Annotated in this window: 42 protein-coding genes and 2 riboswitches (1 of these 44 cut by a window edge); of the genes, 25 read left to right on the top strand and 17 right to left on the bottom strand. The window is 40.2% G+C overall.

The window, feature by feature from the left end:
- The 5 genes from IE222_RS08080 to IE222_RS08060 form a co-directional block, all read right to left on the bottom strand.
- On the bottom strand, positions 1-1,998 hold the 5' portion of the coding sequence (locus tag IE222_RS08080) for a beta-N-acetylglucosaminidase domain-containing protein (RefSeq protein WP_191271550.1). It extends 2,682 nt beyond the left edge of the window; the window shows 1,998 of its 4,680 coding nt (coding positions 1-1,998); its start codon is at positions 1,996-1,998; the stop codon falls past the left edge of the window.
- Positions 1,999-2,386: 388 nt separating this feature from the next.
- Positions 2,387-3,613 (bottom strand): NAD(P)/FAD-dependent oxidoreductase, encoded by a 1,227-nt coding sequence (locus IE222_RS08075; RefSeq protein WP_191271548.1) that lies wholly within the window; start codon positions 3,611-3,613, stop codon positions 2,387-2,389.
- 129 nt (positions 3,614-3,742) lie between these two features.
- A complete protein-coding gene (locus tag IE222_RS08070) occupies positions 3,743-4,210 on the bottom strand; it encodes a staygreen family protein (RefSeq protein WP_308435593.1) in 468 nt (155 codons plus the stop codon).
- Between the two features lie 178 nt (positions 4,211-4,388).
- Entirely contained in the window at positions 4,389-5,120 is a 732-nt protein-coding gene (locus IE222_RS08065) for an ABC transporter ATP-binding protein (RefSeq protein WP_191271545.1), read from the bottom strand.
- A gap of 3 nt (positions 5,121-5,123) precedes the next feature.
- Positions 5,124-6,191, bottom strand: coding sequence for an ABC transporter permease (locus IE222_RS08060; RefSeq protein WP_191271543.1), 1,068 nt, complete (start codon positions 6,189-6,191; stop codon positions 5,124-5,126).
- 259 nt (positions 6,192-6,450) lie between these two features.
- Here IE222_RS08060 and IE222_RS08055 point away from each other — a divergent pair, with 259 nt between their 5' ends.
- The gene (locus tag IE222_RS08055; RefSeq protein ID WP_191271542.1) at positions 6,451-7,353 is read left to right on the top strand and encodes a MerR family transcriptional regulator; all 903 of its coding nucleotides are present in this window, start codon (positions 6,451-6,453) and stop codon (positions 7,351-7,353) included.
- Positions 7,354-7,439: 86 nt separating this feature from the next.
- Positions 7,440-8,708: a sensor domain-containing diguanylate cyclase gene (locus IE222_RS08050; RefSeq protein ID WP_191271540.1), complete on the top strand. Its 1,269-nt coding sequence runs from the start codon at positions 7,440-7,442 to the stop codon at positions 8,706-8,708.
- Positions 8,709-8,935: 227 nt separating this feature from the next.
- Here IE222_RS08050 and IE222_RS08045 read toward each other — a convergent pair whose 3' ends face one another.
- Positions 8,936-9,874, bottom strand: a complete 939-nt coding sequence (locus IE222_RS08045) for an SDR family NAD(P)-dependent oxidoreductase (protein WP_191271538.1) — start codon at positions 9,872-9,874, stop codon at positions 8,936-8,938.
- A 217-nt stretch (positions 9,875-10,091) separates the two neighbouring features.
- Complete coding sequence (locus tag IE222_RS08040) at positions 10,092-11,282, bottom strand: coenzyme F420-0:L-glutamate ligase (RefSeq protein WP_191271536.1); 1,191 nt, start codon at positions 11,280-11,282, stop codon at positions 10,092-10,094.
- 170 nt (positions 11,283-11,452) lie between these two features.
- On the opposite strand from IE222_RS08040, the gene IE222_RS08035 reads away from it, so the two are divergent.
- The 7 genes from IE222_RS08035 to IE222_RS08005 all read left to right on the top strand — a co-directional run bounded on the left by IE222_RS08035 (position 11,453) and on the right by IE222_RS08005 (position 21,013).
- Positions 11,453-12,349, top strand: coding sequence for a LysR family transcriptional regulator (locus IE222_RS08035; RefSeq protein WP_191271534.1), 897 nt, complete (start codon positions 11,453-11,455; stop codon positions 12,347-12,349).
- Between the two features lie 440 nt (positions 12,350-12,789).
- Entirely contained in the window at positions 12,790-14,322 is a 1,533-nt protein-coding gene (locus IE222_RS08030) for a malate:quinone oxidoreductase (RefSeq protein ID WP_191271532.1), read from the top strand.
- A gap of 295 nt (positions 14,323-14,617) precedes the next feature.
- Positions 14,618-16,084: a multicopper oxidase family protein gene (locus tag IE222_RS08025; protein ID WP_223282625.1), complete on the top strand. Its 1,467-nt coding sequence runs from the start codon at positions 14,618-14,620 to the stop codon at positions 16,082-16,084.
- Positions 16,085-16,224: 140 nt separating this feature from the next.
- Entirely contained in the window at positions 16,225-17,805 is a 1,581-nt protein-coding gene (gene nadB, locus IE222_RS08020) for an L-aspartate oxidase (RefSeq protein WP_223282624.1), read from the top strand.
- Positions 17,774-18,610 carry a carboxylating nicotinate-nucleotide diphosphorylase gene (gene nadC, locus IE222_RS08015; RefSeq protein WP_191271530.1) on the top strand — a complete coding sequence of 279 codons (837 nt, stop codon included), beginning with the start codon at positions 17,774-17,776 and terminating at the stop codon, positions 18,608-18,610. Before nadB ends, nadC begins: the two co-directional genes overlap by 32 nt.
- Positions 18,611-18,715: 105 nt before the next feature.
- Positions 18,716-19,681, top strand: coding sequence for a quinolinate synthase NadA (gene nadA, locus IE222_RS08010; RefSeq protein ID WP_223282623.1), 966 nt, complete (start codon positions 18,716-18,718; stop codon positions 19,679-19,681).
- 174 nt (positions 19,682-19,855) lie between these two features.
- Positions 19,856-21,013 (top strand): PQQ-dependent sugar dehydrogenase, encoded by a 1,158-nt coding sequence (locus IE222_RS08005; protein ID WP_191271528.1) that lies wholly within the window; start codon positions 19,856-19,858, stop codon positions 21,011-21,013.
- A 191-nt stretch (positions 21,014-21,204) separates the two neighbouring features.
- Here IE222_RS08005 and IE222_RS08000 read toward each other — a convergent pair whose 3' ends face one another.
- Positions 21,205-23,487, bottom strand: coding sequence for an outer membrane protein assembly factor BamB family protein (locus IE222_RS08000; protein WP_191271526.1), 2,283 nt, complete (start codon positions 23,485-23,487; stop codon positions 21,205-21,207).
- A gap of 276 nt (positions 23,488-23,763) precedes the next feature.
- Between IE222_RS08000 and IE222_RS07995 the strand changes: the two genes are divergently transcribed.
- From IE222_RS07995 to IE222_RS07965, 6 genes are all read left to right on the top strand, one after another.
- The gene (locus IE222_RS07995) at positions 23,764-24,942 is read left to right on the top strand and encodes a response regulator transcription factor (RefSeq protein WP_191271524.1); all 1,179 of its coding nucleotides are present in this window, start codon (positions 23,764-23,766) and stop codon (positions 24,940-24,942) included.
- Between the two features lies 1 nt (position 24,943).
- On the top strand, positions 24,944-25,996 hold the full coding sequence (locus IE222_RS07990; RefSeq protein ID WP_191271522.1) for a HEAT repeat domain-containing protein: 1,053 nt from the start codon (positions 24,944-24,946) through the stop codon (positions 25,994-25,996).
- A gap of 46 nt (positions 25,997-26,042) precedes the next feature.
- Entirely contained in the window at positions 26,043-27,395 is a 1,353-nt protein-coding gene (locus tag IE222_RS07985; RefSeq protein WP_191271521.1) for a glycosyltransferase family 2 protein, read from the top strand.
- Positions 27,388-30,633, top strand: coding sequence for a hypothetical protein (locus IE222_RS07980; RefSeq protein ID WP_191271519.1), 3,246 nt, complete (start codon positions 27,388-27,390; stop codon positions 30,631-30,633). The genes IE222_RS07985 and IE222_RS07980 overlap by 8 nt, the downstream gene beginning before the upstream one ends.
- Positions 30,634-30,913: 280 nt before the next feature.
- Positions 30,914-31,279 (top strand): response regulator transcription factor, encoded by a 366-nt coding sequence (locus IE222_RS07970; RefSeq protein ID WP_191271517.1) that lies wholly within the window; start codon positions 30,914-30,916, stop codon positions 31,277-31,279.
- Positions 31,266-33,611: an ATP-binding protein gene (locus IE222_RS07965; protein ID WP_191271515.1), complete on the top strand. Its 2,346-nt coding sequence runs from the start codon at positions 31,266-31,268 to the stop codon at positions 33,609-33,611. Before IE222_RS07970 ends, IE222_RS07965 begins: the two co-directional genes overlap by 14 nt.
- An 82-nt stretch (positions 33,612-33,693) precedes the next feature.
- On the opposite strand, the gene nspC is transcribed toward IE222_RS07965, so the two are convergent.
- From nspC to IE222_RS07950, 3 genes are all read right to left on the bottom strand, one after another.
- On the bottom strand, positions 33,694-34,821 hold the full coding sequence (nspC, locus tag IE222_RS07960) for a carboxynorspermidine decarboxylase (RefSeq protein WP_191271513.1): 1,128 nt from the start codon (positions 34,819-34,821) through the stop codon (positions 33,694-33,696).
- 1 nt (position 34,822) lies between these two features.
- The gene (locus IE222_RS07955; RefSeq protein WP_191271511.1) at positions 34,823-36,061 is read right to left on the bottom strand and encodes a saccharopine dehydrogenase family protein; all 1,239 of its coding nucleotides are present in this window, start codon (positions 36,059-36,061) and stop codon (positions 34,823-34,825) included.
- A gap of 584 nt (positions 36,062-36,645) precedes the next feature.
- Entirely contained in the window at positions 36,646-37,395 is a 750-nt protein-coding gene (locus IE222_RS07950; RefSeq protein WP_191271509.1) for a 3D domain-containing protein, read from the bottom strand.
- Between the two features lie 406 nt (positions 37,396-37,801).
- Between IE222_RS07950 and IE222_RS07945 the strand changes: the two genes are divergently transcribed.
- Together IE222_RS07945 and IE222_RS07940 are read left to right on the top strand one after the other, a co-directional pair.
- Positions 37,802-38,740: a glycosyltransferase family 10 domain-containing protein gene (locus IE222_RS07945; RefSeq protein WP_223282622.1), complete on the top strand. Its 939-nt coding sequence runs from the start codon at positions 37,802-37,804 to the stop codon at positions 38,738-38,740.
- Between the two features lie 97 nt (positions 38,741-38,837).
- Entirely contained in the window at positions 38,838-39,773 is a 936-nt protein-coding gene (locus IE222_RS07940; RefSeq protein ID WP_191271505.1) for a GDP-L-fucose synthase family protein, read from the top strand.
- 19 nt (positions 39,774-39,792) lie between these two features.
- Here IE222_RS07940 and IE222_RS07935 read toward each other — a convergent pair whose 3' ends face one another.
- The 3 genes from IE222_RS07935 to gmd are packed head-to-tail and all read right to left on the bottom strand — an operon-like array spanning position 39,793 to position 43,718.
- Positions 39,793-41,130: a hypothetical protein gene (locus IE222_RS07935; RefSeq protein ID WP_191271503.1), complete on the bottom strand. Its 1,338-nt coding sequence runs from the start codon at positions 41,128-41,130 to the stop codon at positions 39,793-39,795.
- Positions 41,131-41,165: 35 nt separating this feature from the next.
- Positions 41,166-42,545 carry a sugar phosphate nucleotidyltransferase gene (locus IE222_RS07930; RefSeq protein ID WP_191271501.1) on the bottom strand — a complete coding sequence of 460 codons (1,380 nt, stop codon included), beginning with the start codon at positions 42,543-42,545 and terminating at the stop codon, positions 41,166-41,168.
- Between the two features lie 57 nt (positions 42,546-42,602).
- The gene (gene gmd, locus IE222_RS07925) at positions 42,603-43,718 is read right to left on the bottom strand and encodes a GDP-mannose 4,6-dehydratase (RefSeq protein WP_191271499.1); all 1,116 of its coding nucleotides are present in this window, start codon (positions 43,716-43,718) and stop codon (positions 42,603-42,605) included.
- 182 nt (positions 43,719-43,900) lie between these two features.
- Positions 43,901-43,981: riboswitch (ZMP/ZTP riboswitch) on the top strand.
- Between the two features lie 148 nt (positions 43,982-44,129).
- Positions 44,130-44,210: riboswitch (glycine riboswitch) on the top strand.
- A 115-nt stretch (positions 44,211-44,325) separates the two neighbouring features.
- On the opposite strand from gmd, the gene IE222_RS07920 reads away from it, so the two are divergent.
- From IE222_RS07920 to IE222_RS07900, 5 genes are all read left to right on the top strand, one after another.
- Positions 44,326-45,528 (top strand): phosphoglycerate dehydrogenase, encoded by a 1,203-nt coding sequence (locus IE222_RS07920; RefSeq protein WP_191271498.1) that lies wholly within the window; start codon positions 44,326-44,328, stop codon positions 45,526-45,528.
- 181 nt (positions 45,529-45,709) lie between these two features.
- A complete protein-coding gene (locus tag IE222_RS07915) occupies positions 45,710-46,933 on the top strand; it encodes an N-acetylmuramoyl-L-alanine amidase family protein (protein ID WP_191271496.1) in 1,224 nt (407 codons plus the stop codon).
- A 238-nt stretch (positions 46,934-47,171) separates the two neighbouring features.
- A complete protein-coding gene (locus tag IE222_RS07910) occupies positions 47,172-48,641 on the top strand; it encodes a L,D-transpeptidase family protein (RefSeq protein WP_191271494.1) in 1,470 nt (489 codons plus the stop codon).
- Positions 48,642-49,001: 360 nt separating this feature from the next.
- Complete coding sequence (locus tag IE222_RS07905; protein ID WP_191271492.1) at positions 49,002-50,168, top strand: ParM/StbA family protein; 1,167 nt, start codon at positions 49,002-49,004, stop codon at positions 50,166-50,168.
- Between the two features lie 14 nt (positions 50,169-50,182).
- Complete coding sequence (locus IE222_RS07900) at positions 50,183-50,773, top strand: hypothetical protein (protein ID WP_191271490.1); 591 nt, start codon at positions 50,183-50,185, stop codon at positions 50,771-50,773.
- 40 nt (positions 50,774-50,813) lie between these two features.
- Here the strand turns inward: IE222_RS07900 and IE222_RS07895 are convergent, their stop codons facing one another.
- Both IE222_RS07895 and gdhA read right to left on the bottom strand, forming a co-directional pair.
- Positions 50,814-50,939, bottom strand: coding sequence for a DUF4023 domain-containing protein (locus tag IE222_RS07895; protein ID WP_191271488.1), 126 nt, complete (start codon positions 50,937-50,939; stop codon positions 50,814-50,816).
- Positions 50,940-51,040: 101 nt separating this feature from the next.
- Positions 51,041-52,423, bottom strand: a complete 1,383-nt coding sequence (gene gdhA, locus IE222_RS07890) for an NADP-specific glutamate dehydrogenase (RefSeq protein WP_191271486.1) — start codon at positions 52,421-52,423, stop codon at positions 51,041-51,043.
- 192 nt (positions 52,424-52,615) lie between these two features.
- Here gdhA and gltC point away from each other — a divergent pair, with 192 nt between their 5' ends.
- The 3 genes from gltC to IE222_RS07875 all read left to right on the top strand — a co-directional run bounded on the left by gltC (position 52,616) and on the right by IE222_RS07875 (position 56,154).
- Positions 52,616-53,521 carry a glutamate biosynthesis transcriptional regulator GltC gene (gene gltC / locus IE222_RS07885; RefSeq protein ID WP_191271484.1) on the top strand — a complete coding sequence of 302 codons (906 nt, stop codon included), beginning with the start codon at positions 52,616-52,618 and terminating at the stop codon, positions 53,519-53,521.
- Between the two features lie 127 nt (positions 53,522-53,648).
- Positions 53,649-55,229, top strand: coding sequence for an FMN-binding glutamate synthase family protein (locus IE222_RS07880; protein WP_191271482.1), 1,581 nt, complete (start codon positions 53,649-53,651; stop codon positions 55,227-55,229).
- Positions 55,222-56,154 carry a phosphotransferase gene (locus IE222_RS07875; protein WP_191271687.1) on the top strand — a complete coding sequence of 311 codons (933 nt, stop codon included), beginning with the start codon at positions 55,222-55,224 and terminating at the stop codon, positions 56,152-56,154. The genes IE222_RS07880 and IE222_RS07875 overlap by 8 nt, the downstream gene beginning before the upstream one ends.
- 39 nt (positions 56,155-56,193) lie before the next feature.
- Here the strand turns inward: IE222_RS07875 and pepT are convergent, their stop codons facing one another.
- Positions 56,194-57,426, bottom strand: coding sequence for a peptidase T (gene pepT / locus IE222_RS07870; protein ID WP_191271480.1), 1,233 nt, complete (start codon positions 57,424-57,426; stop codon positions 56,194-56,196).
- Between the last annotated feature and the right edge of the window lie 245 nt (positions 57,427-57,671).

Genomic DNA, 57,671 nt, shown 5'->3' with positions numbered 1-57,671 from the left:
ACCAGAAGGAGTATCGGTTCGATTTGTAATAACTCTAGCTGTGTTGCTATCAGGATTTACAATCGATTGAACTTTAACGGATACATCATTTAATAATGTTTTGATAAATGGAACGATATGCTGTACGCCTACTTCTGCATATTCATAATGGTCAATGTATCGGAACGGATGATTCTTAGAAGCGTCGAAAGAAGCTTGGCCTTGACTATAGTTTTCCCATACAGCAGACTTATCGCCTTGTTCATGAGCCATTTCTGCCTTTAATAAGAAAATAGCTGCAGTTGCCGTATCCACAGCACTATCTAACCAATAAATAATCTGATCTCTTGTTCTTTCATTACCAGGCTTGGCTTTGTACGTTTGTGCTGCATCACGAATAACTTCGAATTCTTCTATTAACGCTTGTGCTTGATCTGTAATCTTTCCTTTCCCTAAGGTGCTCTTAAACTCATTTAACTTGGGAGCCAATTCCACTGATTCTTCTAATTTAGCAACACGGCCGTCCATAGCTTGATTGATCATATGCTTGGACAGCTCTCTTAGAGCATTGGAAGCAGGAGTTTCATTAATGTTTAAGTGATCCATGTATGCAAATGAGTCATTCCAGTTTTTCTGTGCTTGATCAACATTATCCCAAATATTCCATGCATAATCGGCATTAGCAAAAATAGCTGATTTACTTGCTTCAGATTGCTGCATTGGATTTAACACAATACCCTCTATATTTTCAGGGTTCACATTGGGTTGTAAAAATGTTTCATTTCCGCCCATAATTAAGTGCTTTTTAGAGTTATCCGTACAAGGCCAATTGATCCATAAGAATGGTCCTCTGCCAGCATTATTTGTAAATGTCTGAGTGAAATTATTTGAAACTTCTCCCCAAACCTTACCACCGGTTTGAATCATGCTAACAGACTTTGGCAATTGTTTTAATGTCTGGATTTGAGCGCTGCTCCCATTTCCCATATAATCATTTGGACAGAAGATCATATCGGTTACTAATCCATCATAGTCAGCTTGCTGCTCAATTAACCAGTTAGTTAAATCGGTCATCAATTTTACATACGTCTGTGCTCCTTGTGGTGGAACTCCTGCATCATCAGCTAGAATACCAAATTTCCGAACTCCTGCATCCAGTAATTGGGTGAACTTCGCTTTAATAATATTTAAGTCTGCTTGATAATTTTCTTCTGTATTAAAACGAATGGCATTATTCATAAATGGGTGAAGTGTATATACAAATCTAGTTTTGCTGGCATTACCGGCTTCGGCAAGTTTGCTGATTTTTTCAAGCTCTGCTGGTGTATATAATTCTCTCCATTTGCCATTATGCTTTGGATCATCTTTTGGTGCATAGATATAAGAATTCATTTTGAATTCGCCGCCATAGGTCATTAATTCTGCACGATCTTCATTTGACCATGGTTCTCCATAATATCCTTCAATGAAACCTCTGCCTTTAACATCTGCATAATCTTTAATGGTTAAGGCCTGAATGGTACGATCTTTCATTTGTTTGAAAATATGTTTGACAGTTGTGACACCATAGAAGGCAGAATCGACATCTTTTCCTAGTACTGCAATGACATTTTCATCGATAGAAACAATATTTGCATCTAGCTTTGCTAGTATAGCGGCATCATTTAATTGCTTTTCTTTAAAATACTGATCTACATATTCTTTTGACTGGTAGACACCAACTAAAAAGTTCGTTTTATCTGCCGCCATTTCATTTGATACTGTAAATTTAATATTTTTACTTGCCAGTATTTCCTCTACTCTTTTTTTAGTATAAGAATCAATTTTAGATTCATATACAATATTTAAAGTATTACTTATCTCAAATTGTTTGTCTTGGTAGTGAATTTCGTGGGGATTTGGATAAATTTGATATTTCATAGTTTCTGCAGCAGCATGTAACGGTGATTTAATACCACTTATTGTGCTAAATAGTACAGCAAATATGATAGCTAGATTTAACAAAATACTTTTTTTCAATTATTCCCCCTACTTTCTTAACAAATGAATATAAATCGATCTTTGCCTTAAGAAATGAACAAAAATATCAACCTTAATCATGTTCAATATTAAATTTTATCACCCCCTAAAATTAGAACTTCCTGCTTTGTTATGGATTAAAAGCTTTATGAAAAATAAAAGGGCATGGAAAACAAAACCAAGAATTCCTTCAGAAATTCCTACGGTTTTGTTTTCCATGCCCAGTGTGAACCAGTCACATGAAAATCAATATATAACCAAAGTATAAAGCGTTTACAATTTTTAGTCAACAAATTTCCAGACTTTTCAAAACTGTAAACATAATTTCCCTCTCCGCATTCAATCTTTGATGCTAAAGGTAATACCAAGTACACACAACCTCATTTTCTCATCCCTTGTTTAGCAAAGGCCGTTCTTGTAAGTATAAAGCTAAATCTGGACAATTCCCTTCCACAATTTCCTTTACAATAATCCTTGACAGCAATTGGCTGTAAACCGTCCCATTATCACCAAAGGCAAATAGGAAGTAGCAATTAGGATATTCTTCATATTGGCCAATAATCGGAATACCGTCTGCTATCCCTCCATAAAATGCAGTTAAGTAATATTCTGGCTGTACTTTAATAGCGGGAAACATTTTATTAAACTCTTCAATTAATTTATTCTTTTTGTGAATCAGTTTACTATCGCGGTCTTCTGGATAGTTAGTATTATCATCAAGTCCGCCAATAATAATCCTGTTATCTCTAGTTGTCCGCATATATAAATAGGGACGAGCGGTTTCCCAAATGAGTGTCCTGTTATACCATTCGGAGAGATCTTCGACTGGATTAGTTGTTACCGTATATGTACTTACAAAAGAGGCTTTTTTCTCTTTTCTGATATCCATTCCTTCATAACCCGCAGCAAAAATAAGATAGCGTGCTTTTATCGAAAGGCCATTCTTTGTAGAAACAATCATCTTTCCTTGTTCTTTATCATAATGGTGACCGTTCATTTCCGTATTTTCATATATACGGATTCCTTTTCCGGCGGCGTAATCCAATAGTGCATGGGTGAATCGGAATGGGTTGATTTCTGCATCGTTATATGAATAAATAGCGGCATCCCTGCTAAAAGGATATTTTGCTTCAATATCTTCCTTTGTTAAAAAAGTAAGTTCACAGTTATGCCGCTTTAAAAATTCATATTCCTTTTTTAGCCTTTCAACGTCTTCTGTACAGCTTGCGGAATATAAGGTGTCTGTTCTGTTGAATTCACAATCAATGGTGGCGTTTTTTGAGGCTGCTTCAATTTCATCGATTGCTTCCTTTAGTAATTGTAAATGTCTGTTTATGTAATCTGCTCCAAAGGTGTTGATTAGATCTGTAAACATTTTTTCACCGGAGTATTGAAGGAGGGCTGTGTTTGCACTAGTACTGCCGCTGCCAATGGTTGATTTTTCAATTACAGCCACGTCTAAATGAGTATCGGCAAGATAATACGCACATTGTGCCCCGGAGCTTCCACCCCCAATGATTAATACATCACAAGATAGGTCATCTTCTAATGCTGGATATGATGGAGCATCAGGAAAAGTAGTTGGCCAATAATATGTTCCGGATTGTAAATTCATTGGTATCCCCCAGTTATTAAAAAGTTTACTGTTAATATATCCATCCTCATTTTGTCCATGCAAAAATCACAGTGAACTGTACAAATAAATACAAGCGGTCCAAGGCATACCAATGGAATTAAATCGTGACTATATTTTAGTGGTGAATCTTTGGAAAGTACCCCAATTTTCTTGCTTTGCAAATTGGGGATAAGCGGACATAAACTGAATGATGAGAGAGGCTTGATCTAAATGAGGGTATTTGTTGAATAAAAACCTATCGCCGTATCTAATAGCTGTTAAGGCAAGTGGTAATTCACGTCTAAATATTTCATTGCGTTTTGCTGAAACAGAAAGGGTCTGTTCTCCTTGATCTACGTATAAATAAACATAAAAACAAAAGAAGCCTCCATATTGTTTCCATTCACCCAAAACTTCATCTCTCAAAGGATTAATTTTATCCAAGGCATAATGAATCCCAATGTTTAAAAATAGTTCTCCAGTTAAATCTGAGTGAGTAAGTGTGTAACGCCTTGGAATAACGGGGTTCGCAGCAGCAGTACCGTCCAAGTATTCCACAGATAGTTTGTCTGGGTAAAAAGTGCTCAAGTCATCCACTCCCATCCGATCGGTTTTTTATCAATATGCGAATGGCAGTTTGTTTATACGTAAATATATTCCGTCATTATGAAAAAAGACAGCTCTCCGTGCACAGGACAGAGCTGCCTCATAGTTCTAAACAAAGCAGGCCAGGAAGGAAAAAGGAGACAAGAGTTTCGTTAAGTTCCAATAAATCTTAATGATTTGTATAAGCGACTTTTTCCTCGAATACAGTTTGTGGCCTCTTAATATGCTTCTCTATTGCAGATGAAAGGACACCATCAGTCATTTTATAAACTTTATCGCAATAACCGACAAGCCGAATATCGTGAGTGACCACAATGGTTGTTGTATTTTTCTGCTTCGTTACGGTTTTTAATAGCTCCATAACTTCGTAGGCACGGTCCGAGTCAAGGGATGCTGTAGGCTCATCAGCTAGAATAATCGATGGATTGCTATATAGTGCTTTAGCGATGGCTACACGCTGCCGTTCCCCGCCAGATAAGTCGGAGGGATATTTCATGAGCAGGTCAGCAATTCCCAAGTCCTCGTATAGTTGATCTCTCTCCGTTTTCGACATATTCCCCTTTTTCACTTTGTCTAATAGTTTCAATTGATTGGCCACGGAGAGGAAGGGAATTAGGTTCGACGCTTGTAACACAAATCCAATTTCCTTGAGCCGAATTTGTGAGCGGGCTTTTTCAGTCAATGAGGTTAGGTTTTTCCCATTGATTATTACATCCCCTGAGGTTGGAGATAATAATCCCCCGACAATCGTGAGAAAGGTACTTTTTCCAGAACCAGACGGGCCAATGATTGCAACCAACTCACCCCGGTCGGCAAGAAAATCGGTTTCCTTTAAGGCTTCCACTTTCGTATGCCCGCTTCCAAAACTCTTCTTTACTTGATGTAACTCCAACACTGCCATTGTTTATCCTCCTATCGCTTTCAGTGGGTCAATGCGCACAATCGTCAAGACTGAGAAAACGGCACCGCAAGTTGCAACAACCATTAGGATTAACCCGTAAAATACCATCAAGGCTAGATCAAACGAAACTGGAACAGCTGCTGGTAAAAAGGCTCCTGAAACGAGTGTTAAGGCAAAACCTAGCGCTGTCCCGATAAATGCTAAAATAAAGGTTTGCGCTACAACAGACCAAGATAAATAAGTGCTGGAAATACCTTGAGCCTTCATGACCCCGAACATACTTATCTTCTGCACGGTCAACACATACAAGAAAATCGCTACGATGATGGATGAAATACCAAAGAGGAAGTAAATCATGAAATTTAAGGTAAGTTTTTGTTCAGTATAGCCGGGCAAACTTTGAATGAAGGATTCAATCTCAATTGAATCCAGTTCATTATTTTTGTACATATTTAAAATAGGATCATCCTTTACAACAATTCCATTAATTTGATCCTTTTTCTGATCCGCAGCTTCGCCAAATTTGACTTGGTGGAAGGTGGCAAGGTTGGCATACAGAACAGGTGAAGCATTAAACCTGGCATGGTCTGTAAATCCTACAATCGTTAACTGTTGGTCACTGGAGGACAAGGATAATGTATCCCCTAATTTGAATCCCTTGTCTTTAAGTGAATCGTCAGCAATAACTTCATTTGCTTTGTCAAAAGCCCTTCCTTCTGTCACATTGGGCATCAGAAATTCCTCTTTGTTAATACCAAAGAGAGAGATATTTTGCTTGTTGTCACCGTTGCTGGCAATCGCGTTTAGTTGACCAATTACAGCCGTTTTTTTTGCTTTAATGTCTTTTAGCTGATCGATCGACATGGAGGATTGGTACAAGCTTTTATCTGATTCTTCGGTAAGGATAATAGCTGACGCCTTCCATTTATCAACTGCTTCCCTATTGAGGCTGGCGAGACCAGTTGCAAGTCCGGAGAGAAAAAATACAAGATAGGAAACAAGCATTAAAATCCCAGTAATCAAGGTGAAACGCAGTTTGTTTCTTTTAATTTCCTGCCATGCTAAAAACACCATGTCACTCCCTTTCTAAATGAAAGTATTTATTCTATTTTATTTAATTATTAACGGAAATAACTTGATTTGTCAAACCTTTGTATAATAAAATATTTAAAACGTTATACGAAAGTTCTTGTCTTTTATCAATCAGGAAGGATTTTCCCAACTTTAATCTTTGTACAATGTTTAAAGTGATAACATTGTACAAAGTACATGTATTCGTTATACTAATTATGCCTGCGGGGTTGTACAAGCTGTTAAGGGGATGAAATAGATGATTCAATCCGATGATAATGGAGTATTTGCAATTCAACAAGTCGCAGATATGACCGGATTATCGAAACAAGTGATCAGAAAATGGGAAGAACGTTATGGGATTATTCAACCGAAGCGGTTGGAGAATGGTTATAGAATATATACTCAACAGGATGTCAAAACACTTTTAAAAATTAAATTACTTTCGGAGCAAGGCCATTCGCTTAAACAAGCGGCCCATCTTGTAAAAGAGTTTGCGGAAGACCCTGAAGTACCAATACAGAAGGGAAAATCCCCTAATTATGAGCAATGGAATGAGTATGTCCTTCAGCTTCTAGAAAAAGGCAGGCACTGTGATGAAATAGAATTAAATTTTATCTTAAAACAGGCATATCATCAGGTGGGGCTAGAGCAATTTTTAAACCATATCGTGGTTCCATTTTTAAAAGAGGTTGGAAGAAAGTGGGGGAATCGTGAGTGGGATGAATATCAAGAATCCGTTTCAAGTCTGGTTGTAAGGGATTACTTGGTTCAAATTCGACGAAATTATCCATATCGGGAAAATGCTCCATTTGTTCTTGGAGCATGTCTGCCATATGAACATCATGAAGTACCACTACATCTGATTTTAATGCGTTTCATGATGAAAGGATGGAAAACCCAGTTAATTGGGGCTTCCCCTGCTCCAGGAGCGATTGAATCATTGGTAGGGAAATTAAAGCCGGATGTGGTTTTGTTGTCGGCTACAACCGCAATACCGTTTGAAACAGACCCTCAACTGCTGCGGAATTTAGACCAATTCGCCAAAAAGCAAAAGGACATAGCTTTCTACCTTGGCGGCCAAGGGGCAGTCACGTATTTCTCCGACTATCAACCACAGACCATTACCGTGACAAATTCTATTGAAGACATTTTAAAATAAAACACTTAATTAATTGTGGTAATGAAGCGAAAATAATTTGTCAGAGCCCAGTCAACTTTTCGAGTATGGGGAAGGGAAATGATAGTATGAAACCTTTTAATCTAGAGGTTTTCGATTCATTAGTAGATCAAATAGCCGTATTGGATATGGATGGGTATATTATTGCAATTAATACATCTTGGGTGAATTTTTCAATTGAAAATGAAGGGGAGTTACAAAAGACTGGAATAGGAAATAATTATCTTGCTGTTTGCCCCAATGAGGTTAAAGATGGTATTTTGCAGGTGTTAAAGGGTACAAAAGACAATTTTAACTATGAATACCCCTGTCATTCTAGTAATGAACTTCGTTGGTTTTTATTAAGAGTTACTCCGATAAAAATAAATGGAAACAATGGTGCAGTTGTTTCACATGTAAATATTACAGATCGAAAGCTGGTTGAAATTCAGTTAAAAAGGAGTGAGCAGCTTTATCGTCATATTGCTGAAAACTCGACTGATTTTATTTCATTACACACCCTTGATGGGAAATTCACATACGTTTCTCCCAATTGCCCCTCTTTATTGGGGTATTCCCCCGATGAGATGGTGGGAAAAACAACGTATGATTTTATACATGTCGATGACATAAAAAAAATGAAATCTTTTAATAACGATATTCATTTAATAGGTGAAATTAAAACTGTAACATACCGTTTTAAGTGTAAAAATGGAAAGTATATTTGGATTGAATCAAAATATAAACATGTTTTATCAGTGGATAAAGTATCAAATGAAATTATCTGTGTTTCTAGGGATATCACAAAAAATAAGCAGAAGTTAATAGAGTTAGAGGAGGAAAGGAAATTATTAAAAAAGACAGTTTATACCGATTCATTAACGGGGGTTTTTAATCGCAGATATTTTAACCGCCAATTAAAAAAGGCGTTTCAAGAATATTTTCAAGATTATATTGCCTTTTCTTTATTAGTTATTGATGTCGACTATTTTAAACAATATAACGATACGTATGGGCATAAAACTGGCGATGAGTGCTTGATTAAAGTCGCAGATACACTGGCTAGAAGTGTAAGGGAAAATGATAGTGTATGCAGAATAGGTGGAGAAGAGTTTTGTGTTATTTTGCCTAATACTAATAAAGAGAAAGCTTTATTTTTAGCAGAAAGGCTCCGTAAGAAAGTAAAAGAATTAAAAATCCCTCACATAAATTCTAATGTGAGTTCTTATGTTACCGTTAGTATAGGTGTTTCGACTAAAAATTCGATATATATTAATCAGGACAAATTATTTTTATTAGCAGATCAGGCATTGTACGAGTCTAAAAAGAGCGGACGAAACCGGGTGACATCTATATAAACTTTAAACTTATTTTTTAAAGTCATCATTAATTGCATTGCTAGTAAAAAGTTTTTTGGAATTGTAATAAAATACAAAATTAAGTAAAGAAAATATTAGACAAAAGAGGGCTGACTACAAAGGAGTGCCTCTTTTGTCTAATTAAGGGTATTTTTATAACAGAACTAGGTGAAAGGCTTTTATAGCTTATAAGTGACAGTAATTTTATAAACTTCTTACCTGAACTATTAGCCTTCGGTGAGCGTGTTGCTCAATCTCCATATTTGTTCCACATTTTGCCGATCTATTGCGTATCTAGGGTAGCTGCTTGAACCGAATATGTTCTTCAATTGTGAAAAACCTTTTTCAGATGTGGAGGGTTGAAGAATCTCTAATTTGTGATTGATAAGCTGGCCGGTCACATCATTAAAAGCTTCCGACGTGCAAATTTGAAAATAATTATCGGCCATGCCCGAGGGTAAAGGGTTTGTGAGATTTTGAACCCGTGCAAATACCTTCCAAACGGAATGCATTTTTTCTATCGTCTCTTTCGATAGTTTTACGCGGTTAATTTGAAGGGCATTAATCTTGATGCCCATGCTTTTATATTCTTCTGCCATTTTGAAGGTTAGCATCAATAATGCCATTTTCGAGTCTCCATACATCTTATAGGTGCTATAAGGCCGCTTCCCCTTCAGTTCCCCGCGCAAATTGTCGAATTCAATCTTTCTCTTCGGGTCGAAGAAGTTTTTGATATTTGTTGTACAAGCATTAAGGACTCTTGAGTCTGATGATTTGGTGAGATGATCGGCCAATAAACGAGTCATTAAAAAAGGACCAAATGTATTCGTAGCAAAAGACAATTCGATATGCTCAGGACTAAGTTTGTATTCCTTTTCCCCGTGATTTAAGTAGGCGGCGTTATGTATCAAAATGTCCAGCCTGGGGTATTTGGATTTAAAAGCTGTGCAAAATGAGCGAATAGAATCAAAAGAAGAAACATCAAGCTCGATAAGATCTACATTTGTATTCTTTGTGACTTCCATAATCTCTTTTTGCACGGCTTTACTAATCTCCAAATTGCGGCAGGCCATGATTACACTAAAGCCTTCCTTGGCAAATTTAAGGGCTGCTGCTTTCCCAATCCCAGAATTTGCACCAGTAATGATAACAATTTTATTGTTCATTACGAGCCTCTCTCCTTTAAAAGTTTATAGATAAGTTAGTTTTAAAAAAATTTCCATAATAGGTAATTAGTAATATGAAGATGGTATCATGTAATGGGTGGAAAAAATGTAGAATTATGGGTGGGAAATAATCCTTTTCATCGATGAAGGGGCTTTCTTGGGTCAATAAAATAGGACAAAGGAGTTAACTCCCTTGTCCCATGATTTACTGGCACTGTTATTTTGTATAGTTGTCAAAGTAACCTTGAATAAATACGATTGGTGTACCCTTATCGCCGCTGCCTGAGGTTAGATCGGACAGTGAGCCGATGAGGTCTGTTAGTCTGCGTGGAGTAGTCCCTTGGGCTTCCATCGCTCCGACTAAGTCTTCCTGTTTCTCATCAATGTATTTAGAAATGGCTTGCTTTAGTTCTTCTCCTTTTAAGTCAGCAAAATGATTGTCGGCTAAGTATTTTAGTTTTATTTCATTTGGCGTCCCTTCTAATCCAGCGGTATAAGCAGGAGAAACAACTGGATCTGCGAGCTCCCAGATCTTTCCTACAGGATCTTTGAATGCACCGTCACCATAAATCATGACTTCAACCGTTTTACCTGTCTTTTCTTTCAGGATTTCTTGAATTGTATCAACGACCGGCTGGCAATTACGCGGGAATAGCTTGACACTATCCTCTGTTGCTTTATTCGAGCCTAATAGGCCATAAGCATCATTGTAGCCGCTGCCGTCAATAGATTCAGAAAGAATATTATCTAGACTATAAATTTTTTCGCCGCCATTAGCCTTTAAAATTCTCTTTGTTCTAAATCGTGAGTGAATATCACAGCAAAGCACACTCTTTGTGTGATCTAGAATCGTCTTTGGATTGTTGGAAAAGATAACTTCGCATTCCACGCCATATTCTTCAATTAAAGATTTGTAATAATCGATATAATCTACGCCCGTGAATGTATGTTTGTTATAACCAAAGTACTCTCGGAATTGTTTTTCTGTTAACACATCCGTCCAAGGATTTACGCCCTTTTCATCAAGTGTATCTAAATCAACTAAATGATTGCCTACTTCATCAGAAGGATAGCTTAACATTAACACAATTTTCTTCGCGCCTTTTGCAATCCCGCGAAGACAAATTGCAAACCGATTACGGCTAAGGATAGGGAAAATAACACCGATTGTATCATCGCCGAATTTAGAGTGAACATCTTTAGCAATATGATCAATGGTTGCATAGTTTCCTTGTGCACGTGCAACAACAGACTCGGTAACGGTTACAATATCTTTATCTCCGATGGTAAAGCCTTCAACCTCAGCAGCTTTTAATACGCTGTCAACAACAATCTCTTCAATGCGGTCTCCCTTGTTGATAATTGGACAGCGAAGCCCTCTTGCCACAGTTCCTACAACTCTTTCCACAAAAATCGCTCCTTCTTGTTAATTTAACTTTATTCGAAAAAAAATTTTCACTTTAAAATAGTTATCATGCCAATATATTAACGATTCAATCAGTATCTACTTGTAATATACGGGTTTTAATGATATAAGTAAAATCAATATATCTAATATGTGGTATAAGGAGTAATTATATGATAAGTAAATTAGATTTATATTATGTTTTTTATACAATCGGAAAACATAAAAGCTTTTCTAAAGCAGCAAAAGAACTCTTTATGTCCCAGCCTGCGGTTAGTCAATCGATTGCACAATTGGAAAAGGAATTAGATACAAGGCTTTTTAACCGGTTATCTAAAGGAGTAACGCTAACGGACGAAGGAAGTTTATTGTTTGAATATGTCAGTTCAGCCCTTCAGTTTATACAAGCCGGTGAAGAAAAGCTTTTGGAATTTAAAAATTTAATCATTGGTGAGTTTAAAATTGGGGTTAGCGATACAATTTCTCGATATTTTTTGCTTCCCTATTTAGAAACTTTCCATAATCGATATCCAAATCTTAAATTTAAAATAGTTAATGGGACAACGTGGGAAATCATAGCTGCCTTAAAATCTGGAGAAGTGAACATTGCGATCTGTAATCTTCCAATTGATGACAAGTCATTAGAGGTAAAGTCTATATTTGAAATTCAGGATACCTTTGTATATGGTGATAAATACCGAAAAATATTATCTAAGCCGATTAAACTTGAGGAATTGGTTAAGCTTCCGCTTATTTTATTGGACAATTCCAATTCAAGAAGATATGTGGAAGAATTTTTTCTTACTAAGGGAATTAAAATTCAGCCAGAATTTGAGTTAGGTTCACATGAATTGCTGTTAGAATTCGCAAGGATCAATCTGGGCGTTGCTTGTGTTACAAAGGAATTCTCGGAACAGTTTTTGAGAAAAGGATTACTTCGTGAAGTGACCTTAATAGACCCAATACCGAAAAGAAGCATTGGCATCTGCTATTTGAAAAATGCCCCTTTAAATAGGGCTGCGGAAAGGTTTGTTGAAATTATTGAGAAAAATATACGAAATAACTTTTAGCCATTTAATACACAAATTTGCTTTTTATCATAAGAATTTCTTATGAGCTTTTATAATAATTATTGAATGTTTTAATTACCACGTTAGTAATATACTTGAATTAGAATGGTTTAGAGCGTAATGAAAGGAATATGTAACAGGGATTTGTGAGCATATTAGCAACGGCAAACAAAGGACTCAACACTAGCTAGAAGCCGGGTAAAAACCTTGGTTTTTTTTGTGTACTTGGGGCCCATATTGATGTAATTTACATTTTTTTACAACTTTAGTATTTCTAAATAACTATTATTATATAAATAATAGTGATAAACTATTAATAGGTAATAATTGATCATCCAGAAAAGGTGTGTGACTAGTCGCGCCCCTGGCTTGCTGTGATGCCTAAGAAGGAGCGCCTAACATCCTTTCTGCAAAACTTAGGGGTATAAGGGATGGGGAGAATGAGTAACAGACAAACTGAAACAGACGTTATCTTAATTGGTGCCGGAGTCATGAGTGCAACATTGGGGACACTCTTGAAAGAATTAGTTCCGGAATGGAAAATAACAGTGTTTGAAAAACTTGAAAACGCAGGTGAGGAAAGCTCCAACGAATGGAATAATGCGGGAACGGGGCATGCTGCACTGTGTGAGCTTAACTACACCGTCGAAAAACCGGACGGTTCTATAGACATTAGCAAAGCTGTAAAAATTAACGAACAGTTTCAGGTTTCAAGACAGTTTTGGTCTTATCTAGTAAACAGCAATCTAATCAATAATCCTCAAGAATTTATCATGCCTCTGCCTCATATGAGTTTAGTACAAGGGGAAGAAAATGTTAAATTCTTGAAAAAACGTTTTGAAGCGCTTTCGAACAATCCACTGTTCCAAGGTATGGAGTTCTCCGATAATCCTAAAAAGCTGGAGGAATGGATTCCGCTTATTATGAAAGGCCGGACATCGGGGGAACCTATAGCGGCTACAAAAATTGATTCTGGAACGGATGTTAACTTTGGTGCTTTAACGCGCCTATTGTTTGACCATTTAAAAAAACAAAATGTTGAAATTAACTATAAACATCAAGTAGAAGACATTAAACGTACTGAGGACGGCAAATGGGAATTGAAAGTATGGAATATGGCAAGCGGTGCTATTGAACGCCATACTGCAAAATTCGTCTTTATCGGCGGCGGCGGCGGTTCCTTGCCGTTATTGCAAAAAACCGGTATTCCTGAAAGTAAACATATTGGTGGATTCCCAGTAAGCGGATTATTCCTGGTATGTAACAATCCAGAGGTTGTAGAACAGCATCATGCAAAGGTATACGGTAAAGCGAAGGTTGGTGCTCCTCCAATGTCGGTGCCGCATCTTGATACACGATTTATCGATAACAAAAAATCACTTCTCTTTGGACCGTTTGCCGGCTTTTCACCAAAATTCTTAAAAACTGGTTCAAATATGGATTTATTAGGTTCTGTAAAACCGAATAATGTCCTTACTATGTTAGCGGCAGGAGCAAAAAACGTGCCATTGACAAAATATTTGATCGAGCAAGTAATGTTATCGAAGGAAAAACGGATCGAAGAGTTACGAGAGTTTATCCCGAATGCCAAAAGTGAAGATTGGGATATCGTAGTAGCGGGCCAACGTGTGCAAGTTATCAAAGATACTGCAGCTGGCAAAGGAACGCTTCAATTTGGTACGGAAGTTATTACAGGGGCTGACGGCTCAGTCGCTGCCTTACTTGGCGCTTCTCCAGGTGCTTCTACTGCTGTTCACGTTATGCTGCAAGTAATCAACAAATGTTTCCCACAGCATATCAAGGAGTGGGAACCGAAAATTAAAGAAATGATTCCTTCTTACGGTATGTCGCTGGCTGAAAATCCAGAGCTTTTCCACGAACTTCATACTTTTACAGCGTGGACACTTGGTTTAGGCAAAAACTTATCGTTAGAGGAGATCCGTAACCTAGAAAAAGAAACTGTATCTGTTTAAATATAATAGAAAAGCATCTATTTTTTATAGGTGCTTTTTTTGTTCAAATCTTATAAGTCTTATAATTCGACACATTCTCCTCATTTCCTCCTAACTTATTATCAATATTTTAAAAATTCCCACAAATCACGGAGCACAAAGGATGCAAGTCTGTTTCATAGAAACTTTGTTATATTGAATTTTTATATTAACCTGTTTATTATTGATTTGGAGAGTCTAAATAGGTAATTACTATATTCTACAATCAAGAGATGGATTGGCTTTTTTTGAATTAGAAAGGAAGTAAGAGGAAGAGTTGAAATCATATAATAGATATACTGCCCTGCTGTTGATGTTACTTGTTGTTGGGTTAGCTGGCTGCGGAAAAGAGGAAGCAGAAACAAATGTCGGGAAACTGCACTTTGAGAATCCATTAAAAATTCCACAGCTGCTAGAACCTATAATTAGTGCTGATGGCACAAAACACTTTCAATTAGCAATGCAAACAGGGACTACAGAGTTTTTTCCAGGGAAAAAGACTGATACGTGGGGACTCAATGGTTCCTATTTAGGTCCTACCATTATGGTTTCAAAGGGGGACAATGTAGCCTTTGATGTTGTAAATAAGCTGGGAGAGACCTCAACCATACACTGGCATGGGATGAAATTACCCGCTGTTATGGATGGGGGTCCACATCAAATGATTGAAGCTGGTGCAACGTGGTCACCACATTGGACGATTAACCAGCCAGCAGCAACCGTGTGGTACCATCCTCACCTTCATGGAAAAACGGCACAGCATGTGTACCGGGGACTTGCCGGCATGTTTATTATCAATGATCAGGATTCAAAAAAATTACCTTCTGATTATGGTGTTGATGATATCCCGTTGATTGTACAGGATAAATTGTTTACTAGTAAGGGGCAATTATCAGAAAAGGATGATACTACCTTTGGTACACTCGGCGATGAAATACTGGTGAATGGAACCTATGACCCATTTCTTAAAGTAACAAAGAATCAGGTTCGTTTTCGATTGTTGAATGCTTCAAATGCAAGAACCTATTATTTTGGCTTTACGGACGGACGGTCTTATAAACTTGTAGCAAATGATGCAGGTCTTTTGCAGAAGCCGGCTACATTGGACCGTATCAAGTTAAGTCCAGGAGAACGTGCAGAGATTGTTGTGGAGTTTAAGCCTGGAGAGGAAACGATTCTTCATAGTTATAGCAGCGGCTCTGGCATTGAAAAAGGTGAATTTGATTTGTTAAAAATTGTGGCCTCCTCGAAGCTAACAGAGTCGGCAGCGATACCTGAGCAGCTTTCTTCTGTTCCGCCAATAGAGATACCAAAGGATGCCAAGGTTCGTCAATTCAAAATGACAATGGAGTCTATGATTAATGACAAAAAGATGGATATGAATCGAATTGATGAAGTTGTGCCGGCGGGTACAAAAGAAATATGGGAAATTGACAATTTTGGCTGGTCACATAACTTCCATATCCATAATGCGGCATTCCGAATATTGGACATTAACGGCAAAAAGCCTCCGGAGTATGAAAGCGGCAGAAAAGATACTGTGTTTATACCGAATGGGTCAACTGTTAGACTAGCGGTGGAGTTTGGCGATTATCCTGATCCAAATCACCCATTTATGTATCATTGCCATATTTTAAAGCATGAAGATGACGGCATGATGGGCCAATTCTTATTAGTAAAACCCGGGACGGAATCACAGGTAAAAACAAAACTGCCTAAAAACGATAGTGTGCACCATCATTAATAGAAAACAGGGGGACGGCTCTCTGCTTCAGAAGCAGAAGAACCGCCCCCCTGTTTCATTTAAAAAAAGTCTTGTATTTATTGTGAATATGTGTAAATATATATGTCAAGACACCTGTTTATACTAGGGAGTGCTCACTTATGGAAATGAATGACGTTTTAATTGTTGGGAGCGGGGTTGCGGCATTAAGGCTGGCTACTCTGATTAGTCAGGATAAAAATGTGAGGATTCTCACAAAGTCCAATATAACGAATACAAATTCTTACTTGGCACAGGGCGGGATTGCGGCTGCCATCGGAATGCATGATAACCCTTCAAAGCATTTCGCCGACACCCTTGAAGCAGGAAGATTTCATAATGATGAGGACTCCGTTCGTGAAATTTTGAACGAAGCCCCCCAGATGATTCAAGAGCTTTCAAAAGAAGATCATATTTTTGACCAGGCCGAAGACGGAAGCCTTCTTCTAGGTCTTGAAGGTGCTCATAGTGAGAAACGAATTGTTCATAGCGGCGGGGATGCAACAGGAAAAAATATCATAGATTACTTGATTCGTAGTTTAACAGACAATATAAGGGTGGAAGAGAATGTTTTTGCTTATCAACTAATTCTCGATCAAGACCAGAACCGGTGTATCGGTGTCAAAGCGAAAGGCAAGGACGGTACCATTCACTATTTTTACGGAGAATATGTCGTCCTTGCAACCGGCGGCTGCGGCCAGCTTTATCGTTTTTGTTCAGGTGCGCCAACGGTTACTGGGGATGGGATAGCTATGGCTTACTTAGCCGGTGCTGAAATTACTGATATGGAATTTATGCAATTCCACCCGACACTTTTATATAAAAATGGACAAACAATAGGGCTAATTTCCGAAGCTGTAAGAGGAGAAGGAGCTGTTTTGGTTACTGAGGATGGAACGCCGATTATGGAGGGAACCCATCCCTTAAAAGACCTTGCCCCAAGACATGTGGTTTCTCAGACGATTTTTAACTATATCGAAAAAGGACATAACGTATTTTTAGATATTAGTTCTATTACCGATTTTAAAAAGAGATTTCCTTCGATTACCGCTATTTGCGAAAACAACGGAATTAATCTGTCAGAAGGGAGAATTCCCGTAGTTCCGGGAAGTCACTTTTTAATGGGCGGCATTAAGACGGATTTATTAGGGCGTACCTCTCTTAATGGGCTGTTCGCCATTGGGGAGGCGGCATGTACAGGCCTTCATGGCGCCAACCGCCTGGCAAGCAATTCCCTATTAGAGGGCCTTTACCAAGGGAAAAAGCTGTCACAATGGATCAATACTAATGTGGAAACGTATCCAATTCCGAAATTCCTTACACCTGTCAAATTGAAACAAGGAAAACAGGCTGCTCTTCCGGATGTCCAATTCCTAAAGGATCGGATGATGAAAACAGTTGGCATTGTACGTTCTAAAGAGCTTTTGGAAGAACAGAAAAATTGGCTGGAGCAAACATTGCCTGTAAAAGAAATGATAGAGCTTGATTTTTATTCGATTGAAGATATAACCGCCATTTTTATGTATATCACAGCTTACCTTATAACGGATGCAGCCTTGCGCCGTACGGAAAGCCGCGGCGGCCATTTTCGCAGTGATTTTCCTGCTGAAGAAGAAAATTGGTATAAAAAAACGATCATTCACAAGCACAAAGGGGAAGTGATGGTGAATTATGAACAAGTTGAAACTGCGGTCATCTATTGAGCAATTTTTTATCGAAGATATTGGAGAACAGGATATAACGACAGATTTAATTTTTTCAGAGAATACGAACGGAAGGATTGTCTTTTTGGCAAAAGAAAACGGGGTCTTTTGCGGGGAAGATGTAATTAAAACGGGATTTGAACTGCTGAATCCGCAAATTGAAGTGGAGTTATTTGTCCGTGATGGTGCCGTTATTGAAGTCGGGCAGCAATTGGCTGCTGTCACCGGCAGAATTTCTGATTTGTTAAAGGGCGAGCGGGTAATTCTCAATCTAGTTCAGCGTATGAGCGGTATCGCTGCCTTGACCCGACAGGCAGTTGAGATGCTGGACAGCACTCATACAAGGATTTGCGATACGAGAAAAACAACCCCTGGACTGCGAATGCTGGAAAAATATGCGGTCCGTTGCGGCGGCGGATATAACCACCGTTTTGGACTATATGACGGGGTGATGATTAAAGATAATCACATTTCCTTTGCCGGTTCCATTAGACAGGCTGTGGAGCGGGTCCGTGAAAGTGCCGGTCATATGGTGAAAATTGAAGTGGAAACAGAGACGAAAGAGCAGGTTATAGAAGCCGTAGAGGCAAGAGCTGACATTATTATGTTCGATAACCGCACTCCTGCTGAAATTAAGGAACTGATCGAGTTAGTGCCTGACCATATCATCACAGAAGCATCCGGCGGGATCCAATTAAGCAATTTGGCGTCCTACCAAGATACGGGCGTTGATTATATTTCTCTTGGCTTTTTAACCCATTCCTATAGAGCGCTCGATATTAGTGTGAAGGTTATTCTCAGCTGAAGTCTGGCGCCGATAAAGGTATTCAATTTGCTGATAAGATAAGTACTGTGAAATTACCGATAAAAGCTAGTCCACAAATTCAGCCTAATCTAAAAGGGAAGGAACATGAAAATGACAGTTACTGAACTAAAAAGCCGTTTAATAGAAGAAATTCAAGAGTGGAAGAAAAAACGTAATGCTGTGTTACTTGCCCATAATTATCAGCTGCCGGAAATTCAAGATATTGCCGATGTATTGGGAGATTCCCTTGCGCTTGCACGTGCGGCAGTAACGACCGATGCCGAGGTGATTGTATTCTGCGGTGTTCACTTTATGGCAGAAACAGCAGCCATCTTGAATCCGGCGAAAACCGTGCTTCTTCCAGATCTGGAGGCGGGCTGTTCGTTAGCTGATTCCATCACAGTTGAACAGCTGCGGGAATGGAAAGCTCAGCATCCGGGCGCTGTAGTCGTTGCTTATGTAAATACAACGGCTGATGTAAAAGCAGAAAGTGATTATTGCTGTACCTCTTCGAACGCTGTAAATATTGTTCGCTCCATTCCTGAAGATAAAGAAATTCTTTTCTTACCGGATATGTTCCTCGGTTCTTTTGTGAAGCGGGAAACCGGTCGTGAAAACATTCATATTTGGATGGGGGAATGTCACGTTCATGCTGGGATTGCTCCACATCAGGTTGAAACTGTCATGACACAGCACCCGGAAGCGGAACTCCTTGTCCATCCAGAATGCGGCTGTTCCACCTCCAGCATGTATTTAATGGCCGAGGGCGAGCTTCCAAAGGATAAAACGCATATTCTTTCAACCGGCCATATGTTAACGCATTCAAAAACATCAACGGCATCGGAATTCATTGTCGCAACAGAAGTAGGAATTATTCATCAGATGGAAAAACAAAACCCTGAAAAGCGTTTCATCCCAGCAAATCGAGAAGCTGTTTGTCCCTTTATGAAAATGATCACACTTGAAAAGGTACTTGTAGCTTTAAAGGAAAATCAGCATGTAATTACCGTTCCTGCTGATACTGCTAAGCGGGCAAAGCTTGCGATTGACCGAATGATTTCCATAGGGTAAGTACTAAAATATAATTTCAGGAAAAAGCAATGCCGATTTCAGGCATTGCTTTTTTTATTGGACATAAGTTTAAGCCTTTCTCTGCTTTTGCTATTTATCTGTATTTAGAAGAGTTTGAAAAGTCGAAAATATGTCAACGCTGTTGCTGTAAATTATATTTTATGAGGTGGTAGTTTGAAAAGGTCAGTTATTTATAGTGTGCTTGGGGTTGTTTTAGCAGCTGGGGTTGGGGCTTCATTTGTTTTGAAGGGTAAAGATGAAGCAAACGATGCCGGTAAAAAGCAGAATTTCCTGCACCAGCAGGATGCTAAGGAGGTAACAAAAAAGTCAGTTGAAGTTTCCGTTTCTGATGATGGGAGTATTAATGCGAATCATTTATACATTCCGTGGACGATTAACAAGAGCGGTGGTTTGTTTTTCTTAAGCCAGCGGGAAGGCTCAGTAATTCAAATTAATGGGGACCTGGGCTTAGTTGATGTTCAAAATGTAAAGGTTTCAAAGGATATATTCCATGAAGGAGAAGGCGGCTTTCTCGGATTTACACTAGCGCCTGATTTTGAAAAGGCAAGAAAGGCTTTTGCCTATCATTCCTATCAAAAAAATGGAGAAACTTTAAATAGAATTGTTTCTTTAAAACTCGATGGTAATACGTGGAAAGAAGATGCAGTTTTGTTGGAAGGCATCCCTGGCGGTAAGGTTAATAGCGGCGGCCGGATTAAAATCGGGCCGGATGGAATGCTTTACGCTACGACAGGTGATGTTGGCAAGGGAGAAAATGCCCAAAATCTTAAGAGCTTGGCCGGAAAAATTCTAAGAATGACTGTAACTGGTGAAATTCCAAAGGATAACCCATTTAAAAATTCATATGTATATTCCTACGGTCATCGCAACCCTCAGGGATTAGTTTGGGATAATAAAGGAAATCTCTATAGCTCAGAGCATGGGGAATCAGGACATGATGAAATTAACCTGGTTCAAGCCGGGAAGAACTACGGATGGCCTGTTATTCAAGGGGATGAAGAAGCAAAAGGCATGGTGCAGCCAATTGTTCAATCGGGTGATTCCACTTGGGCGCCGTCAGGAATGGCCTTCAATGACGGCAAACTCTATGTTGCTTCATTAGCTGGCAAAAAGATTTTCTCGTATGATGTCGCAAGCAAGCAGCTTCATGAGTTTTATGCAGAAGCCGGCAGATTAAGGGATGTACTGGTTGATAACAATGAGTTATTTATGATAACCAGCAACCGTGATAAACGCGGAAATCCTACAGATAAAGATGACCGTTTAATTCATATCTCTTTATCAGAAAAAGCATCTTCCGATAAAAAGTAAGTGAAAATATGTTAGTGTCAGGCACCAAGAAAAGCGGAAGCACCTCGGTCAGGGGCGACAAGCACAAGACAACCCGGTGAGAAGGCTGTTTTTAGCCTTCTTCACTCGTTGGCTTGTGATCTCGAGCCCCTAGGCGCTGAAGCTGGGCATGTGGAAAATTCACATGGTGCCTGACACCTTTGAATAAAGTATTAACCGCCGCCGAGACTTTTTACATATTCGGCTACTGCTTTGATCTGATCCGCGGATAAGGTGTCCTTGAATGGCGGCATTCCGCCTCCTCCATTTTCCACTTGATGGATAACAGCATTGAGATCCATTTTTGTCTTCTGTAAATTTGGACCATTGTGACCGCCAGCGCCTTGGTCTCCATGGCAGGCTAAGCAATTACCTTTATAGACGTCTTCTCCTGCTCCTGCAGCTGAGCTGGTTTCATTTTTTGATTTACTTTTATCAGCCGCCTGTTTCTTTTCTAGTTCGGTGTCTTCCTTCTTGACTGGTGATACATTGATTTTATCTTTAGGAATATCCTTTAAAGATCCATATTTGCCTTCTAATGAGAAGGTATAGATTTTATCGCCATGAGTTGTGCCCGCTAGTGTATTTCCGGCAGCGAAGATGGAGATATACTGCTTTCCGTCGACTTCATAGGTGATCGGTGGAGCATTTGCCCCCGCATCCATTTTAAACTCCCATAAATCCTTGCCATTGGTTGCATCATAGGCAAGAATACGGCCGTCGTTATGACCAGTAAACATCAAGTTGCCCTTTGTTGTTAAAATGCCGCTGTAAGCAATTGTATCCCAATTTTTTTGCCAAACAATTTTATTTGTTTTAATATCAAGTGCGGTTACCGTACCGCGGTGAGGGGACTTTTCTACCGGCTGCCAAACGCTTCCGATATACTCTTTTCCTTCCTCAAACCGTTCATCTTTTTCTTCTCCATAATGGGCATAGGCAAAATAGTTATCATTTCCTAACACATAAAATAACTCTGTGTTTGGGTTGTAGGCTGATGGCGGCCAGTTTGCCCCGCCTTGAGGCGATGGTTTAAGGGTGACCGGCTTATCCCAGAAAGGAGTAAAGATATCCCCATATTTGCCTTTAAAGTCTTTTGGTAAATCACGTTTAACATCTTCCTTTGTAATTTTTTGCGGTACAAAGGCGTCTCCTATTGGTATAGGCTGAGTAGGCGATGTCTTTTGGTTTTTATTTTGCGGCACTGGTTTCTCTTCAATGCCTATTAACGGTTTACCATTTGTACGGTCTAGGATATAAAGCCATCCCGTTTTTCCCGCTTGGACAATTCCTTTTCTCCTCTTGCCCTTCATTTTCACATCAAATAAAACGACAGGGTTGGCAGGGTCTAAATCCCATATATCATGGTGTACTTCTTGGAAATGCCATTTATATTTCCCTGTATTGGCATCCAGTGCAAGGATGGAGTTGGCGAATAAATTATCTCCTTCTCGTTTGCTGCCATCCAGGTCTGGGGAGGTATTCCCCGTAGCAAAATAAATCATTCCTAATTCAGGGTCAATGGCTGGCGTCTGCCAAACAGGTGCACCGCCTGTTAACCAGTTCCTGCTGTCCTTTGGCCATGTTTCGCTGCCTTTATCACCTGGTGCAGGCAATGTATAGGTCCGCCAGATTTGTCTTCCGATTTCAGCATCATAGGCGGCAACAAACCCTCTAATTTGGTACTCGCCGCCGGCAATTCCCGTATAAACTTTTCCATCGTAATAGAGGGGAGCGCTTGTAATGGTATAGCCTTTCTCCCAGCTTTCAACCTGTGTTTCCCAAACTAATTTTCCGGTTTTTTGGTCTAAAGCAATTAGTCTCGCATCAAGAAGTCCGACAAATACTTTGCCGTCCCCTAAGGCGACCCCGCGGCTTGTCCAGCCGCAGCAGACCGTATTTAACCCTTCAGCAAGCTGCGGCTTATATTCCCAAATTAATTTTCCCGTTTTCGCGTCGATTGCTTGAACGTCATTTGCTCCTGTAACAGTGAACATTACCCCATCATAGACAAGCGGAGTTGCTTCACCTGAATATTTAAATTCCTTACCAGAACCAAGGCTTGTAACCCATTCTACTTTTAAATTTTTTACATTTGATGTTGTAATTTCGTCCAATGGAGAATATCTGCCATTGCGGATGTCGCCGCCATTTGTTACCCAATTCCCAGCTGGCGGTTTGGAAAGTTCATTGGAAGAAAACTTTGGAGCCGTTTTTGCAAGATACTTCATATGCTGGTATGACCGATAGCCCGTACCAGACAATGTATTATTCGATTTTTGTTCGTCGGCACCTGGTTTACTGTCTTCTCCCTTAGTGTCTCCTTCTGACTTTGCCTCATTTTTTCCGTTATCTTCGGTTTTATTGTTTTTAGCGTTGTCCTGACCACCGCCGCATCCTGCAACAGCCGTCATCAACAGTAATAAAACAATCAAGATCCAACTTGCCTTTTTCAAATAATAAACACTCCTTTCAATTGTTTTAATGGTAATTTACCCTCATATGACAAAAATAACTAAAAAAAATTATTTACACAGCTTATCCCATCCTCGTATTAGAATAGGATTTTTTTAGTAACAAAATTGTCAAAAATAGTAGATAGTATTTATATGATGTAAACGGTGTAAATGATAATATAAGGGTTATAAAAACCTTTATCAGGGAAATGAAGGAATAATTGTAATTTTAGTATAGTAAAAATAGAATGCTTTTAATGATTAAGGGAGAGGGTTATGAACAAATATATACAAGCTCTTGTGAAAAATGTCAGAACGAAACTCGAGTCGTGGTTTAATGGCCAAGGAACGATTGAACATCAAGAAATATATCGATTTCTTCATTCTATTGCCGGGACAGCCGCAACAATTGGATTCGAACAGGCTGGAGAAGCAGCTCGAGCTTTAATGGGTCAATTGAACGAAGATGATCAAAAGGAATGGGAAAAGGATGAGTTGCAGCAGTTTTTATTTCCGTTAATATCAATCTTCTATTACGAAGAATTAACAACTATTGATGAAATAATCGAAAGAAAACAAGATTTTAAGGATAAAAAACTGATTCTATTAATAGACGATGACCCGGCTGTCATTATGCTTCTCAAGGAAGTCCTTCAGGAGAATGGCTGGGTAGTACTAACGGCAGCAAATCCCGAAAAAGCCATTCACTCTTATAATGATTTAAACCCCGACTGCATCATCATTAACTATATGGTTCAGGGAAAAAGCGGACTGCAAGTACTGAGAAGGATAAGGAAAGAGTTGAATCAGCCCTTTACTCCAGCCATTATTATTAGCAAGGATACATCAAAGGATACGCGGGTTAGCAGCTATCAGCATGGCGCTGATGACTATATCGTAATACCTTTTGAAGCAGATGAATTTATTGTCAGGGTGAGGCGGCAGTTAGAAAGAAAACAGGCAATTGATGAACTCGTTTTCCATGTAGAAAGAAATGAAGAAAGAGAGCTTGAAACAGTAAGTTCTGAGGGTGAAATAAAGGTTTCTGACAACCATATTCATGTCGGTATTGTAGATGATGATCCGATTATTCGAACGATGCTGACGGATTTAATTAGTAAAAGTAAAATGGTTGAAGGATTTACACTAGAGATAAAGGCGTTTAAAGACGGAATGGAGTTTTATGAGTCAAACTGGTATTCACAACATAATCGGCCCTATCTAATTATTTTAGATGGTATGATGCCGCGGATGGATGGAATGGAGGTTCTAAAAAAACTCCGAGGGCTGGATGACCAGGATAAATTCACCATCATCATGCTTACTTCACGCAAGAATGAGCATGATATTTCAAGTGCAATCCAGTTAGGTGCCGATGATTACTTAACGAAGCCGTTCAAGTTATTAGAGCTGGAAACTAGACTTGGCTATTTGATTAAGAGGATGAAATTATAGGATGATAGAAATAAGTCTAGCTGCCCTGTTTATTGTATTTATTGCCTTGCTTTTCCTGTTAGTCAGTATTTTCTTCTACTTGTTTGTCAAGAAATACTTCAATAATCAAACAAGAATGGAGATTTTCCAACTAAAAGAAGACTACCAATTAGACATGTTTCATTATTTACAAACTGGAAATGGTGAATGGTTAAATTCCAGTCTTAATCAGGAACAATTAATCGCCTTAATGGAGCTCCTAACCGAGTATTCGAATGTTTTAGACGGCCCTGTGGTCGAAGACAGGATTCGTGAATTTGCTGATAAGTATTTAACAAGTTTTATCAAGAAAGAACTAAAAAAAGGGCGTTGGAGTCTAAGAATGAATGCCCTTTATGCAATAGAGGGCTTGTATATGAAGCAGTTGATACCATCAGTACATGCGTTATACAAAAAAAGACGAACGACCATTGCCGAAAAGTCACAAATTGTAAAGCTGTTAGCGAGGTTTCATGACCCTCAGGTTCCACAGTATTTGAAAGACATTCATGAAGACCTATCGAATTTTTCATTATTATCGATTGTTTCCAACCTTGAGGAGAAAACGCTTGATGAATTAATCGAAAACTTTAACGAACTGTCAAAAAAACTTCAATACGTAGTCATTGATACGATTGGTAAAAAACAGCTGACTCACCACCACATGCTTCTGCATAGATTGCTGAGTGAAGACGACGAGGAATTAAGAATTCGCTCACTAAAAGCCTATGCCAATTCAGGGCTGCCAATCGATACAAACCTACTAGCTGCCTTTTTTGAATCAGATAATTGGCAGGTTCGGATGATGGCCGCGAAGGTTACGGGTGTGGAGCGAATCGAGCGGTTTAAGTTACAGCTTATCTATCTGCTATCAGATCGTGAATATATTGTGCGGTCGGAGGCGGCAAAGTCTATTTTACGATTTAGAGATGGAGAAGGTATCTTAACGATGGTAGTTGATCAGACAAAAGACTTGTTCGCAAAGGACATGGCAATAGAATGGCTGGAAAAGGAGCGGAACAATCATTCATATTAATTGGTCAGATTTTTTAGTTGTTGGCAGCTGGTTTATTCTTATTTATATGCTCATCATTATTGTTGTATATGGCGGTATGTTGACTCTCTCCTTCCTGCAAATCCGGAAAAACTACCAGCTGGATGATATTGAGCCTTATGAGGAACTATTACAATCAGAAAATACGAAGCCAGTTTCGATTCTGGTCCCAGCTTATAATGAATCAGTTGGCATTTATGGAAGTATCCGATCATTGCTCAGCATTGAATACCCAGAATATGAAATTATCATTATTAATGACGGCTCAACGGATGATACACTTGAAAAACTTATCACGCGATTTAAATTAGTGAAAATAAATCGCGTGATTCGCAAACAACTAGACACAAAGGAAATCAAAGGCATTTACCAATCAACCCTGTATCCCCACTTAATTGTATTGGATAAGGAAAATGGCGGTAAGGCCGATGCCTTAAATGCCGGCATCAATTGCTCAAGATATCCTTATTTTTGTTCGCTGGATGGAGACTCCATTATTGAACGAAATGCCTTTTTAAAGGTATTAAAGCCAATCATTGAATCAGATGATGAAATCATTGCTTCAGGAGGAAGTGTGCGAATTGCCAATGGCTGTACGATCCAAAGCGGTGAAGTGATTAGTATAGGTTTATCCAATAAGCCGATTGTTATAATGCAAGTGATTGAGTATTTGCGAGCATTTTTAACAGGCCGTGTCGGGCTAAGCCAAAATAATCTGCTGCTCATCGTCTCGGGGGCCTTCGGGGTCTTTTCCAAAAGGTGGGTCATCGAAGCAGGCGGTTACGCCCATACAGTTGGCGAGGATATGGAGTTAGTGGTTCGGCTGCATCGGATGGTAAAGGAAAAACGGTTAAATAAAAAAATTGTTTATGTACCTGATCCTGTTTGCTGGACGGAGGCGCCTGACTCCATTAAATACCTGCGACGTCAACGCAAAAGATGGCATCGCGGGTTGTTTGATAGTTTGTGGAAGCATAGGAAATTGATGTTTAATCCAAAGTATGGATCGATTGGTTTCGTTTCCATGCCATATTTCTTTTTTATCGAATTTTTAGGTCCGCTGATTGAGCTCATTGGCTATATTTTATTGATTGTCGCTGTTTTTACAGGGAGTATTCATTTTGAATATGCTCTATTATTTTTCCTCCTTTCTTTGATATACGGGTCGATCTATTCCATGTCCGCTGTACTGTTGGAAGAATGGAGTATGGAAAGATATCCAAAGGTGCGGCACTTTGTCATATTATTTCTCGTCTCGCTTACGGAAACGCTATGGTACCGTCCTTTAACAGTAGTTTGGAGGGTAGAAGGAATGATCGAGATGCTATTTGGTAAAAGAGGATGGGGAGAAATGGTTAGAAAAGGTGTATCGAATGACTAAAAAAACGGGAATCATGGCAGGCGGAATAGTACTTCTTTTCCTATTATTCTCCTCACCTATATGGTTATGGATCATACAGCCTAGTAAAGAATTAAATGTACTAATTGTCGATAAAACAGTTCCGGATCAATCTTATCGTGAACATAAAGGAATTGTGTGGCTGCTTAATCACTTCAAGCTGAAAAAAAACGGCAATGAAGCGTATGATCCAAAAGATGACTATGTCGGCTTTGTTCCAGCTGATCAGCCGCCAGCGTTTAAAACGAGAGAATTGCCAAAGGATTTATCAAAATACGACGTCCTCTATGTAGCCGACAGTTATGGCGTCTATGAGGATGAATATATGGGTGAAAACAAAGAGGGTAATCGTTCTAAATTACTGTACGGCGGGATGACCTCCGATGAAGTAAGCCGGATCGGTACATCGCTTATGGCTAACCATCAAACTCTTATTGCTGAATTTAATACATTTGGTTCTCCTACAGAACCGCAAACGAGAGAAGACTTTTATCAATTGTTGAATGCCCAATGGACAGGATGGATGGGGCGTTATTTTAATGAATTAAGCAATAATGAGGTACCAGTATGGCTAAAGCAAAACTATGAAAAGCAATACGGAAAACCTTTTGCCTATAAAGGAAATGGTTTAGTTTTTGTAAATGATACGGATCAGGTGGTCGTCTTAACGGAAAAGGATATTTCTAATGCTCCAGTTAAATTTAATGCAACAGCAAAAGGCTCTAAAGCTTTAAATTTAAAACAAAATATTGATTACAATTATTGGTTTGATATAACAGAAGCTTCTGATGCCAAAGAGGTTCAGGCAAACTTTGAGCTGTCCCTTTTGCCTAGCGGGAAGCAGAAACTAAAGGAACATCAGATTCCGTTCTCCTTTCCGGCAGTTATTCACCATCAGGCTGAGTCCTATGATAGCTACTACTTTGCTGGGGATTTTGCCGATCAGGAAAATCTGCCTTCGTTTTATCAAGTGAAGGGAATTCCGGATTGGGAAAGGCTATTTTCTTTTGAAGAGAAAGGAAGAACAGATACCTTCTATTGGAAAGCCTATGTACCGATGATGAAGGAAATTATGACAGCTAAAAAGCGGACCTACCATAAAAAGGCTACTATAAAGCCAGAAGTCAAAACAGAAGCCGGAATGAAAGTAGTCGGTCATGCCGGTGATCAGTTTCTGCAGGTATATAAAAACGGGGCTTGGAAGGATATCCTTATTAAAGGAGTGAATATGGGAATTGCCAAACCAGGCTCATTCCCAGGAGAAACGAAGATTACCAAGGCGGAGTATGTGCGGTGGTTCGATCAAATCAGTCAGATGAATGCGAATACCATTCGTGTGTATACGATTCATCCGCCGGCATTTTATCAAGCGCTTTACGAGCATAATCGGAACCGTAAAGATCCGCTCTATCTTTTTCAGGGAGTTTGGGTAAATGAAGAAACCTTTTTGGACAAGAAGAATGCCTTTGACCCGGCTGTTACAGATGAGTTTAAAGCGGAAATCAAGCGGACGGTTGATTTGATTCATGGAAATGCAAATATAGAGGCAAGGCCTGGACATGCCAGCGGCAACTATGATAATGACCTGTCTCCTTATCTGCTGGGCTGGATTATCGGCGTGGAGTGGGATCCAAATGGTGTTATGGGAACAAATGAGAAAAACCCTGGCCGTACCAGTTACGATGGAACGTATATAATGACGAAGAAGGCAACGCCGTTTGAAGTCTGGCTGGCAGAAATGATGGATTATACTGCAGATTATGAAGCAAAGAAATATAATTGGCAGCATCCAATGAGCTTTACCAATTGGGTCACAACGGATCTATTGAAACATCCTGCGGAACCGAATAAAGAAGAAGACATGGTTTCTGTTAACCCGAATGTGATTAAGGCGAAACAGGCCTTTTACCCAGGGCTTTTTGCATCGTACCACATCTATCCATATTATCCGGACTTCCTCAACTTTGAGGAGAAATACCTAAACTATGTGGATCAGCGCGACAAAAAAAATAACTATGCCGGGTACTTGCATGACATGAAGCAGCATCACAATATGCCTTTACTTGTTGCCGAATTTGGAATCCCGGCTTCACGAGGGCTGACCCATAAAAATGCCTATGGCTTCAATCAAGGGAAACACACGGAACAAGAGCAGGGGAAAATGTTAAAAAGCTTATATGAAGATATTGTGGCAGAGAAGCTGGCCGGTGGCTTGGTCTTTTCTTGGCAGGATGAATGGTTTAAACGAACCTGGAATACGATGGACTATGATAATCCTGACCGCAGACCGTTTTGGGACAATATTCAAACGAACGAACAGCACTTTGGTCTCTTAAGCTTTGACCCTGATACAAAAGAAACTCAATTATCAGTGGATGGCAGCCCGAAGGATTGGCTGGCAAGGGATGAAAAGCCGATTCAAACAAGTAAAGAAGGGCCAATTAAGAATGTTTATTTATCTAGCGATGAAAGGTCTCTGTATATTCGCATTGATTATCATAAAGACAAGTGGAATGAAAAAGATTTTAAAACATCAATTTTATTGGATACAATTCAAAATCAAGGCCAATCATCTGTTCCAGGTATTCCATCGGCCAAAGAAAAGGGCATTGATTTTCTCATTGAGCTGAATGATAAAACCAACTCTAAAATGTTAATCGATAGCAACTATGATACGTTCTATTATCACTATGGCCATGTCCTTCAGATGATTAAAACGGAGCCAAGGGTCAATCAAAAAAATAATGGAATCTATCATCCGATAAGGTTAACCTTGAATAAAGAATTGAAGATTAAAAGGAATGGCAAGTTAATCAACGTGCCGTTTTCCTCCTATGAAACAGGGAAATTAATATTTGGAAATGGCAATCCTGATGCCAAAAATTACAATTCTTTAGCCGATTACGATCTTAAAGACGGTATGCTGGAGCTTCGCATCCCATGGCAAATGTTAAATTTCAAAGATCCGAGTCAGAAACAGATCATGGGTGACATTTGGTCCAAGGAAGGAATCAATAGCTCTGAAACCATTGATTCCATTTCAGCCGCGGTTCTTGTCTCCAATGCTAAAAAAGAACTTGTCCAGCGCCTGCCGAATACGAAAGGGGGCTGGATGCACTATACTTGGGATAACTGGCAGCAGCCAATCTATCACGAACGCCTGAAAAAGTCCTACGGCATCATGAAAAATGTCTACCGAGAGATGAAAATAGGACAGTAAGGATATATTCAGACTGGTTAACAAGTTTACTTTAACCGGTCTGATTTTTTAAAAAGATGGCTGTGTTAAAGGACGTTGTTGATTTTTATAACCCTGTTGATTGGAGCGGAAGGCACGAAGACTCCTGCGGGAGTACGGAACAGGGGAGACCCCGCAGGCGCTTTCAGCGCCGAGGAGGCTCCCCGAACCGCCCGCGAACCGCTCGTGCCTGGAGCGCAAATCAACAGCCAAGTTTAACACAGCCTAAAAGATAATAGCAATGATGGGGGGATTCACAAAGATGGCAAAAATTTTGCTGGCTGAAGATGAAGAAGTACTCCGGATGCTGGTCGTAGATACGCTCGAAGATGAGGGTTATCACATCGATGAAGCCTGTGACGGGGAAGAAGCATACCAGCATATCCAAAAAAATACGTATGATCTAATCTTATTAGATTATATGATGCCCGTGTATACGGGTCTTGAGCTAATTGAAATGCTCCGCAGGGAACAGAACGGAACAAAAATTATGATGTTGAGTGCTAAAAATCAGGCATCCGAACAACAGAAAGTATTAGATGCTGGTGCGGATTATTTCATGAGTAAACCATTCAGCCCGCTTGAACTTGTCGACAGAATTGAGGAAATCTTAAGTGAAACGACCTAAGCACTTAAAAACAAGCCTGACGAAACAATTTAGTATGTTAATGATTACCATCATAGTGGCATTCAGTTTACTAATGACAGCATTATTAATCTATCAAAACCAAATCCAGAAACAATTTGAAACAACAAACAAACAGCTGCAGCAAAAACAGCTCTATGCATCAGAGCTTAATTATGCGTTTAATTTGGCGATTTCTGAAATGCGAGCTTATTTTGCCTTTAATGGGGAACCTAGTTTTTATAAAGAGGTTGTGGAACAACAGCATATTGTGAAGGATCGCTTGACGGCATTAAAAGCGCTGGCAGATGATGACGATGATCGTCGGTTTATCAATCATGCCGAGGACTTTTACAACTATTATTTTTACGACGCAATGCCAAGGTCTAAAGCATTGTATGATGCTGCCGGTAAATTGGAAGAGATTACGGGGATTGCTGTTACACAAAAGGGGTCTCAGACCATCCGCGAGTATCAAAGCAATTTAAAAAGTTATACCGATACCTTGAAACAGCACAATATTGAGCTGCATGACGAGCAAGATGATAAGATAATTCTAAGTCAATTAGTATGTGCTGTTATTCTATTGCTATTAATAAGCGGAATGGGTTTACTGACTCGATATATGTTAGGCAAAATTGGACGCCCGTTAAAAAATCTTACGATGGCAGCGAGTGAAATTGCAAAGGGACATACGATCGTATTTACAGATGCGGCAAATCGCCAAGATGAATTGGGTTTACTCTCCAGGGCTTTTGAAAAAATGAGCAAGAGCATACAAGAAAAAGAACACGATTTACGCAAGTTATATGAACAAGCTGAAGAGGAACGCCTGCTTACACAAAATATATTAGATACTATTAATGAGGGAATCCAATTAATAGATACAACAGGACAAGTTATTCAAGTAAATCAAAAGCTGTGTGATCTATCTGGTATCAATTCCTCTGCAATCATTCATAAGAATTATGAAGAATGGTGTGCCGCATTAATAAAAATAGTTGAAAATGAGGACGAATTAAAACGATTTTTCGATCAGGTTGTAATAGCGCAAGAAACCATTCAGTCATCCACCATCTACCATCAGCACAGCCCAGCTAAAAGGGTTGTACGAGTATACTGTGAGGCGCTGACACGGGACGGTGAAAAAATTGGGACAGTTATTGTTCATCGTGATATCACGAAGGAATATGAAGTCGATGTGATGAAATCCGAATTTGTCAGTACTGTCAGTCATGAACTGCGGACACCGCTGGCAAGTGTGCTAGGGTTTACAGAGCTAATGCTGAATAAAGAATTAAAACCAGTGCGCCAAAAGAAATATTTAACGACGATTTACCAGGAGGCCAGAAGGTTAACAGCACTGATTAATGACTTCTTGGATGTTCAAAGAATGGAATCCGGGAAACAAACGTATGAAAAAAAATATGAGGACGTCATTCCCATTCTGCAGCCGATTATAGAGGCCTATGAAGTCAATCATCCACAGCATGTGATACATTTTGAGGCAAAAACCAGCCATACCGTTGTTTTTGGTGATAAGGATAAACTATCGCAGGTGTTTAATAATTTAATAAGCAATGCCATTAAGTATTCCCCCGGTGGAGGTAATATTTTTGTGACGGTCTTTGAAGAGGCTTCCAGCTTAAAAATTGCTATTAAAGATGAAGGGCTTGGAATCCCTGCAGATGCGCTGGATAAGTTATTTACAAAGTTCTATCGAGTAGATAATTCCGACCGGCGGAAAATTGGTGGAACAGGACTTGGATTGGCGATTGTAAAGGAAATCGTCAAGGCACATGATGGAGATGTTTCTGTTAGTTCTGCTCCTCAAGAGGGCAGTTTGTTTACCGTTCGTTTTCCACTGGTAACTGGAATTACAAGAAGTACGAAAGATATACAGCCAGAGCCAGTTCAGCATCAAACAGGGAAATTTACCGTCATTATCGTGGAAGATGATCTTAGTCATGCTTCTCTGTTACACACTGAATTAGAGGAAAGTAATTTTCACGTCAAGGTATTTTCAACGGGCGAAGCGGCGTTAGCCTCAATCGAAGCTAATCACCCTGATGTCATCGTTCTAGATATCATGCTTGGTGAAAATGTAATGGACGGATGGGAGTTTATTAAACAGGTTAAGGCCATAGAAGACTTAAAAACCATTCCAATCTTTATTTCTTCTGCGTTAGATGATAAGGAAAAGGGAAAAGCACTGGGGGCAAACGAGTATTTAATTAAGCCCTACCAGCCAAGTAAACTCTCAAACATCATTTTTCAAACACTATTACAGAAAGATCGGACGGGACAAATCCACATCCCGAGTGAGGAATCTTAGTTAAGAAAGAGAAAAGAAAAAAGGGTGCCAAAAGAGTCTTTTACAAGGCTTTTTGGCATCCTTTTTTCTTTTATGCATGTTGCTACGCAAGTCTCATTTTAAAATCTTGATAGCCGAATTGTTGGACAACACGGCAATCTCCGTTTTTGTCTTTGATGGCAATAGCCGGTAATGCCATGCCGTTAAATGTAGTATTTTTGACCATTGTATAGATGGCCATATCACCAAAGACTAAGCGGTCGCCGCTGTTTAATGGCTGATCAAAAGAATAATCTCCAATCACATCGCCTGTAAGGCAAGTTTGACCGCCAAGACGATATGTAAAAGGTTTTTCTCCTGCTTCACCTGAGCCAAATAACGGTGGGCGATAAGGCATTTCCAGTACATCCGGCATGTGGCAGGTTGCAGAAGTGTCAAGAATCGCAATTTCCATTCCATTTTGATGGAAATCAAGGACCGAGGTAACCAGATATCCGGCATTAAGTGCAACCGCTTCACCTGGCTCAAGATAAACTTCCAATCCGTAATTCTCCTGCATTCTCTTAATGCAAGCCTCAAGGCGAGGGATATCATAATCTTCCCTTGTGATATGGTGCCCGCCACCAAAGTTGATCCATTCCATTTGCGGCAGCCATTCGCCAAACTTTTCTTCCACAGCATTAAGCGTAGTTTCTAAGTCGTCAGAGTTTTGCTGACAGAGTGTGTGGAAATGCAGTCCAGACACACCTTCAAGCAAATCAGGGCGGAAATGCTCTTTGATTACACCGAATCTAGAACCTGGTGAACATGGGTCATAAATAGCATGTCCAATCTGGGTTGAGCATTGTGGATTAATGCGCAATCCAATTTTCCTGCCAGCCTTAAGGGCTTTATCTTTAAACTTCTCCAGCTGTGAAAAGGAATTAAAAATAATATGATCACAGATTGAGATAATTTCATCTATTTCATCTTCACGATAGGCAGGGGCAAAGACATGATTCTCTTTGCCCATTTCTTCGTAGCCCAGCCGTGCTTCGTACAACCCGCTTGCTGTTGTACCGCTTAAATATTTTCCAATGAGGGGATACATTGTTGTCATAGAAAAGGCTTTTTGTGCTAAAACTATCTTAGCTCCTGTACGCTCCATGACACCGTTCAGGATTTTTAAGTTTTTTTCCAACAGCCCCTCATCAACCACATAACAAGGTGTTGGTAATTCTTCGAACCGCATCTTAGCGAACGAACTCCGGATTTTTCGTTTTTACAGGCTCATCATCAACAAGCACTGGATTGAAGTCTTCTACCCATGGAAGTCCCCATTTGTTTAACTCTTCCATGAATGGATCTGGATCAAATTCTTCGATATTGTAAACGCCTGCTTTGTTCCATTTGCCAGTTAAGATCATGGCAGCACCGATCATTGCAGGAACGCCAGTTGTGTAAGAAACGGCTTGTGAACCTACTTCTTTATAGCATTCTTGGTGGTCACAAACATTGTATACGTAATAGGTTTTGTCTTTTCCATCCTTTTTCCCTCTGAAAATACAACCGATATTTGTTTTACCGACTGTACGCGGGCCAAGTGTTGCAGGATCTGGTAATACAGCCTTCAAGAACTGAAGCGGAATGATTTGTTTTCCTTCGAATTCAATTGGCTCGATAGAAGTCATTCCTACATTTTCAAGTGCTTTTAGGTGTGTAAGATAGCTTTGGCCGAAAGTCATGAAGAAACGGATGCGCTTAAGTCCTGGCATGTTTTTCGCAAGTGATTCAAGCTCTTCATGGTAAAGCAAATACATATCTTTTTCGCCTACTTCAGCGAAGTTATAGACACGCTTGATCTCCATTGGATCTGTTTCAATCCATTCGCCATTTTCCCAGTAACGTCCATTAGCAGAAACTTCACGGATATTGATTTCAGGGTTGAAGTTAGTAGCAAACGGATAGCCGTGGTCACCGCCGTTACAGTCAAGAATGTCGATATATTCGATTTCATCAAAATAATGCTTTAATGCGTAAGCTGAGAATACGCCTGTTACACCTGGGTCAAAACCTGAGCCAAGAAGAGCTGTAATACCGGCTTTTTCAAAGCGCTCTTTGTATTCCCACTGCCATTTGTATTCAAATTTTGCCGTATCTTCCGGCTCGTAGTTGGCAGTATCCATATAATGAGTTTTAGTAGCCAGGCAGGCATCCATGATCGTTAAGTCTTGGTAAGGTAATGCTAAGTTCATGACGATGTCTGGTTTTACTTCGTTAATTAACGCAATTAGCTCATCTACATTATCTGCGTCAACTTGAGCAGTTGTAATTTTTGTTTTACCGCCGTCAAGCTTTGCCTTTAGCTCATCACATTTTGATTTTGTCCGGCTTGCGATACAAATTTCCTCAAATACTTCGCTGTTTTGAACACATTTGTGGACGGCAACAGATGCTACACCGCCAGCTCCGATAATAAGTGCTTTTCCCATGTTTCGTTTCCCCCCAAGTGAATTTTTTTGCAACAAAAAAAGCAAGTGTAAAAACGCCTATTCGCGCACAACACTTGCTTCGACATAATCTTATTATTAAAAAGCATAAATATACCCATGAAAAAGACACAAGTATATTATTGCCATGAAAGTCTAACCTGATGGCAGAAAGCTCTTTAATATTCAAACTATATCAAAATATGATCAGAGTCTATATAGCAAATAATTACTTTTACCACTCTTATTGACCATTTCACAAGTTGTGTGCGTCATGCGCACTGGTTGTAAAGTAACCAACTTATAAAATTTGAGCTTTTAACTCAATCAATAGGGGCAACTATAGTTGCCAATCGGCATTCGACCCGGCTGTCCGTATGGCCTTAACTCCCAATAGGAAGTGGTCTAAATTATCTGCTGGAAAGACTCAAAGTATGAATATCAGCTTTCCAATTAAATGCTACTTTATAGTATCAGCATGAAAATAAAATTGCAATAGGGAATTCAAAAAAATTTTTTGGCAGCATTGGGGAAACCTGGGGCTGGTTCTTTTGTTATTGAAACTGTAGAACCAGTCCCACGTTTCATTAATCTAAAATGGTTACCTTTAAATGTTGGACACCAAATTCGTTGGCATCGTCTTCAGACGGGATAAAGACATCGATTCGATTACCTTTGATGGCGCCCCCAGTATCTCCGGCGATTGCTTCACCAAAGCCTTCTACATATACCTTGCTGCCAAGAGGTATTACGGATGGGTCTACTGCAATAACCTTTTTATTTGGATTTGCTCTAAGGTCAATTCCAGTAGCAGTGGTACCGGAGCATCCCTCACAGTATGCTGTATAGGCTGTGGCTTTGACGTTAATAATCTTTTTATCGGTACGAGCTTTTACTTCCTTTTTATCAATAGATGCTGCCTTTACCTTTTGTTTAGCTGGTTTTGTTACTTTTTCTTTTTTGTCTTTCTTAGTTGTATCTATTTCTTGATAGATTACTAAATCAAGTCCAGGATGGATCATATTCGTAAGTAAATCATTCCATTCCTTAATTTGTGACACCGTTACGTGTTGTTCCTTGGCAATATCTATTAATGTATCTTCTTTTTTCACTGTATAATGTTTTTCCTTTGCAACGGCTAGTTCATCTCCCGGATGAATAAGGTCTGACGTGAGATGATTGATCTTTTGGATATTTTCAACAGATGTATGATTATCGCGTGATAGATCCCAAAGGGTGTCTCCCTTTTTTACTGTAATTGTCGCAGCTTGTACATTAGCACTGACAGCCAATGAGAGTACAGCTGCTGAAATGATCACTTTTATTTTGTTAAGCATTCTATTACCCTCCATGTTCTTTGGTTGCTAAGTTTTCATAATCGTAACATGTATTTTTCTGAGACAAAGAACAAGGAGATGTTAAATTAATGACACATATGGCAGGTATATTGCAATAACATTTCTAAATAGATTGAATAATCAGAAAACATTGCTCAATTAGGGCGTATATAGTACAAAAATCCCAGCCTCATGCGCTTTGTATTTATTACAGAAATATTACAAATCATGTGTCCTGAGCCTGTGTAAATCCACCAGGTACCATAATTACCAATATTTCACGGTAATTGTTAATGCAAATAATTACCCCACTTCCCAATCGTTGGAATAGATGTCTCATAAAATAGCATATCGAACAATTATTTTTTACAAAAGCTATCATCTAAAAAGGATGGGTAACCAAAAAATGGATTATATAAAAGTGAAGATCTCGAATAGTTTCCCGCATGAACCTTTATTGCGGCAAACACCTGGTTCAAAAGGAATCTGGGGGAACTGTCAATTTTTCCTTAATGAAAATATTCAAGAGTGCGATTATTGGATTGTATATCAAGGATTAACAAAGGAAGAGAGGACCAAGTGTCCTCCTGAGAATGTAATATTGATTACTGGTGAACCGCCATCCTTATATCGGTTTAAACCGGGCTATTTGAAGCAGTTTAACACTGTCATTACTTGTCACAGAAATATAAATCATCCCAATGTCATTCATATGGAGCAGGGGTTGCCGTGGCATATAGGCTTGATTAAAGGAAAGAATAAAAATATTAAACTATCAAAGGATTATGACCAGCTTTTGGCACACAAAGAGTACCAGAAAGATAAATTGCTTTCCGTCATTTGTTCTAGTAAAGCAAGGTCTGAGGGACATCGAAACAGGCTGAAATTTGTAAGGGCCATATCTGATTATTTTGGAAATAAAATTGACGTATTTGGAAGAGGTATTCGGGATATTGACGATAAATGGAATGCCATTGCCGATTATAAATACCATATTGCTATTGAAAACAGTATCCACACGGATTATTGGACAGAAAAAATAACTGACACGTTTTTGGGTGGTGCGTATCCAATCTACTGCGGCTGTCCTAATCTGAGTGATTATTTTGATGCAGATGTGTTTACGGCCATTGATATACATGATGTTCAAAAGTCCATAAAAATAATAGAAGAATGTATTGAAAACAATTTATATGAAAAATCAATAGAGAAAATTGCAGCAGCTAAAATGATGGTGTTAGACAAATACAATTTATTTGCCATTATAGATGATTTTATCCGCTCCAATCGTAATGCTGTGACTAGTGAAAAACAAGTAATAAAGCTGAACCCTCAGGCAAAATGAAATCTAAATAGTAATTGGAATGACTTTTGAACTTTCTACATGCCACCGCATACAATCTATTGTTAGATGACCTAACCTATGGAAGGGGAACGTCCAGATGAAGGGGAAAAGAGTTATGGTTACAGGAGGGGCTGGTTTTCTCGGGTCCCATGTTGTCGAGCAGTTTAAAAACAAAGGCTGTGCTGAAATTATTGTTCCGCGCAGCCAAGAATATGATCTTCGGGATTCATCCGTTACCTTTTCACTCATAAAAGATACAAAGCCTGATATTATTGTACACCTGGCGGCAGCTGTGGGAGGAATTGGAGCGAATAGTAAATACCCGGGGACGTTATTCTATGATAATGCTGCGATGGGCATTCACCTGATGGAGGCTGCCCGTTTATGCCAGGTTGAGAAGTTCGTTGCTTGTGGAACCATTTGTTCATATCCAAAATTTGCAGCTATCCCATTTAAGGAAGAGGCATTGTGGGAGGGATATCCGGAGGAAACGAATGCGCCATACGGGCTAGCTAAAAAGATGCTTCTTGTCCAATCACAAGCCTATCGCCAGCAATATGGATTCAATTCAATTTACTTGCTCCCTGTTAATTTGTATGGACCAAGGGATAATTTTGATTTGGAAAGCTCCCATGTTATTCCAGCCTTGATTCGAAAATGTGTAGAGGCAAAGGAAAAGGGGCAAGGCCGGATTCAGGCTTGGGGAACAGGAAAAGTGACAAGAGAATTCTTATACGTGGAAGATGCAGCGGAAGCCATTGTGCTTGCTGCTGATAAATATGATGGCGGGGAGCCGGTGAATATCGGAACTGGACAGGAAATCAGCATTAGTGCGTTGGCTGCTCTGATTGCAGAAAAAACTGGTTTTGCGGGGGAAATCATTTGGGACAGTGACAAGCCGGACGGTCAGCCAAGAAGATGTTTAGATGTAACGAAATCGAAAGCTTTATTTGGATTTGAAGCAAAAACAACCTTGGAAGAGGGCTTACAAAAAACGATTAATTGGTATGTAACGGACAGGAAGAACCAATAGGCACCCTGTCTTTTTTTGTTTATCCATTTTTAGATGAACCTAAAAATAAATCAATTAACGATAGATCAACGTGGTCTTTTGATTCGCCTCTTCGCTGTTTCATGTCTTTTATAACATGTAGCGAAGCGAATTTTATCCCTTCAACATAAAAGTGATTCTCAGGGTTGAAAATAATATCATCCTTTGTCTTTTCGTAATAAGGAAGCTGCTTTTCGTGATTACTGAATTTCTTATTTTTATTAGATAATAAATCATCACCGTAAACTAAAAAGTCTAAGTCAGCAGGTTTTCGAATACCATAAACCCCCATCACCGAGCTAGATACGATGCAAAAATGTTCAGGATCAACCTTTTTTTCTATTAACCATTTTTTTAATTGATTAAAATTCTGGTAAAAACTTTTGCTGTGATTAGTAAGCTTGGAATGGTTTAAAAAATGAATACTATTTTCATTAAATAATGTTTGTGCTAAACGTACGGTCTCTTCGTGAACATCATTAATATGAATGGAGTGATTCCCTATGTTAAAAAGGCTGCGGATTTTTTCTTTCGCTGAACGAGTGTTTTCATAACGATCCGTTTCGAAAACAAAAACTCTTATAGGTCCATTATGCTTAAAACAGGATGATGCTTTCCTTTTAGCTCCCGGAAATTGATTATGCCATCCGCCTAACCATTTTTCACCTAAATATAACTGCTTGATTAAATTTATTGAACCTTGTTTAGTTAAATACAGTTCTTTTTCATAATAGATGTTTCCATATTCGTTTAGAATATTTTTAATCTCCTTGTCTCCTCCAACAGCTGATGGAAATACTACCGCTATATATGTTTCCTTCTTTAGCCGGCAGTATTCAAGGGCAATGGCATCACACCATTTGTCTGTCAGTCCTTTTTTTCGAAAACAATTATAGTCATAATTATGCTCCACATCGAGCGTAACGGATTTGATTTTTTTACCATATAATAAGCTGGCTGCTAATCTGTGACTTCCATCAATCAGGCCGTTATTAGTTCCAATAGGTATAATCGATTTCTGTTCGTCAAAGCCGATCGCTTTAATGGAGTCGAGTGTACTGTCAAACGCATTTTTAAAGGCGTCGATTCCTTTTTTTCCGGAATCATCACGTTCATGATATCCATTGAAAACACGGATATGTTCATCATACAATCTTTCTCCCCATGAACTTTCCAACCCCAGCTCTCTAAACTTGGCATAAATATATTTAGCCGGTACATCAAATCGATAGTGATTTAATAGGGTATATGGGTCCAGTTCAACAATAGAGTCATTATTCGCTATACCTTTAGCGAGATGATCTAGTTTTATTCTTAAAGGGCTTTTTTTTTTAGACAAAATGAAATTCCCCTTTCGATTGGTTTATTAAAAATTTATTCATGTTTTTTGCAATGCCTTACGACTTCTTCCCATGTCATAAATAGGCGGATAATGTCTTCTTCCACCAGATAACTGCCCATTTGAACTTCGATTAGTTCCAGGGTACTGAGTGCTTTAATTCCGTGTTTTGCTCCATTGGGAATTTGCAGCACATCTCCCTGTTTAACCGCAAATAGCTGGTCTTGAAGAGCAAATTCTCCCTCGCCGGAAAGGAGCACCCAGACCTCGCTTCGCATTGAATGGTATTGGTAGCTGATATTTTTTCCAGCTTCTACAACGATTTTTTTTGTCAATATTTCATGATTGTCTGAGTATCTAATATAGTTTAGTACTTGGTACCATCCCCATCTGCGTTCTTCAATCATGGGCCTTTCTTTTTCATTTTTCATGATATCTTTGATCCTGTGACTGGCTGCCTTATCCGTCACCAATATTCCCTGCGGACTCGAGGCTACTACGATATCAGGTACGGCAATTACCGTAACGGGGATGTCTAATTCATTGATAACATGCGTATTGGCTGAGTCTTCGATGATTCCCTTGCCTGTCAGGATGGTATGCATCTCTTCTGTTAACGTATTCCAGGTCCCTAAATCCTTCCATTTACCGTCGTAAGGAATCACGATAACATCATTGGCTTTCTCGACTACCTCATAATCAAAGCTTATCTTTGGCAGCTGTTCATATCCTTTTTTCAGATCCTCATATTTTAAAGGAATCCCTTTATCTTTTAAAAGGCTAAGCATGTATTCAAGTTTGAAGGCAAAAACGCCCAGGTTCCATAAAGCTCCCTGCTGAATAAACTTGATTGCTTGGTCCGCCTTTGGCTTCTCGACAAAGGCGTTAACCTTCATGAAGGATACCTGTCCATTTTCCAACCCCTTGTTGTCATGGAGTATATATCCATATTTTTCAGAGGGATAAGTTGGACTGCCGCCTAGTAATGCTATTTTTGCACCGGAATCTAAAACAACCTTTTCCATCAATTTGATTTTTTCAAAATAGTCCTTTTCCACAAAGGGGTCGACAGGCAGTACACATATAACCTCATTAGGGTCGACGTTTAAACATGAATAAAGATAGGAGCAAGCTAGTGCAATGGCAGGGAAAGTATCACTTCTCTGCGGTTCAATGATAAGAGGGGTATCGGATCCAAGCTGGCTGAGCACCATGTCGGCTTGAGCTTGGCCGGTTGCAATATAGGCTGATTGCTGAAGATTGACCTCCTTCAACTGTCTCCAAACCCTTTGAATCATCGATTCTGACTCCCCATTTTCTGCTTTTAAAACCTTCAAAAACTGCTTTGACCTTGAATCATTGGAAAGGGGCCACAGCCGTTTTCCTGAACCTCCAGATAAGATAACAATTTTCATAAACGCGGAAAAACCTCCTTTCTTAATCCAAAGCCGGAACATTAATCTTGAATTTGATTATTCATAGTTTTTATGAATACGGTAGCCGCCTTTTCTTAAATAATCCTCCATTTTTGCTTCCTTCATATCACTTTCAACCATTTCTTTAATGAGCTCATGTAGTTCATATTTAGGATTCCAACCTAATTCCCGTTTTGCTTTACTAGGATCGCCTAACAAAAAATCTACTTCCGCAGGGCGGAAATAACGTGGGTCCACAGCCACTATCTGCTTTCCGGCAGGAAGCTGAAAATCGGGATGATGGCACGCTTTAATATAGCCTTTCTCCTCTTCGTTTGCTCCCTTAAATTCTATTTCAATCCCTACTTCACTAAATGCTAAGCGGACAAATTCTCTAACTTTCGTAGATACTCCCGTTGCGATCACAAAGTCTTGGGGCTCCGTCTGTTGCAGCATAAGCCACATTGCTTCAACATAGTCTTTGGCATGTCCCCAATCCCTTTTAGCTTCCAGATTTCCTAAATATAATTGATCCTGCAGTCCTAAAGCGATTCTAGCAACTGCCCTAGTAATCTTCCGGGTAACAAACGTCTCACCGCGGATCGGACTTTCATGGTTAAAGAGGATGCCATTACAGGCAAACATCCCGTATGCCTCTCGGTAATTTACTGTAATCCAATAGCCATACAGCTTCGCGACAGCATAAGGGCTTCGAGGATAAAAGGGAGTAGTTTCCGATTGCGGTGTTGCCTGGACTAGACCATACAGCTCAGAGGTTGATGCTTGATAAATTTTGGTTTTTTCGGTAAGACCAAGAATTCGAACCGCCTCTAAAATTCGAAGGGTACCCAGGCCATCCACATTCGCGGTATATTCCGGGGTATCAAAACTAACATGGACATGGCTCATTGCCCCTAGATTATAAATTTCATCAGGCTGGACAGTTTCGATCAATCGAATTAGATTCGTAGAGTCCGTCAAATCTCCATAATGGAGAAAAAATTTTGTTTTAGGGTCCCGTGGATCTTGGTATAGGTGATCGATTCGATCGGTGTTAAAAAGGGAACTTCTACGTTTTAATCCATGTACGGTGTATCCTTTTTTTAGTAAAAATTCAGCAAGATAGGCTCCGTCTTGTCCAGTAATTCCCGTTATTAATGCTGTTTTCCCCATGAATTAACCCTCCTGTCGTTAGCGATACTTTATTATATGGAGCGGTTTTGAAGGAGTTCCAAGACTTGTACTAAAATAGGCAGAATGATCTGCTTACTGGTGAAAGAAGAAAAAAGAGAGGGATCTATGTTTTGTGGGGGTTGAAAGTTATCTGAAGTTTTGTTAAAATGTGAATAAGTTAAAAGACGATGTGTAACTGGCGAGACACGGATCACCGTGAGGGAGCACATTGTATCGAATAGCCGTTCGCCTGGGCAGAGGTAAGGGATTTACTCCCTTGCCTCTTTATGCTTATAAGGAGGCGACAGTTATGAATGGATTCCTGCTAGAAAACGTAAAAGCTGGCAATTCTGTTGGTTATAAAAACAAAATAGTAAAAGCGCTATGAATGTTATGGGTCACACTATAACAGGAGCAGCTTCTGGAGAGGATGCGGTTTAGCCGCAGCGCCGAAGGGTTCAAAATCTCAGGCAAAAGGACAGAAGATAACAAAGGCAATGTTTATTTGTTATTTTTGAAACCTTTTTTAGGGATTGGAGAACACCAGTCTCTTTTTTCATTTAAAGAAGAAATAAATATGAGTTATTAAAAAAGGGGAGAAATAATCATGAACACACTAACTTTAGACAAGGTAAAAACAATTAAAACGTTAAATAGCATTTCAGAAAGCGGAATGAAAGTATTTAAAAATGACCAGTATTCAGTCGATGATTCCTGCGAAAATCCTGATGCAATTGTTGTCCGCAGCTTTAACATGCATTCTATGGAGTTTGGCAGCAATTTGCTTGGTATTGCCCGTGCCGGTGCAGGTGTAAATAACATTCCAGTTGATAAATGCACAGAACAGGGCATTGTTGTTTTTAACACGCCTGGTGCCAATGCAAATGCAGTGAAGGAGCTTGTGCTGACGTCTATGATGGCTTCATCTCGTAACCTTTTTGACGGTATTGCTTGGACAAAGACGCTTGCAAGTGAAGGTGACCAAATTCCAAAGCTTGTAGAAGCAGGAAAGAAACAGTTTGTTGGGAAAGAAATAAAAGGGAAAACGCTCGGCGTAATCGGCCTAGGGGCAATTGGTGCTCTTGTAGCGAACGATGCTCTTGATTTAGATATGGATGTCATTGGATTCGACCCATTCATTTCAGTTGATACAGCTTGGAACTTATCGCGAAACGTCCAGCGGGCCATGACAATTGAACAGCTGTTTGCTGAATCTGATTATATTACTGTACACGTTCCATTAACAAATGATACTAGAGGAATGTTTAACAAAGAAACCTTCAGCATTATGAAGCCTGGCGTTCATATCTTCAATTTCTCCCGCGGTGAGCTTGTAAATGAAATTGATATGGCGGTTGCACTTGAGGACGGAATTGTAGGTCAGTACATTACGGATTTCCCAAATGAAAATGTACTGCAAATGCAAAATGTGGTGTCAATTCCGCATCTTGGCGCTTCTACTAGGGAATCTGAGGAAAACTGTGCGATTATGGCGGCCCGCCAGGTGAAGGAGCTATTGGAGACAGGTAATATCAAAAACTCTGTAAATTTCCCAAATGCCCATTTACCTTATACAGGAAAAGTCCGTGTGACGGTTTTCCATCAAAACATTCCGCACATGGTTGGTAAAATCACTTCTGCGATTTCAAACTATCATTTGAATATTGCTGATATGGTGAACAGAAGCCGCGGTAACTTTGCCTATACGATGATCGATATCGATAATGAAGTAAATGGTGATATCCTGCCGGGTTTAGCAGAACAAATTGATGCCATTGACGGTGTCGTAAGGGCACGGATTATTAAATAACTTGAAATATTGGGGTCAGTCCCTCACTGCTTTAACGGAGTGAGGGATTGGCCCCTTTTTGTGTTGTAGGTTGAAACAGAAGAGCCATCCGATTTTTTCCGAAGTTTATGATAAAATATGACAAAATATTCAGACTATTAATGCTATCTTTATAGTAACTACATAATTGGAGAGGTTTAATATGAGAAAATTGTCAGTCGTTTTTATCGTTTTATTCGGGTTCTTTTTCTTATCTGCTGGTCATTCGGAAGCTAGCGGAAGTTCGCAGTTGATTATTATTAATAAGAAGATTAATACCCTTGCATTTTATGATGGCGGCAAACTGGTTCGGACGTTTAAAGTGGCCACAGGTCGGACAAGGGCATTAACCCCTGAAGGGAAATTTATGATTGTGAATAAGATTGTGAATCGTCCTTATTATAAAGAGAAAATTCCTGGCGGGGATCCGCGCAATCCGTTAGGGAATCGTTGGATGGGAATTAATGCGAGGGGCACGTATGGGACAACCTATGCAATCCATGGGAATAGCAATGAATATTCGATTGGGCGCTATGTAAGCGGGGGCTGTGTCCGCATGCATAATGCAGAGATTCGCTGGCTGTTCAGCCGGGTGAAAAATAATACTCCTGTTGTGATTACCTATTCAAGCAGCAGCTTTAATACGCTTGCAAAAGAACACTCGAACGGCTGGCACATCTTTAGCGGACAGAAATTTTATTTTGCTAATGGTGCGGCGAAAACAGGCTGGCAGACGATTGGGGTTAAAAAGTATTACCTTAACGAAAACGGGGTTATGCAGACCGGCTGGATTTCCAGCAGGGGACAGAAATTTTACCTTGATCAAAATGGTGCAGCGAAGACAGGCTGGTTTAAAGTGGACGGCAAAAGATATTACTTTGACCAAACAGGAGCGGCAAAAACCGGCTGGTTAACAGATGCAGGCAAAAGGTATTATTTTGCTAAGAATGGTGTTTTAAAAACAGGCTGGTTTGAAGAAGGTGGTCAAAAGTATTACTTTGACCAAACGGGGGCAATGAAGACTGGTTGGTTAGAGAATGCTGATAAGTGGTACTTTTTTGATACAAACGGAACGTTGAAGACCGGCTGGGTAAATTCTAAGGGTAAATGGTACTATTTGAATTCGAGCGGCTTTATTGAAAATGCATGGTTTGGCGGTGGAGGCGGCCCGGATTTAGAGGAAACTGCCGATACGATGAAAACGAGCTGGTTAAATTTATCGGGGGATAGGTATTATTTGAACAACAGCACCTCGACGGTTACGAGCTGGTTAAAATATGAAGATAATTGGTATTACCTAAGTGTTGGTAAGGGTATGGCAGACATTTCCCTTCTGGACAATCACAATACGGGAACGGTTGTAACAGCTTCGGCACAAGGTCATTAATCGTATTTAGGGCGCCCTATTGCAGGCATCCGCTCCCTTATTAAGGACGATTTCATGGTTAGTTAAGAGGTTTTTGTTCTAAAGAAGGCTTATTAAAGACAGTTTTATAGTTATGTAGGAGGATTTTATCCTCAAGTAAAAGGTATTAAAAAAATTACAAATGTGCTACAAAATTGTGACAATTTGCTTTGATTTGGAATGTTATGTTAATGATAACAACCAAATTGGAGAGATCATCATGAAAAAATTAACAGAAATTTTTGTGTTGTTGATGTCTTTTTTGGTTTTTACCAGCCAAACGGAAGCTGAAAGTAATTCGCAGTTCATTATTATTAATAAACAAACCAATATCCTTGCTTTTTATCAAGATGGCAAGCTGGTACGAACCTTTAAGGTCGCAACGGGGAGAACCCGATCGTTAACGCCAGAAGGGAAATTTAGGATTGTCAATAAGATAGTTAACCGCCCCTATTATAAGCACAACATCCCAGGAGGGGATCCCCGTAATCCGTTAGGAAACCGCTGGATGGGGCTTGAGGCAAGGGGCACATACGGCACAACCTATGGAATCCATGGCAACAATAATGAAAGCTCAATAGGTAAATATGTCAGTTCAGGCTGTGTCCGGATGCATAATGGTGAGGTGCGCTGGCTGTTCAGCCGGGTAAACAACTATACACCGGTCGTCATTACGTATTCAAGCAGCAGTTTTGATACGATTGCATTGGCAAATGGCTATCCTGTGACGGTTCCTGCCAGCGGTGACGGTAGTGATAGCATTCCGATTGAACCGCAAAATGGCTGGATTCAGGCAAATGGGAACAAATATTATTACGAAAACGGAACGGCAAAGACAGGCTGGCAGACGATTGCTGGAAAGAGGTATTTCTTCTATCAATCGGGTGCCATGCAAACAGGATGGCTGACACTTGGCAGTCAGAAATACTTCCTGGATATCAACGGAGTAATGCGGACCGGCTGGTTTACCATTGGCGGGGAAAGGTATTACTTTGATCAGTCAGGTGTAATGCAAACAGGCTGGCTGGAGGCTGGAGGCGAGAAGTATTATCTGGACTCATCTGGGGCGGCAAAGACGGGCTGGATTGTGGTAGATGATGGAAAATATTATTTAGATGAAGCAGGTGCTGTCAAAACCGGCTGGATAGAAGATAGCGGGCAGAAATATTACTTTGATTCATCAGGAATGCTTCAGACCGGCTGGTTTGAGAATCTAGGAAAAAAATACTTTTCGGATCAGTCAGGTGTAGTGCAAACAGGCTGGCTAGAGGCTGGCGGCCAAAACTATTATCTAGACCAAGATGGAGCAGTGACTACCGGCTGGCTGGAGATTGGTGACAAGAAGTATTATTTTGATCAGACAGGGGCCATGAAGACCGGCTGGACAAATGATAGCGGAAGCTGGTATTACTTAGCGGAAAATGGCGTGCTGCAAACCGGCTGGGTAAACGATAATGGAAGCTGGTACTACTTAAGTGATACGGGTTCCTTCGATACTGCCCTGGCAGCTGTTCTGAATGAGAAGGATTTCAATGAAACAACCCAAGGTACTAATTGGCTGGAACTATCTGGAGAACGATATTATTTGAGCAGCCGTAGCTCTACAGTGGCAAATTGGATTAACTACAAGGATCACTGGTATTATCTTGATGTAAGTAAGGATATGGAAGTAATTTCTGGTAAAAAATAGAAACGTTATGGACCTGGAACTGGATGTTTCAGGTTTTTATTTTTCCTAAAAACAACTTGTAAACAAAATGTTTACGTGTTTTCAGATTGTATACATCTAATGTTTACTTGTGTACGATTTGTATACATAGTGTTTACAATAATGTATACATGTACACAAAGTTGTGTACTTCCCTTTATATCAGCATGTGTACATTTATGTGTATATTGTTTACGAAAACGTTTACTATTTTGCTAAAGTTTACATATTGTTTACATTTTTACACTTATATTTCTTTTGGCTTAGACTCATTGATGATTCTAGTAATCTCTTATACGCTTAGTAGTAGAAGAACCTATTAATTTGAAAGGGTTGAGGTTTATGACGAAATCAAGGTTGGCGGCTGTTGACGTTGGTAATGATTCTATTAAGGCAATTTTTGGAGATTTAGATTATGAATTAAATATCCCGAATATTATCGCTAGAGATACAGAAGACCGCCCGATTATCGGGATTGAGGAGCTTGATACTAAAGACCCGTTAGATGGAATACATATTAAGGTTCACTCCCCTGCCCTCAAAGAGAATAATGTCATCTATCGTGTCGGGAACCTGGCTGCGAAAAGTGATAATACATCTGAGTTAGACCCTGGCAGCAGCAAGTCTGAGGAAGATCAGACCTTAATCATGCTGTTTGCGACATTGGCACTGGATGCGGTAAATCAGGACTTTCCAAAAAATAAAAATATAATTGATGCGAACTATACCCTTGGTACAGGTCTCCCTCTTCGTGAAGTAAAAGAAGGAAAAGATGCCGGATACCGTTCCAAATTGCTTGGATCCGTTCACCAGGTAGAGTTCCTCGTGACCCCTAAATATCAAGGATTAAAGGTTAATATTAAATTCAATGAGGTGAAGGTCTATCCAGAAGGATTTGCTGCTTTCATTAACCTCGTGATGGACAACAATTTAAAAATTATTAATAAAGACCTAATTGATAAACGCATTTTAATTCAAGATATCGGCGGGCTTTCTACTGATATCGCCGTAATTAAAAACCGCAATGTCGATGATGACAAGGCCCAAGGCTTTAATCTTGGCGTTTCAGAGTCATTAGAGGCGATTCGTGAAGAAATTAGAAAGAAACATGGCGTTGAGCTCGACAGCCGACGCGATGTAGTGGACATTATTACCCGCAAAAATAATCGAAATCATATTATGGTCCATGGCAGCCGGACAAGCGTTCATGATATTACCGACCGTATTCTGATGGAATTAGCTAAAAAGGAATATCGTCTATTACGCAATGTTTGGGCAAAAAATTCACAGACGGAAATCTGCTATTTTGTTGGCGGCGGTTCGCATGTGTTAAAGGACTATCTAAAAACGATTAATAACAATTTAGATGGTTACAATATTGAATTTTTCGAAGATGATAAGGAAAGCATTTGGATGATGGCAAATGCTTATTATAAACTTATTACGGACTTTGTCAGAAGGACAGAAAAACCAAAGGCAGCAGAAGAAAAAGCACCCGTAAAAAGCTGATCTAAGGTGATGATATGAAAAAGTCTGCCACCACTGAAATAAAACGAGGCCAGGCAATCTCGTTCCGGCTCCCATCTGATACACCGGAGCATCTTTTAAAGGAAATGCAAAGATTAAAGGAAACGGAAAGAAGGAATTTTTCCAGTAAAATTGCGGACTTTGTCCTGCAAGGAGTTAGTAATTCCTATTCCCGGGACAAGGAATCTATTACGATTCCCCTTCCCAAGTCCTTAACGAAGATGCAGCGGAATTGGTTAAAGCATGAGCACTCTGAAGCCTTGCTTGGAAGCATCCTTTATCAGCTGATTGCTGACCCTATTCGTGCAACATCTTTGTTAGCGTCGTTAAATAGCAAGTCGTTGGATCTCGAAGAAGCATTATATCTTCAGGAGGAAATGCTGGCTAGAGATACAACTCCCCCTGATGATAATCATTTCCTGGAGGAAGCAGCGGCAGCGGTGGAACAAAACGACCTAGAAGATGATCTAGATGCGCTTGATTGGACTCAGATCAAAAATGAGGAACCCCAAGTGGCCGAGCCTGAAAATGATGATGAAGACGATGGCGACCTGCTTGGTGGATTTTTAGCGAGTATGAATAAGTAGGTTATGACCTAAAAAAGCCGCGATTTCAAATCGCGGCTTTTTAGTGCTTATGATTTGGCAATTTCTTAGCAGGTGCATTATCGCCTTGTTTTTGCCTGTTTTTCTTATCCTTTGCCTGTCTTTCTTGTAACTTTTCAACAAATTCATGTGTACTGCCTTGATCCATTTTTTAACCCTCCTTTACCATTTGATAGTGTTTCCATCCTTAATGGAAACATGTAAAGGAGAGTGTGTAACAAATAAAAAAATCTCCTAAAAAGGAGATTTCTAAATTAAGCCTTGGGTGATCATAACATCGGCAACCTTTGTAAATCCAGCGATATTGGAGCCAACTACTAAATTGCCAGGGAAGCCGTACTCTTCAGCAGCCTTTACGCTGTTTCGGTAAATGTTTGTCATGATTTCGTGAAGTTTGCAGTCAACTTCCTCAAAAGACCAAGCAAGTCTTGCGCTGTTTTGAGCCATTTCAAGTGCAGAGACGGCAACACCGCCGGCATTTGCAGCTTTACCAGGTGCAAATAGCACTTCGCTGTTTAAGAACACATTTACAGCATCAAGAGTGGACGGCATGTTAGCCCCTTCCCCAACTGCTTTAACACCATTTGCAACCAAGATTTTTGCAGATGCTTCATCAATCTCATTTTGTGTCGCGCAAGGAAGAGCGATATCACATGGAATGGACCAAATACCTGAGCAGCCTTCAAAATATTGTGCATGTGGATGATAATCGACATAATCAGAAATTCTTTTTCGATCAACTTCTTTAAGTTGTTTCACAGTTTCAAAATTGATACCATTTTCATCATAGATATAACCGTTCGAATCGCTGCAGGCAACTACTTTTGCACCAAGCTGCTGTGCTTTTTCAATCGCATAAATCGCAACATTACCTGAGCCAGAAACGACCACAGTGCTTCCGTCAAAGCTTAAGCCTTTATCCTTCAGCATTTCTTCTACAAAATAAACAGTACCATAGCCGGTTGCTTCAGTTCTTGCTAAGCTTCCGCCGTAATTAAGTCCCTTACCCGTTAACACACCAGCTTCAAAATTGCCGCGAAGCTTCTTATACATTCCAAACATGTAGCCAATTTCTCTTGCGCCTACTCCGATATCGCCGGCTGGTACATCGACATCCGGTCCGATATGGCGATAAAGCTCTTGCATAAAGCTTTGGCAAAAACGCATGATTTCGTTGTCTGATTTTCCTTTTGGATTGAAGTCAGAGCCGCCTTTTCCGCCGCCGATTGGCTGGCCAGTTAAAGAGTTTTTAAAAATTTGTTCGAAGCCTAAAAACTTAATAATGCTGGCATTAACAGATGGGTGGAAACGAAGTCCGCCTTTATATGGCCCGATCGCACTGTTGTACTGTACACGGAAACCACGGTTAACGTGTACTTTGCCGCTGTCATCTGTCCAAGGAACACGGAAGGAAATTACTCGTTCAGGTTCCACAATTCTTTCTAAAATTCCTTGTTGCATATATTTTGGATGCTTTTCAAATACAGGTACTAATGAATCAAAAATTTCTTCAACTGCTTGGTGGAATTCAGATTCAAAAGGGTTGCGGCGTTTTACCGTCTCAAATACCTCACTCACATAGTCTCTCACCGCTTGTGTTCCTGATTGTTTTACATCTGTAATTGTTTGCATAGGAATCAACCCCTTTTTTAAATTTTTTAATTTGTTAAGTGTTTACTGAATATTCGTATTAGCATGGATTTATTTTATAATGGATTAAATAATCTAAGCAATATGAATAATAGATAGGTTTGATGCCAAAATGAGATGAATAGTCTAAAATAGGTAGAAGAAGACCTATTTGATGGAAGGAGAGGGTGAACAGTGGAGTTAAGGCAGATTCAATATTTTATTGAAGTGGCAAAAAGAGAGCATGTAACGGAGGCAGCTCATGCCTTGCATGTGGCCCAATCAGCGGTGAGCAGGCAAATTTTTAATTTAGAGGAAGAGCTGGGGGTAAGCTTATTTTTCCGTGAAGGCAGAAACGTAAGGCTGACGCCGATTGGTGAAATGTTTTTAAAGCAAATGGAACAGGCGGTTAAGCTGATCGACAATGCTGTAAGCGAAATTGAGGAACAGCTGGATCCCGAAAAAGGTACGATTCGGGTCGGTTTCCCGAGCAGCCTTGCCGCTTACACTTTACCGACCGCCATCTCAGCCTTCCGTGAACTTCATCCAGAGGTGAAATTTAAGTTAAATCAGAGCTCCTATGCAAATTTAATTGAAGGCGTGGTAAAGGGAGATTTTAACTTAGCCCTCCTAGGCCCGGTACCTAAAAAGGAACAAAAGATTAAGGGAAGAACCCTGTTTACGGAAAAAATTGTGGCTCTCCTGCCGCAGAGCCATCCGCTTGCCCAAAAGCGTGTGTTAATGTTAAATGATTTACGCGAGGATTCTTTCGTCCTGTTCCCTAAAGGATTTATTTTGCGGGAAATTATTGTGAATGCTTGTGCACAGCTGGGCTTTGAACCGCAGGTGCCTTTTGAGGGAGAAGATATTGATGCGATTAAAGGTTTAGTGTCCGCGGGACTTGGCGTGACGCTTATTCCGGAAATCACGCTGATTGACGGTGTGCCGCGTTCGACGGTGAAGATTCCGATTACAGAACCTGAGGTCAACCGTACAGTTGGGGTCATCATTCCAACTGAAAGAGAACTGCTGCCAACGGAAAAGCTTTTCTTTGAGTTTTTAGGAGACTTCTTCAGTATTCTCGACCGCTATAAGCATTAGATTTTTGATTGTGGATATAAACATTCCCATCATACATATGTATTAAAGAAGGAAAAATTTCATCTTTGATACATCAGTGAGAGGCCGTGCCGGCTGACCTTGAGACCTCATCGTAAGGGGGATTTGTATGGTGTGGACGATTGTTTTAATTATATTCTTTGGCGGCTTACTTGGCATTTTTCTTTGGCTCCGGAATTTAGCGAAAAAGCCGCAGCACTCGATTATTCGGGCCTATCCTTACTTTGGCTGGATCCGTTATGTGCTCGAAATGATGGGGCCAAAGTTAAGGCAGTATTGGTTTGATGATGATAACAGCGCCAGACCGTTTTCCCGAGCTGACTATTTAGGGGTTGTATTTTCCGCGAAATACCGAACCGATTTAATCAGCTTTGGCTCGAAGCGGGATTTTGACCAGTCGGGCTACTACATCGCTAATGAGTTGTTTCCGCTGTTAAAGGAAGAATTACAGGTTGATAATCAAGAAAAAGTGCAGGCAATGAAATACCACATTGATCATGAAGGCTTATTTTTCCGCCGGGAGCATTTAGCTCGGGAAGAGGTGCCGCGCTGGCTGTTTCCTGAAGTGGAGGCGCTTGTTGTTGGTCCGGAGCGGGAGAAGCCATGGGTTCTGTATGGACCATTCGGGGCTTCAGCTACATCGTATGGGTCTGTCGGAGAGAACTATATTTTATCAACTGGATATGGCTGTAAAATGGCGGGCGGCTCCTGGGTGAATACCGGTGAGGGCGGGATTGCACCGGAACATTTAGAGTCTGGCGCAGATCTCGTTGCCCAAATTGGCCCCGGGTTATTTGGCTTCCGGGACCATGAGGGGAACTTTTCATTTGAAGAATTTAAGCGGGTAGCGGACGCTCCTGTGGTAAAGGCGTTTGAATTAAAGTTCGGTCAGGGGGCTAAAATTCAGGGCGGGCATTTAGAAGGGGCAAAAGTGACGAAAAAAGTGGCCCGGATTCGTAAGGTGCCAGAAGGTAAAACAATCATCTCGCCTAATCGCTTCTCCTTTTTACGGAAAGGGTCTGAAGCACTTCAGTTTATTAAACAGCTTCAGAAGATCGGCGGCAAACCGGTCGGCATTAAGATTGTTGTTGGCAGTCATTTTAATTTAGATTCTTTTTTTCAGACGATGAAACGGCTTGATATTTATCCCGACTTTATTACAGTGGATGGCGGGGAAGGCGGGTCGGGGGCAACGTACAAAGCAATGGCCGATACAATGGGTCTCCCCCTCTACCCTGCTTTGATTGCTGTGGTCGATCAAGCGGCTGCTTATGGGGTTCGTAATAAATTTAAGATTTTTGCCTCGGGGAAATTAATTTCCGCTGATAAGATTGCGATTGCCATGGCAATTGGTGCTGATGCGGTCAACTCTGCCCGGGGATTTATGATGGCGAACGGCTGCATCATGGCCTTGCAGTGCCATACCGGCAAGTGTCCGGCAGGTGTGACGACTACTGACCCGAAGCAGCAGGAGGCACTGGTGCCTGAGGAAAAGAAATGGCGCGTGATGAACTATATAATTAGTGTCCGCCAAGGCTTGTATGCGTTGGCGGCAGCATGCGGTCTGGAGTCACCCCGAAGATTTACCCGCGAGCATATTGTTTTTAAAGCAGCTGACGGTCAGGTGCGGCGGCTTTCAGAGCTGTTTCCGCTGCCTGTTTTTGGGGAGGCTGGTGGCAGTGATGAGTGAGTTAGGCTTCGGGGGGCTTCCGAAGGAGATTGTTTTGGAGGATGGCAGGTTGAATGAGGGGCTGGTTTGTCGGCGGGAAATACTTTATCGCGGCAACAATGGCCGGTGTGTCGAAAGATTTTATTTGTCTTCAGGGGAGTCTTACATTTTTAAGCCGCTAACAAACAATGCGCAATTTGGCAAAGAAGTATGGGTTCATGAACAGATTCTCCCCCACTTCCCAGCTGTTTTTCCAAAAATTATTTCCTATCAGATTGATAGGAAGCCGGAGCAAAGCTGGATGATTCTCGAGGATTTAGGTCCGCTATCGCACACGTTTAGTAAGGAAAGTTTGCTTGCTGTGGTGAGGTCTGCCGCAGTGTGGCACTCCCTTCCACTGGAGGCGTTTGCGGGTGTTCCGTTAACGGGGATGAAGCCGAGAATTGGGGAGATGGTGGCAGAGATTCAGCTGGGAAAAATCCCTTTCTCTGAGAGGGTGGAGGCGATTTTCCCTGTGCTTTATCAATTTCCTTTTTCTACAAAGCAGGTAGTGTGCCATGGCGATTTGCACCAAGGCAATTATGCACTTGTGGATGGACGATTGGCTGTGCTGGATTGGGAGCATGCCCATTTGAATCTGCCTTATTGGGATTTGTATCATGCGATTGATATGTCACACCCTGATTTTTCGAAAAAAATGACCTGTGAACTGCGGGAGGAAGCTTTGAATGGTTATCTTGACGGGGTTCAGCGAGCGGTTGACCGGGGTCAGTTTAAAAAGGAGTATTATCGATTCGCGGCAGTGTTTTCGATGTGGATGCTGATATTAATTGAGCGGGATTTGCGGGTGGATGCTGGAAAATGGCCGCAAGAACAGCTGGAAAGACAGCGAGAAGAAACGGCTGATGTTTTGGAGCAGCTGTGTGAGTGTATTTTAAAAAGCTAACCCGCTGGGTGTTTTTGGCCCTGGGTTAGCTTTTTTATGTTACGCTCTTTGTTCAAACAGTTTTACGATACCAACGACGGTTTGAGTTGCTTTCATCATATTATCAACGGAAATGAACTCATATTTCCCGTGGAAGTTTTCCCCGCCGGTGAAGATGTTTGGCGTTGGCAGTCCCATAAACGATAACTGCGAGCCATCTGTACCGCCGCGGATTGGCTGGATAATCGGCTTGATATCAAGGCTCTCCATCGCTTGCTGCGCGATATCAACGATTTCCTTCACCGGTTCAATTTTTTCACGCATGTTGTAATATTGGTCATTCAGCTCTAATTGAATGTTATCAGCACCGTATTTTTCCTTTAACTCATTAACGATATGGGTCATCGTTTCTTTTCTTTTGTTAAAAATTTCCCGATCATGGTCACGGATGATGTAATGGAGTTTTGTTTGCTCGACATCCCCATTGAAGGACAGCAAGTGATAGAAGCCTTCGTAATTTTCAGTGTGCTCCGGCGCCTCTTGCGGCGGCAGCTTGCCTTGTAATTCCATTGCAATTTTCATGGAATTAACCATTTTGTCTTTGGCTGAACCAGGGTGAATGTTGCTTCCTTGGATTGTTATTTTAGCAGCGGCTGCATTGAAGCTTTCATATTCCAGCTCTCCTAACTTGCCGCCGTCAACGGTATAAGCAAACTTGGCATCGAATGCCGCAACGTCAAACTTATGCGGTCCTCTGCCAATTTCCTCATCCGGCGTGAACGCAACGCGAACCTTGCCGTGCTTGATTTCTGGATGTTGAATAAGGTAATTCATAGCGGTCATGATTTCCGTAACGCCAGCTTTGTTATCAGCACCAAGCAACGTAGTGCCGTCTGTCGTAATTAAGGTGTGACCTTTGTAATTTGCCAGATTCGGGAAATCCTTCGGTGACATAACGACTTTCAGTGCTTCGTTAAGAACGATGTCACCGCCGTCGTAATGTTCATGAATCTGCGGATTAACGTTTTTCCCGGTAAAGTCAGTTGCTGTGTCAACATGGGCAAGGAAGCCGATCGTTGGCACGTCCTTATCGGTGTTGGCTTTCAGTGTGGCCATGACGTAGCCATTGTCATCTATTGTCACCTCTTCCATGCCGATCTGCTTTAACTCATCCACCAGCATACGCAGCAATGTCCACTGCCCCTCGGTTGATGGACACGTTTCACTGTTCTCATCCGACTGTGTGTCGATTTTAACGTAGGAAGTAAATCGTTTGATCAATTCATCTTTCAATTCAGCTGCACTCCCTTTTTACTTGAGTTATGTACATGATTATCATATCACTTTGAGGGAGCGGTTACACATTATTTAGGGTACTGTGGAATAGCATAATTAATGTGTGGAAGGTAATGTGAATGGGGGAAGGCGTCGCTCAATTAGCATAAGGCGAATCAATTAGCGTAAACTGCTCTCCAATTAGCGTAGAAGCGACCTTAATTAGCGCAAAGCGCCTCCCAATTAGCGTAAGGCGAATCAAT

The sequence above is a fragment of the Neobacillus kokaensis genome (assembly GCF_014656545.1).
GTDB classification, from domain to species: domain Bacteria; phylum Bacillota; class Bacilli; order Bacillales; family Cytobacillaceae; genus Neobacillus; species Neobacillus kokaensis.
The sequence above is the reverse complement of the archived record's forward strand: the minus strand, read 5'-3'. Positions and strand labels throughout refer to the sequence as shown.

Excerpts from the sequence above, each read along its gene's own strand:
- IE222_RS08075 (WP_191271548.1), bottom strand. The coding sequence starts at position 3,613 with ATGAATTTACAATCCGGAACATATTATTGGCCAACTACTTTTCCTGAT.
- IE222_RS08065 (WP_191271545.1), bottom strand. The coding sequence starts at position 5,120 with ATGGCAGTGTTGGAGTTACATCAAGTAAAGAAGAGTTTTGGAAGCGGG.
- IE222_RS08055 (WP_191271542.1), top strand. The coding sequence starts at position 6,451 with ATGATTCAATCCGATGATAATGGAGTATTTGCAATTCAACAAGTCGCA.
- IE222_RS08050 (WP_191271540.1), top strand. The coding sequence starts at position 7,440 with ATGAAACCTTTTAATCTAGAGGTTTTCGATTCATTAGTAGATCAAATA.
- IE222_RS08045 (WP_191271538.1), bottom strand. The coding sequence starts at position 9,874 with ATGAACAATAAAATTGTTATCATTACTGGTGCAAATTCTGGGATTGGG.
- IE222_RS08035 (WP_191271534.1), top strand. The coding sequence starts at position 11,453 with ATGATAAGTAAATTAGATTTATATTATGTTTTTTATACAATCGGAAAA.
- IE222_RS08030 (WP_191271532.1), top strand. The coding sequence starts at position 12,790 with ATGAGTAACAGACAAACTGAAACAGACGTTATCTTAATTGGTGCCGGA.
- nadB (WP_223282624.1), top strand. The coding sequence starts at position 16,225 with ATGGAAATGAATGACGTTTTAATTGTTGGGAGCGGGGTTGCGGCATTA.
- nadC (WP_191271530.1), top strand. The coding sequence starts at position 17,774 with ATGAACAAGTTGAAACTGCGGTCATCTATTGAGCAATTTTTTATCGAA.
- nadA (WP_223282623.1), top strand. The coding sequence starts at position 18,716 with ATGAAAATGACAGTTACTGAACTAAAAAGCCGTTTAATAGAAGAAATT.
- IE222_RS07995 (WP_191271524.1), top strand. The coding sequence starts at position 23,764 with ATGAACAAATATATACAAGCTCTTGTGAAAAATGTCAGAACGAAACTC.
- IE222_RS07990 (WP_191271522.1), top strand. The coding sequence starts at position 24,944 with ATGATAGAAATAAGTCTAGCTGCCCTGTTTATTGTATTTATTGCCTTG.
- IE222_RS07985 (WP_191271521.1), top strand. The coding sequence starts at position 26,043 with ATGCTCATCATTATTGTTGTATATGGCGGTATGTTGACTCTCTCCTTC.
- IE222_RS07980 (WP_191271519.1), top strand. The coding sequence starts at position 27,388 with ATGACTAAAAAAACGGGAATCATGGCAGGCGGAATAGTACTTCTTTTC.
- IE222_RS07970 (WP_191271517.1), top strand. The coding sequence starts at position 30,914 with ATGGCAAAAATTTTGCTGGCTGAAGATGAAGAAGTACTCCGGATGCTG.
- nspC (WP_191271513.1), bottom strand. The coding sequence starts at position 34,821 with ATGCGGTTCGAAGAATTACCAACACCTTGTTATGTGGTTGATGAGGGG.
- IE222_RS07955 (WP_191271511.1), bottom strand. The coding sequence starts at position 36,061 with ATGGGAAAAGCACTTATTATCGGAGCTGGCGGTGTAGCATCTGTTGCC.
- IE222_RS07950 (WP_191271509.1), bottom strand. The coding sequence starts at position 37,395 with ATGCTTAACAAAATAAAAGTGATCATTTCAGCAGCTGTACTCTCATTG.
- IE222_RS07945 (WP_223282622.1), top strand. The coding sequence starts at position 37,802 with ATGGATTATATAAAAGTGAAGATCTCGAATAGTTTCCCGCATGAACCT.
- IE222_RS07940 (WP_191271505.1), top strand. The coding sequence starts at position 38,838 with ATGAAGGGGAAAAGAGTTATGGTTACAGGAGGGGCTGGTTTTCTCGGG.
- IE222_RS07930 (WP_191271501.1), bottom strand. The coding sequence starts at position 42,545 with ATGAAAATTGTTATCTTATCTGGAGGTTCAGGAAAACGGCTGTGGCCC.
- gmd (WP_191271499.1), bottom strand. The coding sequence starts at position 43,718 with ATGGGGAAAACAGCATTAATAACGGGAATTACTGGACAAGACGGAGCC.
- IE222_RS07920 (WP_191271498.1), top strand. The coding sequence starts at position 44,326 with ATGAACACACTAACTTTAGACAAGGTAAAAACAATTAAAACGTTAAAT.
- IE222_RS07915 (WP_191271496.1), top strand. The coding sequence starts at position 45,710 with ATGAGAAAATTGTCAGTCGTTTTTATCGTTTTATTCGGGTTCTTTTTC.
- IE222_RS07910 (WP_191271494.1), top strand. The coding sequence starts at position 47,172 with ATGAAAAAATTAACAGAAATTTTTGTGTTGTTGATGTCTTTTTTGGTT.
- IE222_RS07905 (WP_191271492.1), top strand. The coding sequence starts at position 49,002 with ATGACGAAATCAAGGTTGGCGGCTGTTGACGTTGGTAATGATTCTATT.
- IE222_RS07900 (WP_191271490.1), top strand. The coding sequence starts at position 50,183 with ATGAAAAAGTCTGCCACCACTGAAATAAAACGAGGCCAGGCAATCTCG.
- IE222_RS07895 (WP_191271488.1), bottom strand. The coding sequence starts at position 50,939 with ATGGATCAAGGCAGTACACATGAATTTGTTGAAAAGTTACAAGAAAGA.
- gdhA (WP_191271486.1), bottom strand. The coding sequence starts at position 52,423 with ATGCAAACAATTACAGATGTAAAACAATCAGGAACACAAGCGGTGAGA.
- IE222_RS07880 (WP_191271482.1), top strand. The coding sequence starts at position 53,649 with ATGGTGTGGACGATTGTTTTAATTATATTCTTTGGCGGCTTACTTGGC.
- IE222_RS07875 (WP_191271687.1), top strand. The coding sequence starts at position 55,222 with ATGAGTGAGTTAGGCTTCGGGGGGCTTCCGAAGGAGATTGTTTTGGAG.